The 57,250-nt window shown below is 57.9% G+C and carries 53 protein-coding genes and 4 tRNA genes (2 of these 57 cut by a window edge); 17 read left to right on the top strand and 40 right to left on the bottom strand.

The features are described from left to right. Window positions 1-337: the start of a flagellar biosynthesis protein FlhA gene (gene flhA, locus CFT65_RS09265; protein ID WP_088827749.1), read on the bottom strand. The gene continues 1,844 nt to the left of window position 1, outside the view; 337 of the gene's 2,181 nt are visible here — the first part of the coding sequence; it begins with the start codon at window positions 335-337; the stop codon falls past the left edge of the window. Window positions 338-555: 218 nt separating this feature from the next. Here flhA and upp point away from each other — a divergent pair, with 218 nt between their 5' ends. From upp to CFT65_RS09250, 3 genes are read left to right on the top strand one after another with little or no spacing between them, the layout of a single operon-like run. Continuing rightward, window positions 556-1,194, top strand: a complete 639-nt coding sequence (gene upp, locus CFT65_RS09260) for a uracil phosphoribosyltransferase (protein WP_008173081.1) — start codon at window positions 556-558, stop codon at window positions 1,192-1,194. Between the two features lie 2 nt (window positions 1,195-1,196). Next, the gene (locus tag CFT65_RS09255; protein ID WP_088827748.1) at window positions 1,197-2,453 is read left to right on the top strand and encodes a uracil-xanthine permease family protein; all 1,257 of its coding nucleotides are present in this window, start codon (window positions 1,197-1,199) and stop codon (window positions 2,451-2,453) included. After that, entirely contained in the window at window positions 2,434-3,288 is an 855-nt protein-coding gene (locus tag CFT65_RS09250; protein ID WP_088827747.1) for a class I SAM-dependent methyltransferase, read from the top strand. Before CFT65_RS09255 ends, CFT65_RS09250 begins: the two co-directional genes overlap by 20 nt. A gap of 398 nt (window positions 3,289-3,686) precedes the next feature. On the opposite strand, the gene flhB is transcribed toward CFT65_RS09250, so the two are convergent. From flhB to CFT65_RS09135, 23 genes are all read right to left on the bottom strand, one after another. After that, window positions 3,687-4,823 (bottom strand): flagellar biosynthesis protein FlhB, encoded by a 1,137-nt coding sequence (gene flhB, locus CFT65_RS09245; RefSeq protein ID WP_088827746.1) that lies wholly within the window; start codon window positions 4,821-4,823, stop codon window positions 3,687-3,689. Window positions 4,824-4,829: 6 nt separating this feature from the next. Next, complete coding sequence (fliR, locus tag CFT65_RS09240; RefSeq protein ID WP_088827745.1) at window positions 4,830-5,615, bottom strand: flagellar biosynthetic protein FliR; 786 nt, start codon at window positions 5,613-5,615, stop codon at window positions 4,830-4,832. A 3-nt stretch (window positions 5,616-5,618) separates the two neighbouring features. Continuing rightward, window positions 5,619-5,888, bottom strand: a complete 270-nt coding sequence (fliQ, locus tag CFT65_RS09235; protein WP_008173075.1) for a flagellar biosynthesis protein FliQ — start codon at window positions 5,886-5,888, stop codon at window positions 5,619-5,621. Between the two features lie 8 nt (window positions 5,889-5,896). Continuing rightward, entirely contained in the window at window positions 5,897-6,673 is a 777-nt protein-coding gene (gene fliP / locus CFT65_RS09230) for a flagellar type III secretion system pore protein FliP (RefSeq protein ID WP_088827744.1), read from the bottom strand. A 4-nt stretch (window positions 6,674-6,677) separates the two neighbouring features. Further along, the gene (gene fliO, locus CFT65_RS09225) at window positions 6,678-7,127 is read right to left on the bottom strand and encodes a flagellar biosynthetic protein FliO (RefSeq protein WP_088827743.1); all 450 of its coding nucleotides are present in this window, start codon (window positions 7,125-7,127) and stop codon (window positions 6,678-6,680) included. A gap of 1 nt (window position 7,128) precedes the next feature. Beyond that, on the bottom strand, window positions 7,129-7,620 hold the full coding sequence (fliN, locus tag CFT65_RS09220; RefSeq protein ID WP_088827742.1) for a flagellar motor switch protein FliN: 492 nt from the start codon (window positions 7,618-7,620) through the stop codon (window positions 7,129-7,131). Continuing rightward, entirely contained in the window at window positions 7,613-8,611 is a 999-nt protein-coding gene (gene fliM / locus CFT65_RS09215; RefSeq protein WP_088827741.1) for a flagellar motor switch protein FliM, read from the bottom strand. Before fliM ends, fliN begins: the two co-directional genes overlap by 8 nt. Window positions 8,612-8,647: 36 nt before the next feature. Continuing rightward, on the bottom strand, window positions 8,648-9,157 hold the full coding sequence (locus CFT65_RS09210; protein WP_088827740.1) for a flagellar basal body-associated FliL family protein: 510 nt from the start codon (window positions 9,155-9,157) through the stop codon (window positions 8,648-8,650). A gap of 165 nt (window positions 9,158-9,322) precedes the next feature. Continuing rightward, window positions 9,323-10,516 carry a flagellar hook-length control protein FliK gene (locus CFT65_RS09205; RefSeq protein WP_088827739.1) on the bottom strand — a complete coding sequence of 398 codons (1,194 nt, stop codon included), beginning with the start codon at window positions 10,514-10,516 and terminating at the stop codon, window positions 9,323-9,325. A 153-nt stretch (window positions 10,517-10,669) separates the two neighbouring features. Then, window positions 10,670-11,017, bottom strand: coding sequence for an Hpt domain-containing protein (locus tag CFT65_RS09200; protein ID WP_088827738.1), 348 nt, complete (start codon window positions 11,015-11,017; stop codon window positions 10,670-10,672). Then, window positions 11,010-12,767: a PP2C family protein-serine/threonine phosphatase gene (locus tag CFT65_RS09195; protein ID WP_088827737.1), complete on the bottom strand. Its 1,758-nt coding sequence runs from the start codon at window positions 12,765-12,767 to the stop codon at window positions 11,010-11,012. The genes CFT65_RS09200 and CFT65_RS09195 overlap by 8 nt, the downstream gene beginning before the upstream one ends. Before the next feature lie 24 nt (window positions 12,768-12,791). Continuing rightward, window positions 12,792-13,097, bottom strand: coding sequence for an STAS domain-containing protein (locus CFT65_RS09190; RefSeq protein ID WP_088827736.1), 306 nt, complete (start codon window positions 13,095-13,097; stop codon window positions 12,792-12,794). 121 nt (window positions 13,098-13,218) lie between these two features. Continuing rightward, window positions 13,219-13,662: a flagellar export protein FliJ gene (fliJ, locus tag CFT65_RS09185; RefSeq protein ID WP_088827735.1), complete on the bottom strand. Its 444-nt coding sequence runs from the start codon at window positions 13,660-13,662 to the stop codon at window positions 13,219-13,221. Next, window positions 13,662-15,056, bottom strand: coding sequence for a flagellar protein export ATPase FliI (gene fliI / locus CFT65_RS09180; protein WP_014577634.1), 1,395 nt, complete (start codon window positions 15,054-15,056; stop codon window positions 13,662-13,664). Before fliI ends, fliJ begins: the two co-directional genes overlap by 1 nt. Next, the gene (locus tag CFT65_RS09175) at window positions 15,037-15,930 is read right to left on the bottom strand and encodes a flagellar assembly protein FliH (RefSeq protein WP_088827734.1); all 894 of its coding nucleotides are present in this window, start codon (window positions 15,928-15,930) and stop codon (window positions 15,037-15,039) included. Before CFT65_RS09175 ends, fliI begins: the two co-directional genes overlap by 20 nt. Beyond that, window positions 15,930-16,973: a flagellar motor switch protein FliG gene (fliG, locus tag CFT65_RS09170; RefSeq protein WP_088827733.1), complete on the bottom strand. Its 1,044-nt coding sequence runs from the start codon at window positions 16,971-16,973 to the stop codon at window positions 15,930-15,932. Before fliG ends, CFT65_RS09175 begins: the two co-directional genes overlap by 1 nt. Beyond that, the gene (gene fliF / locus CFT65_RS09165) at window positions 16,966-18,675 is read right to left on the bottom strand and encodes a flagellar basal-body MS-ring/collar protein FliF (RefSeq protein WP_088827732.1); all 1,710 of its coding nucleotides are present in this window, start codon (window positions 18,673-18,675) and stop codon (window positions 16,966-16,968) included. Before fliF ends, fliG begins: the two co-directional genes overlap by 8 nt. A gap of 15 nt (window positions 18,676-18,690) precedes the next feature. After that, the gene (gene fliE / locus CFT65_RS09160; RefSeq protein ID WP_008173058.1) at window positions 18,691-19,059 is read right to left on the bottom strand and encodes a flagellar hook-basal body complex protein FliE; all 369 of its coding nucleotides are present in this window, start codon (window positions 19,057-19,059) and stop codon (window positions 18,691-18,693) included. Between the two features lie 248 nt (window positions 19,060-19,307). Continuing rightward, window positions 19,308-20,771, bottom strand: a complete 1,464-nt coding sequence (locus CFT65_RS09155) for a sigma-54-dependent transcriptional regulator (protein ID WP_088827731.1) — start codon at window positions 20,769-20,771, stop codon at window positions 19,308-19,310. A gap of 12 nt (window positions 20,772-20,783) precedes the next feature. Beyond that, the gene (locus tag CFT65_RS09150; RefSeq protein WP_088827730.1) at window positions 20,784-22,022 is read right to left on the bottom strand and encodes a sensor histidine kinase; all 1,239 of its coding nucleotides are present in this window, start codon (window positions 22,020-22,022) and stop codon (window positions 20,784-20,786) included. 230 nt (window positions 22,023-22,252) lie between these two features. Next, window positions 22,253-23,704: a sigma-54 dependent transcriptional regulator gene (locus CFT65_RS09145; RefSeq protein ID WP_088827729.1), complete on the bottom strand. Its 1,452-nt coding sequence runs from the start codon at window positions 23,702-23,704 to the stop codon at window positions 22,253-22,255. A gap of 70 nt (window positions 23,705-23,774) precedes the next feature. Continuing rightward, a complete protein-coding gene (locus tag CFT65_RS09140) occupies window positions 23,775-24,104 on the bottom strand; it encodes an SOS cell division inhibitor (RefSeq protein WP_088827728.1) in 330 nt (109 codons plus the stop codon). 17 nt (window positions 24,105-24,121) lie between these two features. Further along, window positions 24,122-25,480 carry a DUF1329 domain-containing protein gene (locus tag CFT65_RS09135; RefSeq protein ID WP_088827727.1) on the bottom strand — a complete coding sequence of 453 codons (1,359 nt, stop codon included), beginning with the start codon at window positions 25,478-25,480 and terminating at the stop codon, window positions 24,122-24,124. Between the two features lie 224 nt (window positions 25,481-25,704). Here CFT65_RS09135 and CFT65_RS09130 point away from each other — a divergent pair, with 224 nt between their 5' ends. Both CFT65_RS09130 and CFT65_RS09125 read left to right on the top strand, forming a co-directional pair. Next, a complete protein-coding gene (locus tag CFT65_RS09130; RefSeq protein WP_088827726.1) occupies window positions 25,705-26,217 on the top strand; it encodes a DUF6586 family protein in 513 nt (170 codons plus the stop codon). Window positions 26,218-26,268: 51 nt separating this feature from the next. Then, window positions 26,269-26,529: a hypothetical protein gene (locus CFT65_RS09125; protein WP_008177453.1), complete on the top strand. Its 261-nt coding sequence runs from the start codon at window positions 26,269-26,271 to the stop codon at window positions 26,527-26,529. Between the two features lie 4 nt (window positions 26,530-26,533). Here the strand turns inward: CFT65_RS09125 and CFT65_RS09120 are convergent, their stop codons facing one another. Both CFT65_RS09120 and lexA read right to left on the bottom strand, forming a co-directional pair. Continuing rightward, the gene (locus CFT65_RS09120) at window positions 26,534-27,025 is read right to left on the bottom strand and encodes a cell division inhibitor SulA (RefSeq protein ID WP_088827725.1); all 492 of its coding nucleotides are present in this window, start codon (window positions 27,023-27,025) and stop codon (window positions 26,534-26,536) included. 42 nt (window positions 27,026-27,067) lie between these two features. Next, window positions 27,068-27,679 (bottom strand): transcriptional repressor LexA, encoded by a 612-nt coding sequence (gene lexA, locus CFT65_RS09115; protein WP_008177448.1) that lies wholly within the window; start codon window positions 27,677-27,679, stop codon window positions 27,068-27,070. Window positions 27,680-27,889: 210 nt separating this feature from the next. Between lexA and CFT65_RS09110 the strand changes: the two genes are divergently transcribed. Genes CFT65_RS09110 through CFT65_RS09100 form a run of 3 tightly spaced genes read left to right on the top strand, consistent with a single transcriptional unit; the run spans window position 27,890 to window position 30,354 of the window. Continuing rightward, the gene (locus CFT65_RS09110; RefSeq protein ID WP_088827724.1) at window positions 27,890-28,891 is read left to right on the top strand and encodes an amidoligase family protein; all 1,002 of its coding nucleotides are present in this window, start codon (window positions 27,890-27,892) and stop codon (window positions 28,889-28,891) included. Then, window positions 28,884-29,618 (top strand): gamma-glutamyl-gamma-aminobutyrate hydrolase family protein, encoded by a 735-nt coding sequence (locus CFT65_RS09105; RefSeq protein WP_088827723.1) that lies wholly within the window; start codon window positions 28,884-28,886, stop codon window positions 29,616-29,618. The genes CFT65_RS09110 and CFT65_RS09105 overlap by 8 nt, the downstream gene beginning before the upstream one ends. Before the next feature lie 31 nt (window positions 29,619-29,649). Continuing rightward, window positions 29,650-30,354, top strand: coding sequence for an SIMPL domain-containing protein (locus CFT65_RS09100; protein WP_088827722.1), 705 nt, complete (start codon window positions 29,650-29,652; stop codon window positions 30,352-30,354). 2 nt (window positions 30,355-30,356) lie between these two features. Here the strand turns inward: CFT65_RS09100 and CFT65_RS09095 are convergent, their stop codons facing one another. Next, a complete protein-coding gene (locus CFT65_RS09095; RefSeq protein WP_228705811.1) occupies window positions 30,357-34,118 on the bottom strand; it encodes a translocation/assembly module TamB domain-containing protein in 3,762 nt (1,253 codons plus the stop codon). Continuing rightward, window positions 34,115-35,764, bottom strand: coding sequence for an autotransporter assembly complex protein TamA (locus CFT65_RS09090; protein WP_088827721.1), 1,650 nt, complete (start codon window positions 35,762-35,764; stop codon window positions 34,115-34,117). The genes CFT65_RS09095 and CFT65_RS09090 overlap by 4 nt, the downstream gene beginning before the upstream one ends. A gap of 291 nt (window positions 35,765-36,055) precedes the next feature. Between CFT65_RS09090 and CFT65_RS09085 the strand changes: the two genes are divergently transcribed. Both CFT65_RS09085 and CFT65_RS09080 read left to right on the top strand, forming a co-directional pair. Next, the gene (locus CFT65_RS09085; RefSeq protein WP_088827720.1) at window positions 36,056-37,063 is read left to right on the top strand and encodes a hypothetical protein; all 1,008 of its coding nucleotides are present in this window, start codon (window positions 36,056-36,058) and stop codon (window positions 37,061-37,063) included. A 40-nt stretch (window positions 37,064-37,103) separates the two neighbouring features. Beyond that, a complete protein-coding gene (locus tag CFT65_RS09080; protein WP_088827719.1) occupies window positions 37,104-38,591 on the top strand; it encodes an amidase family protein in 1,488 nt (495 codons plus the stop codon). A gap of 39 nt (window positions 38,592-38,630) precedes the next feature. Here the strand turns inward: CFT65_RS09080 and CFT65_RS09075 are convergent. Beyond that, window positions 38,631-38,707 (bottom strand) — tRNA-Met (locus CFT65_RS09075). Between the two features lie 99 nt (window positions 38,708-38,806). After that, a complete protein-coding gene (locus tag CFT65_RS09070) occupies window positions 38,807-40,144 on the bottom strand; it encodes an acetyl-CoA C-acetyltransferase (protein WP_172408447.1) in 1,338 nt (445 codons plus the stop codon). 323 nt (window positions 40,145-40,467) lie between these two features. Here CFT65_RS09070 and CFT65_RS09065 point away from each other — a divergent pair, with 323 nt between their 5' ends. Beyond that, entirely contained in the window at window positions 40,468-41,874 is a 1,407-nt protein-coding gene (locus tag CFT65_RS09065; RefSeq protein WP_088827718.1) for a 3-oxoacyl-ACP reductase, read from the top strand. 159 nt (window positions 41,875-42,033) lie between these two features. Here the strand turns inward: CFT65_RS09065 and CFT65_RS09060 are convergent. The 6 genes from CFT65_RS09060 to CFT65_RS09035 all read right to left on the bottom strand — a co-directional run bounded on the left by CFT65_RS09060 (window position 42,034) and on the right by CFT65_RS09035 (window position 44,808). Continuing rightward, window positions 42,034-42,109 (bottom strand) — tRNA-Val (locus CFT65_RS09060). Between the two features lie 19 nt (window positions 42,110-42,128). Next, window positions 42,129-42,205: transfer RNA gene (locus CFT65_RS09055), tRNA-Asp, on the bottom strand. A gap of 67 nt (window positions 42,206-42,272) precedes the next feature. Further along, a tRNA-Val gene (locus tag CFT65_RS09050) sits at window positions 42,273-42,348 on the bottom strand. A 160-nt stretch (window positions 42,349-42,508) separates the two neighbouring features. Beyond that, window positions 42,509-42,766, bottom strand: a complete 258-nt coding sequence (locus CFT65_RS09045) for a hypothetical protein (protein WP_088827717.1) — start codon at window positions 42,764-42,766, stop codon at window positions 42,509-42,511. A gap of 49 nt (window positions 42,767-42,815) precedes the next feature. After that, on the bottom strand, window positions 42,816-43,682 hold the full coding sequence (locus CFT65_RS09040) for a DUF2846 domain-containing protein (RefSeq protein ID WP_088827716.1): 867 nt from the start codon (window positions 43,680-43,682) through the stop codon (window positions 42,816-42,818). 142 nt (window positions 43,683-43,824) lie between these two features. Beyond that, window positions 43,825-44,808, bottom strand: a complete 984-nt coding sequence (locus CFT65_RS09035) for a hypothetical protein (RefSeq protein WP_088827715.1) — start codon at window positions 44,806-44,808, stop codon at window positions 43,825-43,827. A 295-nt stretch (window positions 44,809-45,103) separates the two neighbouring features. Between CFT65_RS09035 and purE the strand changes: the two genes are divergently transcribed. The 6 genes from purE to CFT65_RS09005 all read left to right on the top strand — a co-directional run bounded on the left by purE (window position 45,104) and on the right by CFT65_RS09005 (window position 52,344). Beyond that, window positions 45,104-45,595, top strand: coding sequence for a 5-(carboxyamino)imidazole ribonucleotide mutase (gene purE, locus CFT65_RS09030; protein ID WP_088827714.1), 492 nt, complete (start codon window positions 45,104-45,106; stop codon window positions 45,593-45,595). A 17-nt stretch (window positions 45,596-45,612) separates the two neighbouring features. After that, window positions 45,613-46,731: a 5-(carboxyamino)imidazole ribonucleotide synthase gene (locus CFT65_RS09025; protein WP_088827713.1), complete on the top strand. Its 1,119-nt coding sequence runs from the start codon at window positions 45,613-45,615 to the stop codon at window positions 46,729-46,731. A gap of 71 nt (window positions 46,732-46,802) precedes the next feature. Then, on the top strand, window positions 46,803-47,381 hold the full coding sequence (sodB, locus tag CFT65_RS09020) for a superoxide dismutase [Fe] (RefSeq protein ID WP_014577657.1): 579 nt from the start codon (window positions 46,803-46,805) through the stop codon (window positions 47,379-47,381). A 283-nt stretch (window positions 47,382-47,664) separates the two neighbouring features. After that, window positions 47,665-49,725: a putative bifunctional diguanylate cyclase/phosphodiesterase gene (locus CFT65_RS09015; RefSeq protein ID WP_088827712.1), complete on the top strand. Its 2,061-nt coding sequence runs from the start codon at window positions 47,665-47,667 to the stop codon at window positions 49,723-49,725. 22 nt (window positions 49,726-49,747) lie between these two features. Next, window positions 49,748-50,335 (top strand): LemA family protein, encoded by a 588-nt coding sequence (locus tag CFT65_RS09010; protein ID WP_014577658.1) that lies wholly within the window; start codon window positions 49,748-49,750, stop codon window positions 50,333-50,335. An 11-nt stretch (window positions 50,336-50,346) separates the two neighbouring features. Further along, a complete protein-coding gene (locus CFT65_RS09005; protein ID WP_088827711.1) occupies window positions 50,347-52,344 on the top strand; it encodes a M48 family metallopeptidase in 1,998 nt (665 codons plus the stop codon). 4 nt (window positions 52,345-52,348) lie between these two features. On the opposite strand, the gene gspD is transcribed toward CFT65_RS09005, so the two are convergent. The 4 genes from gspD to groL form a co-directional block, all read right to left on the bottom strand. After that, window positions 52,349-54,301 (bottom strand): type II secretion system secretin GspD, encoded by a 1,953-nt coding sequence (gene gspD, locus CFT65_RS09000; RefSeq protein ID WP_088828200.1) that lies wholly within the window; start codon window positions 54,299-54,301, stop codon window positions 52,349-52,351. A gap of 32 nt (window positions 54,302-54,333) precedes the next feature. Next, window positions 54,334-55,191: a type II secretion system protein N gene (locus tag CFT65_RS08995; protein ID WP_088827710.1), complete on the bottom strand. Its 858-nt coding sequence runs from the start codon at window positions 55,189-55,191 to the stop codon at window positions 54,334-54,336. 1 nt (window position 55,192) lies between these two features. Further along, window positions 55,193-55,984, bottom strand: a complete 792-nt coding sequence (gspN, locus tag CFT65_RS08990) for a type II secretion system protein N (protein WP_088827709.1) — start codon at window positions 55,982-55,984, stop codon at window positions 55,193-55,195. 132 nt (window positions 55,985-56,116) lie between these two features. After that, a protein-coding gene (gene groL / locus CFT65_RS08985; RefSeq protein WP_088827708.1) for a chaperonin GroEL crosses the window boundary here: on the bottom strand, window positions 56,117-57,250 show its 3' portion. The gene runs 519 nt beyond the window's last position; only the last 1,134 of its 1,653 coding nucleotides appear in the window; its start codon lies beyond the right edge, outside the window; its stop codon occupies window positions 56,117-56,119.

Genomic DNA, 57,250 nt, shown 5'->3' with positions numbered 1-57,250 from the left:
CCGCACCGAAGGATTCAATCACCTTACCGGCGGCGTCACCGCCCTCGTGGCCGTTCAGAAGAACAATCCGGGTGGAGGCCACGTTCAGGGCGAGGCGAAGGAGCGTGGCTACCAGCAGAACTGTGGGGAAAGAGGCGAACTCCATGGGCCGGAGGGCGTAGACACACACCAGTAGAATGACAATCGAAAGGGTGATATTGAAAGTAAAGAACACGTCCAGCAGGAACGCCGGCATAGGCAGAATCATCATACCCAGCAAACCCATCAGCATAATGGGAATGCCCAGATTGCCCCGCGTCAGGGTTTTGACGTTATTGAGGACTAAAGCTCTGTCCATGCCGGATACTTCTCCGATTGGCCGTGCCTGCAGGCGTTTTGAAGGTCGAAAATCTGACACCGGAGCGTCGTTTGGAAGTGTTATCGCAAGATCCGTACCAGCCCTTAGTGGATTTCCGTGAGCCGGCCATTTGCGGCCTGACTCGCCTTGCCAGATGCGGTATCCTTGCGCCATTTGATCGCGACGCTAAAACTCCAATCAGACACACAGGTGACCCCATGCCAATCCACGAGGTAAAACACCCTCTGATCCGCCACAAGCTCGGCATCATGCGCCGTGCGGACATCAGCACCAAGAATTTCAGGGAGCTGGCACAGGAAGTTGGTGCACTCCTGACCTACGAGGCCACCAAGGACTTCAACCTGCAGGAAAAGACCATCGAAGGCTGGGCCGGTCCCGTTAATGTGGAACAGATTCACGGCAAGAAAGTCACCATCGTTCCGATCCTGAGAGCCGGTCTTGGCATGCTTGATGGTGTGCTCAGCCTGATCCCGGTGGCCCGGGTAAGCGTTGTTGGCCAGATCCGTAACGAGGAAACCCTGGAGGCCAGCACCTACCTGGAAAAACTGGTGGGAGAACTGGATCAGCGCATGGCCATGATTGTCGACCCGATGCTAGCCACCGGCGGCTCCATGATCTCCACCATCGACCTGCTCAAGAAGGCGGGCAGCACCGAGATCCGTGCTCTGGTTCTGGTCGCAGCACCTGAAGGTGTTGAAAAGGTGCTCGAGAAACATCCTGATGTGTCCATCTACACCGCCTCTGTTGATGAGCGCCTCAACGACAAAGGCTATATCCTTCCGGGTCTCGGCGATGCCGGCGACAAGATCTTCGGCACTAAGCAGAAGGACGTTTAAGCATGCGGGACCATACCAACGACCCGGTCTGGAAACAGGCCATTGCCGGCTCCCAGATGCTGCTGGTGGCCTTCGGCGCGCTGGTTCTGATGCCTTTGATTACCGGGCTGGATCCGAACGTGGCCCTGTTCACCGCCGGCCTGGGCACCCTGATCTTTCACGTGGTGACAGGCGGCCAGATCCCGATTTTCCTGGCGTCGTCCTTCGCCTTCATCGCACCGGTTATCGCCTCTAAAGGCCGGTTTGGAATGGAAGAAACCCTCGGCGGCCTGATGGCAGCGGGTATTCTCTATATTCTCCTGAGTGGATTAGTACGCCTGCGGGGCACCGGTTTTGTCCGCCGCCTTCTGCCGCCAGTCGTGATCGGCCCGGTGATTATGACGATCGGTCTCGGCCTGGCGCCTGTTGCCGTTCATATGGCCTCAGGACGCACCGGTGACGGCGCCACCCAACTGATCCCCTACGACACAGCCATCTGGATCGCCATGATCTCTCTGGCCGTAACCATCATCATGTCGGTCTGGTCAAAGGGAATCTTCCGGCTGATTCCGATCATGTTCGGCGTCATCACCGGCTATATCCTGTCCGCTTTTGCCGGCATCGTGGATACCACCCCGATTCAGGAAGCCGCCTGGTTTGCCGTCCCCGACTTTGTTGCGCCGGCCTTCAGCTGGGGCGCCGTACTGTTCATGATTCCGGTAGCCATTGCCCCGGCCATCGAGCACATCGGCGACGTACTGGCCATCGGAAACGTGACCCGCAAGAACTACCTGGAAAAGCCGGGCCTGCACCGCACGCTGCTGGGTGACGGCCTGGCCACCAGCGCCGCGTCCCTGCTTGGCGGACCGCCCAACACCACCTACTCGGAAGTCACCGGCGCCGTGATGCTGACCAAGAACTTCAACCCGAAGGTCATGTGGTGGGCGGCCTGTATCGCCATCGTTCTGGCTTTCGTCGGCAAGTTCGGTGCCGCTCTGCAAACCATCCCGGTCCCTGTCATGGGCGGCATCCTGTGCCTGCTGTTCGGCTCCATTGCCGTGGTTGGCCTGAACACACTGATCCGCCATCAGGTGGATCTGTCACAGTCTCGCAACCTGGTTATCGTGGGTGTCACCCTGGTATTCGGTATTGGCGGTATGGTTCTGGGCAATCTGGAAGGCATCGCGCTGTGCGCGGTAGCCGCCATTATCCTCAACCTGTTGCTACCCGGCAGCCACGAGGCGTGGGGCAAGGCCGTTTATGAGCAGAAAGCCGACTGACAGCTCCGGCATTAGCTTCACTGCCCTGTATACCGGTGCCGTCTGGCACCGGCACGGGCTTTCCGACCACACCCTGGCCACCGAAAAAGGCCGCTGGCTCTACCGCCTGATGACCCCCTTCGAAGCCGCCAGTCAGGCGGCCATCGGCGGCAACATCCGCACATTCCTGCTGCAAAGACATCTGATCATCGACCACCTGATTGACCAGGCAATCCGCAACAAGGGCATCACCCAGGTTCTGGAGATCGCCTGCGGCATGTCGCCCCGGGGCATCCGTTTACGCCAGAAACACCCCCTGCTCCACATGGTCGAAGCCGACCTGCCGGACATGGCCGCCCGCAAGGCACTGCGCCTGATGGCGACCGGCAGACTGGGCGACCACCATCAGGTCACACCCATCGACATCCTCGCGGACCACGGTGAATACCAACTGGAAAAAGTGATCGACCGGGTATTCGCGAACTCCGAGCCGGTGATCATCATCACCGAAGGCCTGACCAGCTACTTTTCACTGGAAACCATCACCGAGTTCTGGCGCCAACTGGCCGCCGCCATGGCCAGACGCCCGGGTTCGGTCTACCTTTCCGAGAGCTATTACCAACCCCGCCAGCCATTGCTGAACACTACCCTCAAAGCACTTGGTGGTGTCCTCGGGGCCGTTACCCGCAGCGAGGTATCGTTCCACTTCCAGACCGACGCCCAGGCACGGGAGCATTTCCTGTCCTGCGGGTTTGCCTCAGCCACAGTGCACGATCCCCGATCCTGGTACGGGATTCTGCCCATCCCCGAAAGCCGCGGGGAGCCGATGGTTCGGGTTATTGAAGCTGGTTGCTGACTTTCTGGAATTGCAGCCTGCTAGTTTTGGGGGATGCGTGGTGGTGGCAGGCCTTTCCAGGACACGCTACGAGCACATCCATGTGCGCTTGGCTGTGGCCATCCATGGCCACAGCCAGTCCTGGAAAGGCCTGCCACCACCACTTGTCCAACGACTCAGATAACGCCCAGAATCGCTTTTTTTAACGACTAATCATGTCGGCTTAGAAGCGTAGGTTGTTGATGCGATATCGAATGGTCTGGAAGCGGCTTGGCGGGTGGGCCTCCCAAAAATGTCGGCGGCCAAGGATGGCCGACACCAAGCGCACATGGATGTGCTCGTAGCGGTTTTTGGGAGGCCCACCCGCCAATCCGCCAGCCCCCAAACCCGCAGGCTACTTACAGAAACCCAACTCCGAACTAAACGTCGCGCCGCAAATCCGAAGGAATCGGGAACTCCGGCATACCAGGCTTCGGCCCACGCCCCTTGCGGAACTGCCGGAGCTGGAACACATAGGCGAGCACCTGGGCAATGGCCATGTACAGGCCATCGGGAATCTCCTCGCCGATGTCGGTGTTGTGATAGACCGCCCGGGTCAGCGGAGGCGTTCTCAGGATCTCGACCTTGTTCTCCCTCGCGATTTCCATGATCTTGAAGGCAACCTCATCGGCACCCTTGGCCACTACTATCGGCGCGCCCATCGCCTTCTGATCGTACTTCAACGCCACCGCATAGTGGGTCGGGTTGGTGATCACTACGTCAGCAGTAGGTACATCCTGCATCATGCGGCGCTGGGCCATTTCGCGCTGGAGCTGGCGAATTTTGCCTTTGACCTCCGGCTTGCCCTCGGTGTCCTTGTACTCGTCTTTCACTTCCTGCTTCGTCATGCGCAGCTTTTTCTGGTGATCGTAAATCTGGAAAGGCACGTCGATCGCCGCGATGATGATGGTGGCGCAGGACAGCAGAAAGAAACTCCAGGCGATGGTCCAGAGCACGTGTTCCATAGCCGGCACTACTGGCTCCTCGGCGATTGACAGAAGGTCTTCGGTGCGCAGATCGAGGATGAGAATGGCCAGAACCATGACCAGGCCTACCTTAGCGATGGCCTTGACCAGTTCGATCAGGGAACGCAGGGAGAACATGCGGCCCAACCCCTTGAACGGATCCATGCGATTAAGCTTGGGAGCCACGGCTTTCCCGCTGATCAGCAGGCCTCCGATGCCGATAGAGCCGAAGATGGCGGCAATCAGCAGCAGTAAAAGTATGGGCGATAAAGCCCAGGCGGCTTCCTTGGCCGATTCGATGAGCTGGACGCTCATGTGGCGCATATCGAAGATGGCGGAGCGCTCGATCACGAAGCTGTCGCGCATGATGGCTTCCATCGACGCACCGAGGCTGGCGCCAAACACGAGCATGCCGCCGGCGCCGGCCAGGAGCACAGCCATGGTGGCCAGCTCCTTGGAGCGCGCAGTCTGGCCATCCTCCTTGGCTTTTTCGAGCCTTCGGGGTGTGGCCTCTTCCGTTTTTTCCTGACTGTTGTCGTCTTCTTCGGCCATGAATCTTTACGGTTGCCCCTGCAGTCCACGCATGAAATCAAAGGTCTCTCGAGTGTACTGATCAAAGTGCGGCAGAAAATTGGCGTGCAGCACCCATATGGCAAACAATCCAAAAATCAGGCCAATCGGGAAACCGAGTGCGAAGATGTTCATCTGGGGTGCAGCACGGGTCATGACGCCGAAGGCGATGTTGACGATCAGCACGGCCGTAACCGCCGGCAATGCCAGGAGCATCGCGGAGGCAAACATCCAGCTGATTCGGTGGGCCAGTTCCCAGACGCCGGTCTGGCCGAGACCTTCCATGCCGATGGGCAGGGTGCGGAAGCTTTCGATAAAGACTTCAAAGGCGACCAAGTGGCCGTTCATGGCCAGGAACAGCAGGGTGATGGTGATGGTGTAGATCTGGGACAGCACGGGGACGTTTACACCGTTGGCCGGATCGACCATCGACGCAAAGCCCAAACCCATCTGCATGGCGATCATTTGACCGGCAATAACGAACAACTGCCAGAGCGCGGTAAGTGCGAAGCCCATACCGACACCGATGAGGATCTGCTGAAGGGTGATGACCACGGCATCAGCGCTCAGCGCTTCCACCTGAGGTACGGGCGGAATCATGGGCGCGATAAGGATGGTCATCAGCAAGGCCAGCCCCAGGCGGACCCGTGCGGGCACCAGCTGGGTGCCGAATATGGGGATCACCATCAGGAAGCTGGCCAGGCGGAACAGTGGCCAGAGGTGCTGGCCAACCCATTGGCCGATAACGTCCGCGCTGATTTCCGCCGGTATCATCCGTCAGCCGATCAGGTAAGGAATATTGCCGAACAGCCTGTTGGCGTGATCCAGCAGCTGCGTCAGCATCCAGGGCCCCCAGACGATGATAACGATCAGCGTGACCAACAGACGAGGCAGGAAGCTCAGGGTCTGTTCATTGATCTGCGTTGCCGCCTGGAAGGTACTGACCACCAGACCGATCACCAGCCCCGGGCCAATGATGATCGAGGCAAGAAGCACAATCATCCACAGGGCTTCGCGCAGGATGTCGATAACGGTTTCCGGAGTCATGAGGCCTCCTATACTCCGTAACTGGCAGCGAGGGTGCCCATGATCAGGGCCCACCCGTCCACCAGCACAAACAGCATGATCTTGAACGGCAGGGAGATGATGATCGGCGACAGCATCATCATACCCATGGCCATAAGAACACTGGCCACCACCATGTCGATAATCAGGAATGGGATGAACAGGATAAACCCGATCTGGAACGCGGTTTTGAGCTCACTGGTCACGAATGCAGGCATCAGTATCCAGAAGGACACGTCCTGCGGGGTATCGTACTGTGTATCCGAGATTCGCATGAACAGGGCCAGATCACTCTCACGGGTCTGTTCCAGCATGAATTTCCGGAACGGCTGGCTGGCCAGCTCGACGGCCTCCAGGGAGGTCACCTCTTCTTGCATGTAAGGTTGCAGCGCGACCCTGTTGGCCTCCTCCAGCACCGGTTTCATGATAAAGATGCTGAGAAATAGCGCCAGCCCCAGCAGAATCTGGTTTGATGGCGTGGATTGAAGGCCAATCGCCTGACGAAGGATGGCAAACACAACGATGATGCGGGTAAACGACGTCATCATCATGAGCATGGCCGGCAGGAAAGTCAGCGCTGTCATCAGCGCCAGGATTTGCAGGGTTACCGAATATTCCTGAGCGCCCCCGCCTTCTCCGGGGGTCACGGTAAACGCCGGTATACCGGGTATGCCGGAGGGTTCTTGCGCCAGGGCCAAAGGTGCCCAGACCAGGCCGGCCAATACGATCAGGGATGGAAGCACTCGCTTGATGGTTGCGGCAAGCATGGGCCTAGTCGTTCCTTGTCGGGGAGGTCCAGGATTTGCCGATCATGCCCTGCAGACGGCGGGCAAAATCACTGGAACCGGCACTGCCGGCCTCGACAACCGGCTCTTCAAACACATGCAGGGTCCGGATCGCCGATGGGGTAATGCCCAGCAGAATCTGCTGGCCGCCGACCTCAATCAGGGCAATGCGCTCCCGGGCACCGATAGCCATCACCGACACCACCTTGATGGCGTTGTTGTTCATGCCGGTCATGCCGTTCATCCGGCGAATGATCCAGGCGCAGCCATAGATCACGGCAACCACGGCCACCAGACCCAGTCCAAGGCTGACAATCGTACCGAGGGTGTCCGGGGCCCGCACCGGGGAATCAGGCGCGGCCGTCTTTGCCGCTTCCTGAGCAACGGCTGGATTGATCACAAGCAGCGTCAGGGCCGCAGTCAGTTTGGGCCACATGTTACTTCTGTAACCGCTTGATGCGTTCGCCCGGGCTGATCACGTCGGTAAGGCGGATGCCGAACTTCTCGTTCACCATGACCACTTCACCATGGGCGATCAGGGTACCGTTTACCAGCACGTCCAGAGGTTCACCCGCCAACCGGTCAAGCTCGATAACCGAGCCCTGGTTAAGCTGCAGCAGATTCCGTATCGGGATCTGGGTGTTGCCTACTTCCATTGAAATCGTGACCGGTATGTCGAGGATAACGTCGATATCCGGAGCCGGGCCACCACCCTGTGCTGGTTCGCTTCCGGTATCAAATTCCTCCATGGGGGCAGCCTGAACGTCCTCCTCAGCCTCACCGGTCTCGCCGGCTTCTGCCATCGCAGCGGCCCACTCGTCCTCGCGTTCGCCCTCGTCACCGGACTCTTCCATGGCGGCTTCCCACTCGGCAGCCAGCTTCTCGTCTTCGCTGAGCTCCTGCTCGTCTTTCTTGTCGTCGTCAGCCATTACGTCCCACCTTCAGTTGTTTCTTTACCTTGGGCACTGATGCCCGTTCATGAATGCGCAGTGCCAGTTTTCCGTCACGGGTCCCCAACGTTGCTTTATAGATCGGGATTCCGTTGGCAGTGACAGTCAGATACTCGGGAACCTCCACCGGGATGATGTCGCCGGCTTTCATCTTGGCAATGTCCCGCAACGATATCCGACGGCGACAGACCGTGGTGTTGATAGGTACGTTTACCTCTTTGATGTCTTCCTGAAGCGCGTTCACCCAACGCTCGTCAACATCGTCAATATCACTTTGTACCCCGGCATCAAGCACGTCGCGGATGGGCTCAATCATGGAATAGGGCAAGGCAAAATGCAGTTCGCCACCACCGCCGTCAAGTTCGATGTGGAAGGTGCTGACCACGACCACCTCACTGGGACTGACGATATTGGCCATGGCCGGGTTGACCTCCGAGCTCAGGTACTCGAAATCTACCTTGAGTACCGCATGCCAGGCTTCCTTCATGTCATGGAACACTTGATCCAGAACCATCTGGACAATCCGGGTTTCAGTCGGGGTGAATTCACGACCCTCGATCTTTGCGTGCCGCCCCTCCCCACCGAAGAAATTGTCCACCAGCTTGAAGACCAGCTTGGCATCCAGTACGAACAGCGAAGTGCCTCGCAACGGGCGGACTTTGCAAAGATTGAGACTGGTCGGCACGTACAGGGTATGGATGTACTCGCCAAACTTCATGATCTGCACGCCACCGGTGGAGACATCGGCATTGCGACGCATCAGGTTAAACAGACTGATACGGGTATAGCGGGCAAACCGCTCGTTGATCATTTCCAGGGTCGGCATCCGGCCCCGGACGATGCGGTCCTGGCTGGCAAGGTCGTAGGACTTTATGCCGGTATCATCAGTCTCTTCATAGGTATCAATGTCACCGTCATCCACCCCGTGGAGGAGGGCATCGATTTCATCCTGTGACAACAAGTCCTGCATACGTAGTCCTGCCCCTGAAGTACCGTGGCCCGTGCGCTATTGCACGACAAAATTTCTGAATAACACCCGTTTGATGGCGGGCTCGCCTTCTTGCTCCAGCACCTGATTCACCGTGACCAGCATCCGGTCGGCCAGCCCGCTCCGCCCCTCAGGCGTCTGCAGTTCATTGAAATCGCTGCTCCCGAGAACCGTTACCAACTGGCTTCGAATCAGAGGCATATGCAGCTTGGCCGCATCCAGTGCCTGTTGATCTGTGGACTCAAGCGCCAGGTAGATCTGGGCATACCGCTGGCGGCCTTCCGCCTGAACGGTGGTTACCACAGCCTTGTCTATCAAGTGGTAGCTGCTGGGTACAAATGTTTCCTCTGCGGTTTCCGCCATCTCGCCATCGTCATCCCCCATGCCCGGCAAACCGTCACCCAAAAACCACAGGGTGCCCACCACAGACAGCACAATCGCCAGGATAACCACCACCACCAGCATGATGATCAGCTTCAGTTTCCCTTTTTTGGCGGGAGCCGCTTCAGATTCGTTATTTTCAGCCATAGTCTTTGATTTGCCAGAAATCCGTCAGAGGGAGCGTTTTTCCGTGACTTTTCAGATTTGGATGCAAAGGGCGGGCCAGAACACCCAACCTTCCCGTTCAGAACAGCAGTTTAGCGTTGCCGGGAAGGATGGGCAAAAGAGATTGAAAGAGAAATTCGGAGGGTATCAGGCGAAGATGTCTACTTCGCCTTTCCAGCTCAGATCAAGGCTGCCAGAGCTGACGCTTTCATCGTCCTGCTCGCCAGCGGCCAGCGACGTCGAATCTGCACCTGAGCCATTACCGTCTCCGGCTCCCTGTTCACCGGTCTGCTGCCGGGGAGAATCAGAAACATCGAAGCCGGCCAGTGACAGCCCCTGTTCACCCAGCATGTCACGAAGCCGGTGGGAGTGGAGTTCCAACTGATCCCGGACCACCGGATTCGCGGAATGTACAGTGATGTTCGCCTGCTCGTTCTGCACCCGCACCTTCACCTCCATAGGCCCCATATCCGGCGGTGTCAGGTGGATTTCTGCAACCGACATGTTGCGGGCAGTCAGCCAGCTGAGCTTGCCCACCAGTTTGTCGCCCCACTCTGCGTGGCCAACCGGCACATCAATGGAAGTTGCATAACCTCGCAGGGGTGCTGCGTTCTCGGCCACCAGTTTCGCCGCTCCATTGGCATTATTGGAAGCTTGTTGGGACAGGAGGTCCATGGCCGACTGGAAGCGACCAGAGCTGATCAGCGAGCCGGAATCCGCATTGCGGCCCGTGTCGGTGATCACTGAGGCTTTCATGGCGTCTGTCAGTGTGTTGTCAGCGGCGACACCGCTGGATGCGGCCGAAGCTGTCTGCCCGGGGGCAGCTGAGAGAAGGCCACTGAACAACCCGGCAACGGCATTATTAGTTTGGCCTGAACCACCCGCCGCGGCGTTGACGCCGGCACCCGGTAACATTGTTGAAGAGGCTGTCTCACCGGTACGCCCGGCTTGTGGGTTCAGCCAGGACTGCAACTCTAAAAAGGTGAGCGGAAGCGCCGTCGGTTCTGAGTCACCGTCACCGGCAACAGCGCTCTCACCGACGCCACGAGGCCCAGCATCAGTGGCTGCATCGGCTTTCTCGCCGACCTTTCCGTCAGCGTTAGCGTTTGCTTCCGTTTTCGTATCTGAAGAAGTGTCCTGGGCAGACCGGGATTCATCAGTAGATCTGGCCTCGGCGTTTCGGTCTGCCTTCTGGCGATCCAGCCGCTTTTGCTCCGCCTGCGAGACGGATTCGAAATCGTTTTTTCTGTCAGCCGGATCCCGGCTGGTACCGGATTTGGACTGGCCGGGATCTTTCTGCGTCCCGGGCGCGGGGGTTTGGGGGAGAACCATCTGGGCCATGGCAACCTCTTGCCGCTTTTATCGCATTGTCGCCCTCACCTTGCCGGACATGGCCGGTGCATGGGCGGTTAATCCACTCAATGGGTAAGACAAAGCAATTGTGATGCCAGAGCACATCGGGTCTGCCTGGCAAAAGGCCCGGAGGTGACAAAACTATCGAACCACCAATCCATCGAGGCGCTCAATCACCTGCTCGAATTCCCGGTCGATCTCTTCCAGCAAACCGGGCGCATCTTCCAGCCGGAACTCTTTGCCGGCCATCTCGGCCTTCAGACAGAGCTCACCAAGCCTGGGAGCGCCGATATTGATGCAACTGCCCTTGAAACTGTGGGCTGTCCTGGCAAATGCGTCACTATCTTCTGCCCTCAGGGCCTCCCGCAACGCCCGGATCCTGTCCCGGGAATCTGCCAGATAGGTCTGTATCAGCACTTCGAATTCGTCCTCCATAACGTCTCGAAGCTCAGCCAGTGCCTCCTCGTCCAGGTGTGGTTTATCAGTCATCTCGATTCTCCGCTGTACGGGCGAACTGCCAATCATAGACAATTTCAACATGATTACCCTGTTCATGAAACCTGATGGTCTCAGCCAGACGTTTCAACAGAAGCAGGCCCCGCCCTGCATAACGCCCTATCACCGCCGGGGAATGGCCAGGGTCTACACTGGGATGATTCTGGAAATCAAATCCCTGACCACTGTCCTCGCAAACAACACGAAGCCGACCGCCATCCGGTTTCAGGGAATGATGGAGGGTAAACCGGATGTAATGCCCCTGCACGTTGGCCAGGCGCCGATTACGCTCGGCGTAATAGCGGCCAAACCCCTCCGGTGAATGTTTCCATTCTGACGGCAGCTCGAGAACGCCGTGCTCCAATGCGTTGTTGTAGAGTTCCGCCAGCAAGGTATAGATTTCGCCGCTCTTCCGTCGAAGGCCCGGCACCTCCATGCAGATATGAAGCAAAAGAGGCAGGGGACTGAACTCGCCAAGGGTCCTTTCCCGAATTTCATAGGTGCAGCGCCATTCCGCCGGCCCGGCTAGAGCTGACGGTGCGGCATGATCTGGCAGGGTAGCCAGACCCGCCTCGTCCATCATTTCCAGACAGCAAAGCGTCAAATCGTCACCATCTTCAAAGTTGCCTGTAAACTGGTGAACCGCGGCCATCATGGCGTCGAAAGGGTGGTCACCGACATCCAGTTGATCAAGCGTTTCAGTGACTCCCCGCTCGCCAAAGACGTTGCCGGCGCTGTCGGCAGATTCCAGAAAGCCGTCGGTCATCATCAACACCCGATCACCCGGACCAGCTCCGACTCTCTCGAAATCGGCATTGAACCGGTCAGGCGAGAGTATACCGAGTGGCAAGTGCCTCGATGGCAATGCCAGGTGTTCCCCTGAGGGCCGGATTAGCCAGCCATCCGGAAGACCACCGTTCCAGATCTGAACCTGATTGAGCTTGAAATCCGCCTCGATCATGGCGCCACAGCAGAACATGCCGCTCGGCAGAATACGTTTGAGTTTCTGGTTAATCTCGCGCAACACGTCCTGGCCGTTAAAGCCCTTGTTGGCCATGCCGTAGAAGATCTCGGCCACAGGCATGGCACCAATGGCAGCCGGCAGGCCATGGCCGGTGAAATCCCCCATGAAGATCAGCATCCCGCCTGCGGGCCGTGGCGAGGCGAACAGCACATCGCCATTGAAAATAGACTGGGGCGAGGCGTGATAACGGATGTTGGTGGCGTCCAGGCAACCTGAGTGGGCAACGTTGTCGAATACCCGCTTGGCGATTTCCTGCTCTTCGGTCAGCTGACGATTCCGCTCCCGGATCAGATCCCGCTGATCCGACAGGGTCTGATGCATCAGCCGCATCCGGTTGAACGCCTTTATCTTGGCTTCGATGATAGTCCGGTTATAAGGCTTGCCCAGAAAGTCATCACCACCTGCCTCCAGGCAACGGGCCAGCGCGCCAGCTTCAGAAAGGGAGGTCAGGAAGATCAGCGGGACCAGCCGCTCGCCAGCCAGAAACTTGATCTGACGGGCCGCTTCCATCCCGTCCATGATCGGCATAAGGGCATCGAGCAGAACCAGATCCGGCGCCTCCCGCTGGAATATCGAGACTGCATCCAGTCCGTTAGCGACGTCCAGAACCTCGTGCCCGAGGCGTTTCAGGAGTGTTTTGAGGATAAGACGGTCGCTGTCTGAATCGTCAGCAATGAGTATTCTGAGAGGCCTGTTGTGTTCTGCGACGGAATCATCCATGACTACTCCGGCAGTCCGCGAAGATCAGCGGATGTTGAACAATTGCTCGAAATTGGAGATGGAAAGAATCCGCCGGACATCATTGTTGCAGTTTTCTATCACAATGCGGGCGCTGTCACCCCCGGCGTAATCCCGGAGCAACAACAGCATACCCAGGGCCGAGCTGTCCAGATAGGTGGTGTCCGACAGGTCCACAATGTAGTTCCGGACGTCCGGATCACCGTGCTCGTAGGCATCCCGGAATGCCTGATGAGTGCTGAAATCGAAACGCCCCTCTATCCTGATCACAAGGGTCTGACCGTCATCATCGCGGCGCGTCTGAATCGGCATCCTCAACCTCCCAGGGTAGCAAGAGCAGCATTCAACCGGTGTTTTTCACCAGCCTTTCTTCGGGTAAGGATAGCTGAGTGGTCTGATTTTGCATCCGGATTTGTTTGATGCAGGAGCAGATTCACTGCCGACGACGGTTGAAGGCCCGCCCGGCTGCCTCGTCCGAGAGCTTTTGTTCGCGCAGATCCTGCTCTTTCTGCTCCTGTTGCCGGCAGGTATCAATGTACTTTTCCATGCCACGCCGGCGCTCCCAGGCCTGCTGCCATTCCTGCTTGCGGGCCTCAAAGACCTTTTCCGCCTGTTCCAGCTGATTCTGCTGCTGCCGGATCACCTGATCCAGCTGCCCGATAAAGGCCTGCCAGGCTTGGAGCCGGGACACCTGCACCACGCCTTGCTGACTGTTCCGGATCTGGTCCCGGTATTCCTGCTGGTAACGGTTCAGGTTCTGCACCTGTTCTCGCTGCTGTTCGGCCAGTTTTCGGGCCTCACCCATTCGTTCCAGGGCTTCCTGTTCCTTACGTTCTTCAAGGGAGAGAACCACTTTCAGGCGCCGGGAACGCAGCATCAGGCATCACCTCCGCCACCGGCTGCCGGATTCGGCACGGCCGACTTGCGCCGATCGGGGGAGCGACGCTCTGGCACTACCGCCAGCAACTGGTCGACGCTCTCTTTCAACGGTGCACTCTCATTCAGCCCCTGCTGCAGGAACTGGCGCATATTGCCGATGTGCGTGATGGCAAAATCCGTCTCGGGATCGGAACCCTTCACGTAGGCGCCCACGGAAATCAGATCCCGGGCCTGCTGGTAGCGTGAATACACCTGTTTGAATCGCTGGGCCCTGGAAAAATGTTCGGTCTCGGTTACCTGCGGCATCACCCGGCTGATCGATGCTTCCACATCAATGGCGGGGTAGTGTCCCTCTTCGGCAAGCCGGCGGGAAAGCACGATGTGGCCATCCAGAATTGCCCGGGCGGCGTCGGCGATCGGATCCTGCTGATCGTCGCCTTCGGTAAGCACGGTGTAGAATGCGGTGATCGACCCACCTCCGGGACGGCCGTTGCCGGTTCGCTCCACCAGCTGGGGCAGTTTGGCAAACACTGAGGGCGGGTAGCCTTTGGTCGCCGGCGGCTCACCCACGGCAAGAGCGATCTCCCTCTGGGCCTGTGCATAGCGGGTAAGAGAATCCATCAACAGAAGCACCCGTTTGCCCTGATCCCGGTAATACTCGGCAATCCGGGTGGTCAGCATGGCGGCGCGCAGCCGCATCAAGGGCGAGTCATCAGCAGGCGCGGCCACCACCACTGAGCGGGACAGCCCCTCCTCGCCCAGTATGTCTTCGATAAATTCCTTTACCTCACGCCCTCGCTCACCAATCAGGCCTACAACGGTAATGTCGGCATCGGTGAAGCGGGTCATCATGCCCAGCAGCATACTCTTGCCCACGCCACTGCCGGCAAACAGACCAAGGCGCTGGCCCTGGCCGACGGTCATCAGCGCGTTAATCGCCCGGATACCAACATCCATGGACTGTCGCACCGGCGCGCGATTGAGGGGGTTGATGATGTCGCCGGTGAGCGCGACGCGGGCTTCGGCCTGCAGGGGCCCTTTTCCATCCAGAGGCTCGCCACTGCCATCCACCACCCGACCGAGCAACTGGGGCCCCACCGGAACACGGCTGGCGGCGGACAGGGGCACTACCCTGGCACCGGGCTTGAGCCCTTCAATCGCCGTAAGAGGCATCAGGTAAACCCTGTCGTCCTCGAAACCCACCACCTCTGCTTCAACGTTGCCAGTGTTCTGGCCAAAGATCACGCAACGGTCACCGACAACCATAGGGCAGCCGACACATTCCAGTGTCAGGCCCACCATGCGGGTCAGCCGGCCCGAGAGCTCAGGTTCGGGCTCGTTTCCGAGAAAGCCCTGGAAGCGGTTGAGGCGATCAGCGAGGCTCGAGGTCATCACCGTCACCTTCATTTTGCGCCGGCTTCGGATCGTCGGAGGAATCCCCGGTCTCCGGGGAATCCAGCACGTCCCGATGGAAACCGGTCAGGTCTTCCATCATGGAGTCCAGTTCCTCGGTTTCTCCGCCATCACTGTCGCTCATCTGCTGGTCCAGCATGCTCTGCACGGCCCGCTGGAAACGTTTTTCAACCGTGAAATCCACCAGGCTATGGCGGGTTTCCACCTTGCAGCCACCGGGCAGGATACTGGCGTCTTCAATGACGGAAGCGGACGCTTCAAGGCGGGCGGTCACCTCTCGGACCATTTCACAGTCTTCCGGGTTTATATGGATGCGGATGTTTTCCGCGGTGGAGGGTAGCGCCTCCATGGCGCGGCGAACCACGTGACGGATCTGGGAGGAGTCGATGGTCAGTTCACGATAGACCACCGCCCGGGCCAGGACCGTGGTCAGGTTGACCAGAGAGGTTTCAAGTTCGTCCTCGTGGCGCTTGATCGGCAGCAGCAGCTCACCGAGCAGATGTTCGAGACGGTCAAGCTTGGTCTCGATTTCCTTGCGGGTATCGTCGTAGCCCTGGCTCTTGCCTTGCTCCCTGCCCTCTGCCAGGCCGGTTTCCAGCCCATCCTGATGGCCTTCCTCCTTGCCGGCCTTCAGACCATCCTGGTAACCCTGTTCTTGACCCTCGTTATAGCCGTCTTCCCGGGCCGCCTCGCGGATCTCGTCAATGTCGGCGGCGGTCAAGGGTTTGACCTCGCGCTCCTCTTCCCGCGCTACTTCATTGCCACGGGCATCCAGCAGGGGCAGCTCCCACCGTTCATAGGCGGTCAGCTGTTCCTTGGGAATGCGATTGACGTCACGGGTGGAATCTTTCATCACATCATTTCTTCGCCGGCACCGCCGAGGGAGATTTCGCCGGCCTCGGCCATACGGCGTGCAATGGTGATAATGTCTTTCTGGGCGGATTCAACTTCACTGACCTTGACTGGCCCCTTGGCTTCAAGATCATCCTGCAGCAACTCCGCTGCACGCTTGGACATGTTCTTGAAGATCTTGTTCTGGACCTCCTCGTCGGCTCCTTTCAGCGCAACCACAAGAACTTCCGAAGACACCTCCCGCAACAGTGCCTGGATACCGCGATCGTCCACTTCCTTGAGGTTGTCGAACACAAACATCAGATCCTCAATGGTGCTGGCAAGGTCCGGATCCATATCCTTGATGGAATCCATCAGATTGCCTTCAATGCTCCGATCCATGAAGTTCATGATGTCCGCCGCCCGTTTGACACCACCAATGCGGCTGGTCTGGGAAGCGGCACCGCCAGAGAACTGTTTTTCCAGAATGTCGTTGAGTTCCTGCAGCGCCTGGGGCTGGATACTTTCCAGGGATGCCACCCGCATCATGACATCAAGGCGGACTTTTTCGTCCAGGGTGCCAAGAATTTCAGCCGCCTGATCCGGATCCAGGTAGGAAATAACAATGGCCTGAATCTGCGGGTGTTCGTAACGAATGATGTCACCCACAGCCCGGGGCTCCATCCATTTGAGGGTATCAAGGCCGGTGGTGTTGCCGCCAATGAGGATGCGGTCGATCAGGCTGGATGCCTTATCATCGCCCAGAGCCTGAGTCAGCATCGTCCGGATGTAATCATCATTGCCCACACCCAGGCCGGTCTGGCCACCCACGGCATCAACAAACTGGTTCATCACGTAGGTGACTTCGTCTTTGCTGACATCCTTCATCTGGGCCATGGCCACACCCACACGCTGAACCTCCTTTGGGCCCATGTGCTTTAGGATCTCAGCCGCGTCCGCCTCGCCCAATGACATCAGCAGAATCGCAGCCTGCTCCACACGCGGGATTTTCCGCTGCGGCTTCTGCGGCTCACCGCCACCCTGTTGATTGGCTTGCTCAGTCATCGACATTCACCCACTGGCGCATTACCTGTGCGACCCGCGCCGGGTCTTCGGCAATCAGACCTTTCAATGCGTTCAGCTGTCTATCATAACCGTCTGTGGCACCCGGCAAAAGCAGATCATCCTGGGAGGACATAGCCTTGCGCAGCTCATCGCCACCCTCAATGTCATCAAGACCGCCATACCCGCCGCCACTGCCGGAGCCGGCATCCAGGCCGCGCTCGCGCTGGCCACCGCCAGAAAGACTCTTCAGCGTGGGACGCAGCAGCCCAAGCACCAGAACCAGAATGACCAGACCTGCAAGCACCTGCTTCATCAGGTCCCAGAACCAGGGCTGCTCCCAGAAGGCCGGAGCTTCAAATTCGACGGCTTCTTCCGGGGCAAATGCCGTATTCATTACGGTAACACTATCACCCCGAGCGGCAGAATAGCCCACCGCATCCCGAACCAGCATGCTTAACCGCTGCAATTCCTGCTCCGGCCAAGGCTCGTAGCTGACTTCCCCAGTCTGGGGATCCACCACCTTCATGTCATCCACTGCCAGGGCCACAGTCACCCGTTTGACCCTGCCCAGCTCCTGACGCCGATAGCTGACGGTGCGATCCATTTCGTAGTTCCGGGTGGATTCACTGCGCACATTTACCGGCGCAGGAGCGGCCGCTTCGCCATCGCCGCCAGCAGCCTGCTCGGGAACCGTCGCATCGGCCGGCGGCTGGTTTGCCAGTGCACCTGGAATGCCGCCCTGGGGGCCAGCAGTGCGCTGCTCTGTCAGCTCACGTTCACTGCGTACCGCCTGCTGCTCGGGGTTGAACAATTCCTCTGCCTGCTCCACCGAGGAAAAGTCCAGATTCGCTGAAACCTCGGCACGATAGCGTCCGTCGCCCACAATGGGCCCAATGAGAGAGGCTACCCGACGTGTCAGGCGCTCCTCGACTTTGGCGGTATACTCGTACTGGTCTGCCATCTGATCGGCATTGCTCTGGCTCTCCTTGCCGGTCAGCAGGTTCCCGTTCTGGTCAACAACAGTGACGTGTTCCTTGCTCATCATGGGAACGCTGCCGGCAACCAGGTTCACAATGGCGTTGATTTGTTCCTGTTCCGGCCGTCGGCCGGCAAAGACTTCGAGAAATACCGAAGCAGACGGATCGCGGGCATCGCGGACAAATACGGAGCGCTCCGGGATTGCCAGGTGCACGCGGGCATTTCTGACACCGCGCATGCTGGCAACGGTGCGCGCCAGCTCACCCTCAAGCCCGCGACGGTAAGAGATAGTTTCCATGAACTGGGAGGTACCCAGACCACGTTCCTGGTCCAGCAACTCGTAACCCATGGTTTTACGATCGGTGACACCCTCGGCGGCCAGTTTCAGGCGCGCATCGTAGACCTGGTCAGAGGGCACCAGCAACGCGCCGGTGCGGGGATCCATTTTGTATTCGATGCCACTGCTGTCGAGGATGCTGGTGACGTCCTGCGGGTTGTAAGAAGACAGATCGCCGACCACCGGCTGATAGTTCGGCTCCTGGGCCCAGAGTACGACCGCCAATCCGAGCGCCACGCTGGCGGCAAGCCCCACCATCAGGCCGATCTGGCGTAACAGATTGAGCCGGTTGAACCCCATGAACAGGTCGCTACGACTCTCTGGTGCGTCTCCCTCTCGGGCTGCCGGCATGTTGGAGGCGTTGGTTTCTGCAGGTACGCTGGCCATGACTCTGCTCCGTTATCAGATCGGCATGTTCATAATGTCTTCGTAGGCCCGAACCACCCGGTTACGTACCTGGGTCAGCGCTTCGAAGGAGACAGAGGATTTCTGGGCGGCAATCATCACACGGGTGATGTCCACGTTCGGATCGCCCATGTCGTATGCGGTTCGCAGATCCCCCGCAGTTTTCTGGAGGTCGTTCACGTTGTTCACCGCGTTGCTCAGCATGTCATTGAAGCTGGGCGTCTCCTGGGTTTCCTGAACCTGGCGAGGGCCGTCTATGCGGCCACGAACCGATTGATCCTGCTCGACCCGCTGGTTCTGCATCATCTGGGAACGCAGGGACCGGATATCGGACAAAACACTGTTGATGTCGGCACGCTGAACCATAACTCTCTCCTGGCTCCGCCCTCCCCGGGACGGCATTGCTCTTGGGTGCTGTTAGTTTCGATCAAGCAATTGGCAGGCCAATTATATTTTAATATTTAATATCAAATAGTTAGATCAGACCGCATTGATACAGGAGAAATCAATGACGGACTTTTGACGACAGGCGGGTTGCCTTTGGAGGCATTGGAAACGGGGGATAAAAAAAGCACCCCGAGGGGTGCCAATAAAGGAGTTCGTCTTGCAGTGGGTCAGACCAAGGCCATTTCGGCGTCCAGATCGATTCCGGCGTCTCGCATCTGGGCCAGCTTGTACCTGAGTGTGCGGGGGCTGATCCCCAACTGCTCTGCGGCCCTGTTGCGACGCCCACGCTCTTTCCGGAGTGTCTGTATAATAATACGGAACTCCTGCTGCCTCAGATCATCTCCCAACGAAACCGCGCCATCAGGCTCGTCACCCTGCCCTTGAGACGGCTGCCCGAAAGAGGAACTTTCAGAGTCTGAAGTGTCCGCCTCGCCGGTTGTTCTGGCAACGGTTTCGGGTTGCGAAACCGGCTCCACGCTGCGCAGATCCGGCCGGCCGGTGATGCCCAGCTCCAGACACAGATCGCCGGAATGAATGACATTACCCTGGTGCAGCACCAGTGCTCGCTGGATGGCATTATCCAGCTCCCGGACATTGCCCGGCCATTGATGATTCATCAGCGCGCTTTTCGCGTCCTGGGCAAAGTTAATCCCGGTCAGCTTCATTTTTCGGCAATGCTTTTTAAGCAGCGACGTGGCCAGCGGCATGATATCCAGCGGGCGCTCCCGGAGCGGCTGCCAGTGCATGGGGAAGACCGTCAGACGGTAGTACAGATCTTCCCGGAACTTGCCTTCGCGAACATAATCCGCCAGATCCCGGTTGGTGGTCGCCACTACCCGGACATCCAGACTGATGGTCTTGCGACCACCAACCCGCTCAACTTCCCGCTCCTGTAGAACCCGCAGCAGCTTGGACTGCAGCCCCAGATCCATCTCCGAAATCTCGTCCAGAAGAATGGTGCCACCGTTGGCCTGCTCGAATTTGCCTGGCGAAGAGGCAACGGCGCCCGTAAAGGCGCCCTTCTCGTGCCCAAACAGAATCGCTTCCAGCATGTTTTCAGGAATCGCCGCACAGTTGATGGCTACGAACTGCTGATCCGCCCTCGGGGATTGCTGGTGAATAAACCGGGCAAGGACTTCCTTGCCGGTTCCGCTCTCCCCCGAGATCATAACGGTGGAGTCGCTGCCGGCCACTTTAGTCGCCAGCTGGAACATCCGCTTGCTGATCGGATCTTCTGCTACCGGCTCATCACTGGCTTTCTCGCGCCCGCCGCCAACAACCTTGCTGACGGCATCCACCAGAAACCGAGGTTCGAATGGCTTCACAAGATAATCGATAGCGCCGGCTTGCATGGCAGACACTGCATCGCTGATCTGTCCATAGGCAGTGATCAGCATCATCGGCAGCCCCGGATACAGTCTTTGAACTTCAGCCAATAACTGATGCCCAGACAGACCCGGCATGTTGACATCGCTGACCACCATATCCACCGGAGACTCCGCCAGTCGCTCAAGGGCTTCGCTGGCATTGGATGCTTCCCGCACCCGGAATTTTGCCAGTTCAAGGGTGGTTACCAACGCTTCCCGCAGGTCATGGTCGTCCTCAACAATCAGAATCTGGGCCTTCGCCATGGTTGCCTCCGATCAGTTTCTGTTACGTAATTGCGGCAGACGCAACGTAGCGATGGCGCCGCCCTGCTTCGTCGATTCAATGGAGAACCGCCCCTGATGCGCCTTGATGACGGCTTGCACCACCGCAAGGCCGAGCCCGGTGCCATGGGACTTGGTCGTGTAAAAAGCTTCTGTTAACCGGGCCGCGTCCGAGGGCTCAAATCCCGGTCCGTTGTCCAGAACCCGAATGACCAGCTCGCCGGTTTCTTCGGTTACGCGAACTGCAACATGGGTGGCTCCAGCCTCAAGACTGTTATTCACAAGATTGGTACAGGCGCCAACAAGGGCATCCCGATTACACATCAGCCGGCAGTCACTGGAGATTTCGTTCTCGAGATCCACTTTTGCACCGGGAGCCGGCTTCAGCCCCTCGACTGCCGAAGCCAGTGCCGAGACCAGTTTGCCGGCAGACAGCTCCTCTGCCAGCCGGGTCTCGCCGCGAGCGAAGATCAGCATATCCCGCACCTGTTGCTCCAGGTGGGTCAGGCGCGACATCAGTCGAGAGGCACAGCGCTGACGCATCTCTTCATCCAGGTCTTCCTGGCTCAAGTGGCCGCCGTAGAGAATGGCTGCAGACAGCGGGGTGCGGATCTGGTGAGCAAGAGATGCAACCATCTTACCCATGGCCGACAAACGCTGGGCGTGGGCCAGCTGCGCCTGGAGATGCCGGGTTTCGGTGAGGTCCGTCAGCAGAATCAATTGGCCGGGCTGGTTTTCCATGGTCCGGATCTCGATGCTGACCCTGCGACCATCTTTCAGAGATACCTCGTGACCATCGTCCCGCCGGGGTGCAAAACAGCGATGGATGACATCAACCCAGCGGGCGCCATCCAGGGGTTCTCCCAGAAGCGCAATGGCGGCCGGATTAGTCTGCGTTACCACGCCCTGGCTATCCAGAACCACAACGCCGGCAGGCAGTGCGTTCAGCAAGGTAGACAGGCGGTCCGCCAACTGCTCTTTCTCTTCAAGCTCCTGTTGACGCTGAAGCGTTTCCTGGTTCAGCTCGCCGGAAAGCTGGTTAACCCGCGACTCAAGGGTTCGGTACGAGTCGGTAATCTGTCGCGACATCCGGTTGAACAGTTCCAGGGCGGAATCCACCGCCTCGTGATCCTGCTCCGGAAACAGGGCCGTAACCTTGTCGTTTACATCCGCCGCAGCGTTGGCTTTCGCGCCACCCGCGCCGGACTGAAGAACAAACTGTGCCTGACTCATAACCTGACTCCCCGATCGGCCCGTCGGTTCGGACCCAATAGTTCGGATACTTCGTTTGCAGGTTCCTAAGCTAGCACCGTGCCAACTTGATTTTTTCTTTATTTTTCAGTGAGGAAGGGAATTTCGAAAGAGCGGAATGACAATTTTACGTCGGTCAGAAACAGAAACGACGCCTCAGGTTACGAACCTTTGACGCCGTTTCAGGAACATTAAAATGCGGACTACCCAGCTCAGGACTCCTCGGATTCCTCTTCCCGAAGCCCGTACTTGCGAACCTTTTCTACCAGGGTGGTGCGACGAATCCGAAGCTTCTCGGCAGCCCTTGCCACCACCCCGCCGGCTTCGTCCAGCGCCTGCTGGATCAGCTGCTTCTCAAGATTGGAAAGATAATCCTTCAGGTCGATGCCATTCACCGGCAACAACGCCGGCGCATCCAGGCCCACCAGCCCGGGGATACCGGAAGGCATCCCGGTATCCTCGACCGGACGATTCTCGTCGTAGTCATCAACGTAGCGGAACTTCTTGGGCAACTCCTGTACGCCTATCACAGCATAAGGATGCATGATCGACAGGCGTTCGACCAGATTGGCCAGTTCACGCACATTGCCGGGCCAGTCGTGACGACACAGACTCATTATGGCTGCCGAATTCATCCGCAGAGAGCCCCGCTTCTCCTTTTCCATCCGGGAAATGAGCTCGTTGATCAGCAGGGGAATGTCTTCCACCCGATCACGCAACGCCGGCATCTCGATGGGGAACACGTTCAGGCGGTAGTAAAGGTCTTCCCGGAAATCCCCGGACTCGATCATGTCTTCAAGATGCTTGTGAGTGGCTGCGATTACCCGTACGTCCGCCGACTGGGTCCGATTGCTGCCGACCCGCTCGAACGTGCGCTCCTGCAGCACCCGGAGAATTTTCACCTGCATGTTCAGCGGCATGTCACCGATCTCATCCAGAAACAGGGTGCCGCCCTCCGCCAACTCGAAGCGCCCCACCCGAGCCGTGATAGCACCGGTAAAGGCGCCTTTTTCATGGCCAAACAGTTCGCTTTCCAGCAATTCAGCCGGAATGGCACCACAGTTTACCGGCACGAACGGTTTTTCCCGCCGCGAAGAGTGATAATGCAGGTTTCGGGCAACAACCTCCTTGCCGGTGCCAGATTCGCCGGTGATCAGAACGCTGACGTCCTTGTTGGCCACCTGTTCCATTAACTGGCGCACCTGCTGGACCTTGCGACTGGTTCCCACAAGGCTGCGAAAGAGCTGAAGACCGCGCTGCTGGCCCCGCTCCCGGGAGCGGCTGAACTGGTCGCGGTAAATCTGGGCACGGTAGAGCGAGTCAACAAACTTGGTGTAATTCAGCGGCCATTCCATGCGGGCAATAATGCGGGCGCCGGTATCATCAGAAAGGCCCTTTAGTTCGGGGTGTCCAACCAACAGCAACGGAACTCCCTGAACAGCATTGCAAACAGCCATAATCGTCTCGGTGACCCCGGCATCCTCTCCGTTCACTACCGCGACCGCAATATCTGAAAGGCTTTCCTCGTCGCCGCTGCTCAAAAGTGCTCTGGCTTCATCGCTGGCAAGGACCTGCTCCTCGCCAATGAACTCAAGAATGGTGACCATGTCCCGCAATCTTGAATCATCCTCGCTCAGCACCAGCACTTTGTTATTTTTAGACATTCAACCGAATCTCTTGAGGGATTTGTGCGGTATTTAAGACTGTAAGGACGGCAGAGTCAATTTTATGACGCTATTTTGGTCGATTCGAAGAGACGTTCTGATAGGCCTTTGCTGCGCTCCGATTCCGGTTTACTCCCTTGAGGCCATCTTCCGCCTCCGTGCGGGCAATGCGCGCGGATTCATCCGCTGCGTCAATAAACTGCTGCAGCTCCTGCAAGCGGAGCCTCACCGGCTCCGCCTCGATTTCTCCCCCTTCCAGGGCTGCCATCAGGGGCTCGACTGCCGGCTTCACCTTTTCGTTAAGGCTGGCCATCGCTTCCCAGTCTTTGTCTGCGAGCGCGCGACCAAGATCGGCCATCAGCTGATCGAGATGATCAAGATGAGCTTGTGGGTCTGCCATGTCGGTCTCCTTGGAAATCAGCGACGAGCGTCACGGCGAGCGGCTGAGGCCGTAAACTCACTGCCCCGGAACCCGGGATTGAAATCATACGCCGGGAAACCATCATCCAGCCCATCAATGTAATAACGCTCCGCCTTCAGGTCGTAGGTCATTTCTATGGTAGTCCAGAACACCGGCTCACTGTAATAGCTGATATTGTGGGCTTCGGACACGCGCCACAGGTTTCCGTCCGCATCGTATTCCTCGGAAGCCAGGATCTGCCAGCTGTCTTCATCCACATAGAAAACGCGCCGATCGTAAATATGGCTGATTCCGGTGCGGCGTTTCGCTTCGACCACCCACACCCGATGGAGCTCATAACGGGTCAGCTCCTGATTAATGTGGCCCGGACGAATCACATCATCGGCTTCGACCTCCGGCCCGTGCAGCTTGTAGGCGTTATAGGGCACGAACAGCTCTCGCTTACCTTTAAGCTCCCAGTCGTACTGGTTGGGCGCGCCGTTGTACATATCTTTCTGATCCACCGACCGCAATGACGATGAATTCGGCAGGTCGGTCTCATAAGCAAGGTTGGGCGACCTGCGGAGCCGGCGAGAGCCGGAATCATACCGCCAGGCCAGGCGCGGCGACCGCACCTGATCAAGGGTTTCGTGTACCAGTGTAATGGTGCCAGCCAGTGACGACGGTGAAATGGTGTCTGTCTTCAGGTAGAAAATCTTGTTATCGATTTCCGCCAACTCCGCGCCCTTCTTACTGTATGCAAAGTAATAGTCGTAATCATTGACCACCGGGTTGTAAGAACCATCCCTCTGAGGCGTTGCCGACGCACTGCGTAAGGAAATTTCTTCACCCCGGTAGCGAAGGATGTGGTTCCAGATCACCTCCAGGCCGTCCTTGGGGATCGGGAACGGGCTGGTCATGATGGTGTCCCGTACACCATTGCCATTGTCCAGCAACTGCGCTGTAAGGGCATTCTCACGGAACTTGTCATAGACATGCTCCGGAAACGCCGCCGTGCGGCGAGTCCGATACACAGGAATGAAAAAGTCAGGCCCATACTTTTCCAGCATGGCGATATGGCCATCCGAAAGTTTGTCGCGATAAAGGTCAAGATTCTCGGTGGTTATGACAAAAAGCGCCCCATCTTCCGGAAACGGATCAATTTCAATCTGACCCTTGCGCCAGCCCTCCGGAGGCGTGGTTAGACCTCCGATCCACTCGGGAATGCTGCCTGACCGGTTGCCAGCCCTCTCGGCGCCAACCGGAGTAAGATCACCACCCAGCCGCTCGGCTTCGGCGGTCGTGACTTTCGACAGAGTCTGTCCTGAAAAACCGAAAAAAATCAGGGCGACACCTGCAACGATGTGGCTTCGCATCCCTTACACCTCCAGAAGTTCTTGCTGTTGGGCAGCCGCAACGATCAGAAGTCGCTCAGCCGGGCGCCTTTTTGCCAAATTCAAACGTTCGTTTCAAGCGAATGTTTGTATTTTATTGTGAAACCGGCCTGCACAGACAGTTGAAGAAATTTGCCACCGAGAATGGTATAGTGGGCAATTAATTTTCCGGGATTACACCCGCGCTGGGGGATTGAAGGTATTCCATGGCCTCGCAATGGCATTCGCTGGTTTCGCAAAAACTCTTTCTCGCCCGCACTTTGCTGGGGCAACTGGATCAGCCAACGGTCGAGGGTGAAGGGCAATCCCCTAACGAAGCGGAACAGGCTTTGCGCCGGGAAGCAGCGATTCAAGGGGCAATTGAGCTGCTCCTCAGGTCCCGCAAATTATTGCTGGTGATGATTGCCAGGCTGTACCAGAGAAAATCAGAGGAACCTGCAACTCTGGACGAACTGGCCTCTATGATCGGAGCGGAACCGAATGAAATCGGTCGGCTGCGAGAGCTTGAAAAGCGTTCGGGTAGCTGGTGGAACCACATGGAACAATTGGAACGCTCGCAAAGCCGACCACCAGAGACCAAAAAAACCGTGAGCGCGGAGAACATTATTGCAGTGTCCGCCGATTCCGGCCCGGATCGATCCTCGGCCGCGTTACTGAAAACGCTGAGTGCCGTCAAACATTTTGCAGACGATCTGGAAGACCAGCACAGCGAGTGGTAAGCCAGTCGGGGCTCCGGTTATCCAGATCTTATTAACTTGAAGGTTTATTGAATGTCACCATCGTTTTTTGAAATCGTGCAACTGACCAATGGCGACTACGCCCTGCGCCGCATTGATGATGACAGTGCGCCACTGGTAAAAATCTCTTTTTCGGAAGAAGCCCGGGAAATGATGGAAGACCGGGACATGTCGGTTGCCAAAGCAATGATTGCAGCTGGCATTGAGGCCGTCGGCAATGTTGCCCACGATATCGACTGGGAAGATGACGAACTGGACGCCTCAGACGCCCAGCCCTCCTACACTCTTCATTGATCGATTAACGCTGCCTGAGAACAACGCCGTGGCTGTCTCCCTCGGCAGAGGCTTTTTGCAGAGATTCGAAGGCAGCGCGGCCCAGTTTACGGGTCCACATAACCACCGCATGACACGTGCCCGCACTGAGGGCCCGCTCGGCCAGCTCCTGGGCAGGGTAGTCGGGCGTTGAGCGAAGCACCAACAACTCGCCAGCCACGATCCCGTGCATTTTCTGCCACTTGCTAACCAATGCCTGAGGCGGATCAATCCAGGCCAGCCAACGCTTTTCCTGGTTCAGTTGGGTCAGCATGGGCAACAGCAGCTGGAAGTTTTCTACCTGGCCTTCCGGCAGAATGATTTCTGTTACATTGCCAGAGACCTTGGCCTCGTTGGTTTCCGGGGAACGTCGGGCGCGAATGACGGAACGTCGCTCGCGGGCGGCGGTTGCCGGCACTGAACAGGACAGAGCATTGGGATTGTAGGCCAGATTCTGATTAAAGCTCATTTGTTCCATAATTCACCCGTTATTCAAGCTATCTGAGGCTATCCGGACTGATCAGTGCAGATCAGAGCGGCGGATAACACCAACACCCAGACCCTCGATGAACAGTTCCTGTTCGGTCAGGTCCACTTCAATGGGTGCAAATTCTTCGTTCTCGGCAATCAGGTAGACTTTCGACCCTTCCTTTCGGAAACGTTTTACCGTGACCTCATCGCCGACCCGGGCAACGACCACCTGGCCATTGTGAACATCCTGGGTGCTGTGCACTGCCAGCAAATCGCCATCGAGAATGCCGATATCCTTCATGCTCATGCCCCGGACCCGCAGCAGATAATCTGCCGACGGCGAAAAGAATTCCGGCTGCAGGGTGCAGTGGTCCTCAATGTGCTCCTGAGCGAGGATCGGACTACCGGCAGCGACCTGGCCAATAACCGGTAACCCCAGGTCCTCTTCCGCCTCAGGCAAACGGATACCGCGGCTGGCTCCCGGCACCATTTCAATGGCACCCTTCCTTGCCAGAGCCCGAAGATGTTCCTCCGCAGCGTTGGCCGAACGGAAACCCAGCTCCGCTGCGATTTCAGCGCGAGTTGGCGGATAACCGGTCTCATCGACGTATCGGCGTATGATATCCAGTACCTGTGACTGCCTTGCCGTCAGCTTCATCAAGCTACTCCGCTATCTCGGGGCCGGGGTCAGAATTTCGTTTCCGGAAAGACCGCTCCGGGAGCCCTGTTTTTTTATACAGTAAACTGACTATATACAGTGTTTTATCCAGTGTAAAGCCAGGTCCCCGATTTTCTTGCATCCGCTTAATAATGAGGATCAACAACGGTGTGATATGGTTAGGGCACGATTTCTCACGAACCAGGGAGCACCATGACCCAAGTCAGTGCCTGCAGGATGCCTGACATCCTAGAGACGAACGAAGGGAAGGAACGCCGCGTTGGCGTCGAGATCGAACTGTCTGGTCTGGGTTACGACGAGCTGGTTACATTGGCAGCGAAGATGCTTGAGGGCACTCCAGAACTCAAATCACGGTATGTGACCACACTGCAGACGGCCCTGGGTGACTTCACGGTGGAGCTTGATTCCGATCCGATCAAGGATCTCGATCTGGCGGATGAGCGTCTCCCCGAATCCATCCGTGAACTGGGTGGACAGGCGATGGATGTGATCGACGCTGCCGCCGAGCGCGTGGTGCCCCTCGAGATCATAAGCCCGCCCCTGAAATTTTCCAGCGTCGACGTGATTGAAACCCTCGTAGAGAAGCTCAGGAGCGCCGGGGCACTCGGAAGCCGAGACGCCATCTATTTTGCGTTTGGCCTGCAGCTGAACCCCGAACTGCCTGACCTCAGCCCGGCGACACTGGTACGGTACTTTCAGGCATTCGCAGCTCTTTATGACTGGCTCAAGCACCGGCATCAACTGGATGTCAGCCGAAAATTCACCACCTATATCGAACCCTGGCACGGTCGCTACACCGAGCTTCTGATGGAAGACAACTACCAACCAAATCTCGGGGAGCTCATGGAGGATTACCTGGAGTTCAATCCCACCCGCAACCGTGCGCTTGACCTGCTTCCGCTGTTTGCGCATCTGGACAGGGAACGCCTGGAACGCCACGTTCAGGATCCAAGAATCAAAAGCCGGCCCACCCTGCATTATCGGTTGCCGGATTGCGATATCGACAATCCCGGCTGGCATTTCTCAACCGTGTGGAACGACTGGGTCGTGCTGGAGCAGCTGGCCAACAATCCCGACGATCTGGCCGACATGCGCAGGCTGTTTCGCGAGCGGCGGAAACTGAACCTTCACAACCTGACTCACAGCTGGCGGGAAACCACCAACGACTGGTTGGCCAAGAACGGGTATGTCTGAAGAGTCCAAAGAACAGGAACTTGAGGTTCCGGGCCTGACCATCGGCATCAGCGGCCCCACTCGCAAAAGCCTTGCCCACCGCCTTATCAGCCTTGGCCTGCGTCTGCACGGTGCCCGGACCCACTACATTCGGCCCGGGGCGCGGGTCGCCGTAGCCATGCTTGATGGCCTGGTGCTGTCAGGTGGCACCCACGTCCATCCGGAACGTTATGGTCAAGAGCCGCAGGTGACCGCAAACTATGACCGCAAGCGTGACGCAACCGATCAGTCGCTGCTTGAACAGGCTGAGGCCATTGGTATTCCGGTGCTCGGGATTTGTCGAGGTGCCCAGTTGATCAACGTTTTCCACGGCGGGTCCCTGTGCCAGAACGTGACTCCGCTGAGGGTCAATACCCGGCACCGTCCACTGTTATTACCCCTGCAAACCGTACGCCTGGTAACGCATAGCCGGCTTGAACAAGCCATGCGCTCTCCAGTCATCGGCGCCAACCGGATTCACAGCCAGGCCATCAAGCGCCTGGGCCGAAATCTGCGCGTGACCGCCGTGGACAATGATCTTTTTGTACAGGCTATTGAAAGCACCGGACGCCAGTGGCTGACGGGCATCCAGTGGCATCCTGAATACCTTCTCTACCATGGCGGACACCGACGCATCTTTGGCCAGTTCGTGGATGCCGCCCGCCGATACAAACTGGCGCGCCTGGAACCGGATTTCGGCGAAGCCTGACCCATCAACGGTTTCCAAAGGAGGCACTACCATGAAAGGACGGAACCGCAAGCTCCGTTTAAACCTTAAGCCGCGCTTTCTGTTTTCCCTGGCTTTCGCAGTGCCAACCCTGGCAATCGCGGGCGAAGTGACGCTCACAGGCGAAGGTAGTGTCCGATACGAGCCGGACAGTGCCAGACTCCAGTTTACCGCCAGTGCCGGGCACGAACTCCCCCAGAAGGCTACCGAACGCGTAAAGGCGCTGATGGAGCAGTGGCGGGAGGGGATTACCGAGTACCGGGATCAACTCAACGACTATTCAGACGCCACAGTGAACCTTTACACCCGAACCTTACCTGCACAGGAACGGGATGATGAGCCCCGCAAACAGGCCGTGGCTTCGCAGACCATCAGCTTCAGCATCAGTGACCTCAATCTGCTCAATCCCCTTCTCCAGCAGGCCCAGGCGGTGGGCCTGGATTACCATCTGGGCCCTCACCAGTTCTTCCACTCGGATGAGACCGGTATGGAGCAGGAAGCGCTTGCCAGAGCCATCGCAGACGCCCAGGCCCGGTGCCGATTCGTGGCCAGCCAGCTCGACCAGACCTGCGGTGATGTGGTCACCATCAACATTAATGGCGGACACCGCCCGGTGCCGATGATGATGGCCGAGGCCAAATCCATGTCGGATACCGTATCGCGCGTGGGTGAGCGGGAAATCCAGGCCTCAGTGAGTGCTACCTTCGAACTGGACTGAGCTCAGAAATCCCGGGTGTAGAAAATATCCAGGGAGGCCGCCAGCCCGCTGGCAGCCTCCAGATAGAAGTAGCGGCCGAGGTCGTAGCGAAGAGCGACGGTAGTGATTGGCTCGAAGATGCCAACCCCGTAGCGGACGCTCAGCTCGTCCGTCAGATAACCACTCGCTACCACCGACGTCTGCTCGCCGGCGCCTTCGGCTTCGAGGGTGAGCTGGCGAATGCCAAACTCCTCGCCAATCTGCCCGGTCACCTTGTTGGCCTGGGTCAGCCCCAGGGACAATGCCGCCCTGCTCATCTGCCCCTCATCACCTCGACTCTGGGGCGCTCTGCCCAGAATGACGTAGGAAAGCGCCTCCGTCTGCGGCATATCGGGGTTCGAGAACACTTCTGTCTGGGGCGATTGAACAGGTCCGGTCAAACGAATACCGGCAACAACAGTGTCCACGGTACGAACGGCCTCGATATCCAGATAGGGTTGGGTGAGATTGCCGACGAACAACAGCCTTGCCCGCCTGAGCTCTAGCTCCTGACCATAAGCCTCATACTGACCATTAACCAACTGAAGCGTGCCGCGAGTGTCCATGTCATTGCCAATCCGAAGAGAACCCTTCAGATCACCGGTCACGCCGAAGGCGGCAAACGTCACCCGGTCTTCCCCTACGACCACGGTCACATCCATGTTCAACGAACGGACCACCGGCTCTTCCCGTTCCACGCCGACAATGACCTCATCCTCCGATACCGACACAGCCTGCTCCGGCAAACCCTGTATCTCGATGTCGCCCCTTGGCACCCCGACCTGCCCGGTTACCTCCAGGGCTCCCTCACTGAAAACAATGGTCAGGTCCGGCTCCACCTCAAGCTGCGCATAGGGCTCCAGGTTGAATGGCACACGGCTCCCGGAAATCGTGATTTCTCCCCGGGGAGACTGTTGCCAGTCGATTTCGCCATCGACAACGGTCTGGCTTCGCGCATTGCTCTGAATCCTGCCACTAATCTGAGCCGAGTAGCCGGAGAACTGAAGGCTGGCGATCATCTCCTGGATCGGCAACGGCAGGCGGGGATCGGAAACCCGGCCATCCACGAGGTGCAGTTCGCCGGTCACAGCCGGTTTCATCAAAGGGCCGGAGAGCTGGCCCTGACCGTTAACGCGACCGGCAACTTCATCCAGCCCGGAAAGCAGTCCGGCGAAGGCAATATCCAGTCCTTCGAGACTGAAAGACCCCTCGACGTCGCGGTTCGCCGAGTTCGGATCAAGTTCCATATCCAGGGCAAAATCGCCAAGTTCCGGGCCGGAAAGACGGACCGCAAGATTGGCCTGGTTCGGCTTCAGGCCGACCTCGGTCGTCAGGGTTTCGTAGGTGAGCGATTCCCATTCCCCGTCCAACAGCAACTGGAATTGTCCTTCACCGGCGTCCAGGAAAACGCGTCCGTCCGGGCCGTCCCCGGTGGTGGTGAAATCAATCTCTCCGTTGATCCGTCCGACCCAACGCAAGGTATCTGGCAGCAAGGGTGCCAGGGCCACTGTCGGGAAACGGTCAATGCGATAGGCAATTCGGGGGACCGGGAGCAGCGTCTGGTCTTCGGCACAAACCGTACTTTGCTGCCAGCGCCAGCAATGATTGCCAAATGTGAGTTCACCGTTGGCGTCGTATGCCAGGGTCGCCGGCGAATTCAACTGCCATCGCTGGGCCTGTTCCGGAAGGTCAATCACGCCCCGTGACAGCTCTCCCCGCCAGGTTTTCCAGTCAGTGCCGGAGCCTCCCGCAAAACCCAGCTCAAGGTCAGCCTCGGCATGACTCGCGCTGATGCTCACGACATGCTCTCCCTGGGTGCCATTGGCTTCCAGAGTGAGCGTTTCAAGTTCTTGCCCGAACCCCTCAAGGCTTTCCGCCTGCAAACGGCTGACAAGGCGCAGCCCATCTTGCAGCTCGGCTTCCAGACTCAGGGTTTCAAGGGCAAGCTGATCCTGCCAGACCAGGTTTTTGCCACTCGCTGTCAGCTCTCCCGTCGGGCGCTCCGGTGTTCCTTCTGCAGTCAGACTGGCTTGCAGATTCCCCGTCAGGCCGGGCAGAACAATTTCCGGCGCGGGCAGGTTCAGAGCCAGCTCACCCCGCAACACATCGCCCCATGTACCGCTCCCCTCAAGCCGGTTGTCGCCCACCAACAGGCTCAGGTTGGACAGTTTCCAACTGCCAGATGAGGTATCAAGCTGGCCCTGCAGAGACGCCGCACTGGAACGCCAGTCGCCCTCAAGATTCCATCCTGCATTCATGACAGGTACCGGACCATCCCCGAGTTGTCCCTCGGTCGTCACATCGCCGCTGAGACTGGCTTCCAGGACAGGCACCCAATAACCGGGATTGAAGTCCTTCAGGCTCAAGGCCGCCTGCCAGGAAAGCGGCCCGGAAAAGTTCACAGTCCCATTGCCGGTGAGGGACCCCGCCCCGGTGCTGACTCTCAGGTCGGTCAGTGTGGTTTGCTCAGTGTCGCCGTCCACAGTAGTCGCCAGTTCGGCGCTGCCCTGAGGACCATCAACACCGGCTTCAAGCTCCGCGTGGTAGCTCCCCTCTCGCCAGGACACCGTACCATCCAGCGACCGAAGCGCAACCGCCGGCGATTCAAGGCCCGGGACCAGCGTGTACCAGGGAAATCCGCGCAAACGAATATCGGCACTGGCTTCCAGGCCCTCACTCCAGGAAACATTGCCATTGGCCACCACAGTGGCCTGCCCGGCTCCGTTTTCCCGCAAGGTTGCCAGCTCAATCCGGATGTTCTCGGCCGCTCGGGTGGTCGCCAAGCCTTCCAGCGCCAGATGCACCGGGCCTGCTGTACCCGGCAGCGTGGCTTGACCTCGGGTACGAAAACCTTTCTGCAGGCTACCCCGGGCGTCTACGGACCAATCCTTGAGCACCAGGGTTTCCGGCAGGGCCTGCGCTGCGCGGAACTGATCCGAGGTTAGCCGAAGCTGAGCCGGCAGGGCCGGATCGAGCGGCTCGACTTCCCCCGAGAGTTCAGCATCCAGGTAGCCACGACTGGATGCAGCGACCATCAGGTCCCGAACGCTGCCGGAGAGCCGGGCGTCGAGAAGCCACTCATCTCCGTAAGGCGGCGGGATGTCAGCTTTGACTTCCAGATTGACAGGCCAGTCCCTGCGGGTTTCTATCCGGCCAGCGGCGGACACCGTGTATTCTCCCAACTGATACCAGGCGCGCTTTATGTTCCAGTCAGCGCCCGATCCCCCGGCGTCCAGCTCAAACCGGTCCCAGACCCGGGTGCCGTTGAAGGTAAAAGGCCCTACCCGGACGCCACCGATATTCAGCGCCAGGGGCAGGTCCACGCCCGGCAGTATAATGGGGCTCCCGCCTTCGGATTTGTCAGCCGGGGGCAACTGGGAGACTTCGAGAGTCTCTGCCTCCAGATTCTCAATACAGAGCTGTTTTCGTAACAGACAGGAAGGGGACCAGTCCACGAGTGGCGACTCAACGACCACTTCAACCCCGTAGCCACGCCATTGCAGGTGGTCGGCCTGCCACTGACCAAACAGCGATCCCTGGTCATTTTCCACCTGAAGCCCTGGCACCTGCTCTATAACCCAGGCTGTCCCCGTCTCGGAGCGCAGGGCCAGCAAAACAGCGGCCACAACAAGGACAGGCACGAGAATCAATACCGCCAGCCCTACCAGCAGCCAGAACCGGAGGCGGCGCGGGCGTGCCGGCTGCTCGTGCGGCCTGTCGTCTGATGTTTCCGGTGTCCTCGTCACAGCTCAGGCCCCATGGAAAAATGAATGCGCCAATCCCCGCCGAATTCACGATCCAATCCTTTGGCTATGTCCAGCCTCAGCGGCCCGACCGGGCTGATCCAGCGTATGCCGACACCGGCGCCGGTGGCCAGCGGATCGCTCGGATTGTTGATCGCGTTGCCGTGGTCGACGAACATGGCGGCACGCCATTTGTCCGCAAACTGGTACTGATACTCGGCACTGCCAACCATCAGGAAGCGTCCGCCCACCGGAACGCCATTATCGTTCTCTGGCGACAGGGTTTCATAGCCATACCCTCGCACACTCTGGTCACCGCCAGCGAAGAAACGCAAGGATGGAGGCACATCTTCAAACCGGTTGGTTGCCACAGCCCCTGCCTGCAGACGACCCAGAAACCGGTGCTTGTCCGCCAGCGTAAACAGCCCCTTGACCAGTGCGTTTACATGAAGGATATCTACATCGGACAGCGCCGCCCGATGCGAACCGGTGACATCGAACTGCAGGCGATAACCCCGGGATGGGTCCAGTGGCGAGTCCGTATGTATTTTCGAATATCCCGCACCGGGCAGCAGGAGTGTGCTTGTACCTTTCTCGTCGTTGCCGATGTTAAAACGCTCACCTTCCCAGCGCAGCGACAATACCTGCAGCCAGCCGTTATCTAACTGATGTTGCCACTGCTGCCCCAGGCTCAGCAGCTCCGATTCCACATTCTCGATATCCTCCCGCTGGTATCCGGCGGTCAGCCGGATCAGATCGGTCATGGGCGGATCCAGGGGCAACTCGTACCAGGTGCTCAGGTTCTGCCTTGGTACCGAAAGCTCCGTTTCCGCACCACGTTTGTGGCCCATGGGATTAATCCAGTGCTCCCGCCAATTACCCCGGAACCTTGGCCCGACGTCTGTCGAAAATCCGACGCCCGCCGCGACGGAGCGGGCCTCCCGCCTGGTGAGTTCCACGCGTACGGGGATCACGCCGTCCTCGGTACTGCCAGGTGAGGCATCGATATCAACGCCACTGAAATACCCGCTGTTCTGGAGGTCCCGATTGAGCCTTGCTATCTCATCAGCATGGTAGGGAATACCCGGCTCAAAGGAGACAAACTGCTCCAGAAGGCCGATCTCAAACCAGTGTCCCTCCTCGAATGTTACCTCTCCCAGACGGTACCTTTCCCCGCTCTCATAGATGAGCGTAACGGTAGCACTTCGGGTCGCCGGATCCACTTCCAGGGTTCTGGTGACAAAGTTGCCGTCAAAATATCCACGCCGACGGGCACGGGTCTGGATGGTGTCGCGGAGATTGGCGTATTGGCCATGATTGAGAATATCCCCTTCGGCGGGCTGCGCAGGGAGGTTGGATGTAAACCGGTCATCAGCGGCTGCCGGGCCCCTGATCTCAACGACACGGGACTTGATCAGCACCGGCTCACCGGGGGTAATCGACAAGATCAGCGTGGCGGTAGAATCCGAATCGCCCTGCTCGATACGCCAATCAATCATGGGACTGTAATAGCCGAGGGCCCGCAATGCCTCCCGGGCCTGGTCCACAGCCGTGGAGGCGTAACGCCTGAGGTTGCCCGCACTTCGACCTTCAACCTCACCTATGAAGGCTTCGGCATTTGATTTCAGCTTCGGATAGTCTCCTTCCATGTTCACAACCACCTGTTGCGCGCAAACCCACGCAGGCAGACAGCAAAGCAAAGTGATGAAAAGCCGGACCCGGCCCGAATTCAAAACTTGGTAGATTGATAGCATCCGGCTATTTCAATGTTGGTGTTAACAAGAAGGAATTCCATTCAAGCGTGGGAGTTTAATGGCAGACGGTCAAGTTAATCCATGGTTGGCCCTCCAGCCCGGCTTAAGCTGCGTCAGGGCGAGTCGTTTGTGGCGTCGAAATAAGCTAACCTGTCAGATACTTAGCCACAGACCGGACCCTGGCGAATGCTGAAAATAAATCGAGAAAACCTGAAATCCAGCCACCAGCTTGTCTGGTTCATCATTGATTTCCTGATGCTGGGCCTGCTGATCATCAACCTGGCGTTCATTATCTGGGACTCGATCTATAACTTTGTCGCCATTCAGGATTTACTCAAGCAACATGCCCCGGCCATCCAGTCCGCCTACCACCCTATTCACGAACGTTTTATCTTTTACGATCTGATCTTTGTCAGCATCTTCCTGACCGAGTTCTTTGTTCGCTGGGGTTACGCCATCAAGGCCAGGGTCTATGACCGCTGGTACTTTTACCCGTTTATTCACTGGTATGACCTTGTGGGCTGTATTCCCGTAGGAAGCTTGCGCTTCCTCCGTATCCTTCGGGTGATCTCGATCATTTATCGTCTGCATCAATACAAAATCATTGATGTCACGAATACCAAGATTTATCGCTTCGTCAATTTCTATTACGAAGCCTTTATGGAAGAGCTCTCTGATCGTATCGTGCTCAAGGTGCTGAGTGGCGTGCAGCAGGAAGTCAAACTGGGTTCCCCCCTGTTCGACAAGATTCAGGAGGATATTCTGTACCCCCGGAGGGACATGCTCTCTGAATGGATTTCCAAGCGGGTTGCCGAGGCGGCCCAGGAAGGCTATGTACCCAACCGCGGTGCCCTCCGTAGCTATCTGGAGGACCGGGTCGATAACGCCCTCAAGCAGAACCTGGAACTGTCGCGGCTGAAGTATCTTCCGGTAGTAGGCCCCACCATTCAGGAAACCCTGGAAGAAGCCGTAGGCGATATCGTTGCCCACGTTATACACCAGATTCTCGAAGATCTGGCCTCCGCCTCCAACCACGCTTTCATTGAAGACATAGTGAACGTATTCCTGCCCACACCCGGTGAGGTAAGAGCCGATGATGCCCAAAACGAAGCCCTGATCAATCTGATCATTGAGATCATCGATGCAATCAAAGGGCAGGTAAAGGTAAAACACTGGCGATCCGAATTGCCCTGATCTGGCGATCTTTCAAAAACCAACAACAACGAGACCATCCATGGATGCATCGCAATTGCCACTGCACTATCAATCCGCCCATGAGCTTCTGGCACAACTTGAGGCTGGCACCCTCAACAGTGAGGCTCTGACCACTGCTTTGCTGAACCAAATCCGCGAGCACAATCCGGCCATCAATGCGGTTGTCACGCTGGATGAAGAGCGGGCACTCGCCAGCGCACGCCAAGCCGATGAACAGCGTGCCGCCAACGCTGTAACAGGCCCCTTGCACGGACTGCCCCTTACCCTGAAAGACACCTGGGAAGTGGCGGGCATGGCCTGTACCGCAGGTGCACCCGCTCTCAGAAGCCACAACCCCGAACGCCACGCTGATGTCGTGCAGAGGCTTGAAGACGCTGGCGCCATTATCCTGGGCAAAACCAATGTGCCGATCTACGCCACCGACCTTCAGAGCTACAACAAACTGTTCGGGGTAACCAACAACCCCCACAACCCCGCACATACACCCGGGGGCTCCTCGGGCGGCGCAGGGGCTGCTCTGGCCGCAGGCATGACCCCCCTGGAAGTCGGCAGTGATCTGGCCGGCTCCATCCGCACCCCTGCACATTTCTGTGGCGTATTCGGCCACAAGCCAACCCGCTCACTGATCTCATTCCGCGGTCACATTCCCGGACCGCCCGGCACCCAGTCCCGGCCGGACCTGGCGGAGGGCGGCCCCATGGCACGTAACGCCCGGGATCTGGAGCTTCTGCTGAAAGTCATTGCCGGACCCCGGCCATTTGAAGAACGCAGCTGGGCCCTTCAAATGGCGCCATCAGAACTTGAAAGCCTCGACCAGGCCCGGGTCGGTTTGTGGCTGGAAGATCCCCTGTGCCCGGTCGAGCAGGAGCTGACCGAGGGCTATCAGGCCCTGGGCAAGTCATTGTCTGAACGGGGCGCACTAGTCACTGAAGCCAGTCATCCTTTACTGAGCCTCGAGCATATCCTGCCTGCTTACTTTAACCTGCTCGGCGCTCTACTGAGCACGTCTCTGAAACCTGCGCAGCGCCGGCAAATGAAATGGATCGCCCGGCTGGAACCCTGGCTCAAATTCCTGGGCCCGATGACGCCGTTTATCGGTGAATACGGACGAGGCGTGAATCAGACGGTCTACCAGTGGATGGCCTGGAGCGAAATGCGCGAGAAAATGCGGGCTGAAATCGAATCATTATTTCAGGAAGTGGATGTCCTGCTAACGCCGGTAACACCAACCACAGCGATCCGGCATGACCACACCCACCCGGTCTTCAAACGCCGGATCACCGTCGCCGGCCAACCAAGGGCTTACATGGACCAGTTCTGCTGGATTGCCTTCGCCACCCTACTGGGCCTGCCAGCCACCTCCGTGCCCATTGGACGGACGAAAGAAGACCTGCCATTCAATGTTCAGGTAATTGGTGCACCCGGGAGGGATCTGACCACAATCGGGTTTGCGGGACTGCTGGAAGAGGCGGGGCTGGCGGGGTTTGTTCAGCCTGAAGGCTTTTAAAATGAAAAAAGCCCGCGAAAGCGGGCTTTGTTTCAATAGTGGTAGCGGGGGCTGGATTCGAACCAACGACCTCCGGGTTATGAGCCCGACGAGCTACCAGACTGCTCTACCCCGCATCAAACTGGTTGTTTCTCAGGGAACCCCTGATCAACGTGGCGCGCATGATAAGGGCTGTGACCGACACTGTCAAAGGAAAGTTCCAGTTTTCCGAAAACTTACCTTTCCAGAATCGCAGTAACCCCCTGCCCGCCCGCAGCGCAGATGGAAATCAGGCCTCGACCGCTGCCCTTCTCCTCCAGCAACTTGGCCAGCGTCGCAACAATGCGGGCACCGGTGGCTGCGAAGGGATGGCCGGTTGCCAGGCTACTGCCTTTTACGTTGAGTTTGTCGCGGTCAATGCTACCCAGAGGCTTGTCCAGACCCAGGCGCTCCTTACAGAAGCTCGGGTCTTCCCAGGCTTTCAGCGTGCAGAGTACCTGCGCGGCGAAGGCTTCGTGGATTTCATAAAAATCGAAATCCTGAAGTGTCAGGCCCGCTTTTTCCAACATCCGGGGTACCGCATAGGCAGGCGCCATCAACAGACCTTCCTGCTTGTCCACGAAATCCACCGCCGCAACCTCTGAGAATGTCAGCCAGGCCTTGACCTCATAGTTGTTGGCCTTGGCCCACTCCTCACTGGCCAGCAACACGCAGGACGCACCATCCGTCAACGCCGTACTGTTGGCCGCGGTCATGGTGCCGTTTTCCCGATCAAAAACCGGCTTTAACGTGGCCAGTTTCTCCAGCGTGGTATCCGGCCGCAGAATATTGTCCTTCTCCAGCCCCGCCATTGGCGTTAGCAATTCGTTGAAGAAACCCTCTTCATAGGCCTTGGCCAGCTTCTGGTGACTCTCCCAGGCCAGCTTATCCTGGTCCTCCCGGGCAATATCCCACTCCTTCGCGGTCACCTGGGCGTGCTCGCCCATCGACATACCAGTGCGGGGCTCACCATTTTCAGGAACCTCAGGCTTGAGATGCCCCGGGCGAAACCGCCCCAGAATCTTCAGCCGTTCACCCGCGGTCTTGGCCCGGTTCAGATCCAGCAAAATCTCCCGAAGCCCCTCACCCACGCCAATCGGTGCGTCGGACGTGGTGTCGGTTCCCCCGGCAATGCCACACTCAATCTGCCCCAGGGCAATCTTGTTGGCCACCAGAATCGCCGCCTCCAAGCCCGTACCGCAGGCCTGCTGGATATCGTACGCCGGCGTCTCCGGCGCCAGCCCACAACTCATCACCGCCTCCCGGGTCAGATTAAAATCCCGCGAATGCTTGATAACCGCCCCGGCAGCCACCTCACCCAGCAGCTGCCCCTCAATACCGTAACGATCTACCAGACCCCGCAGCGCCGACGTCAGCAGCTCCTGATTACTGAGCTTGCTGTACGCTGTATTGGAACGCGCGAATGGAATCCGGTTACCACCCAACACCGCTACGCGGCGGATACCCGAAGGACCGACGTCGTTCTTTTTTGGTGTAGCGGTTTTCTTACGTGGAGTTTTCGATGCTTCTGCCATGATCAATTCATCCGTTTTGAAGTAACCGTGATGTTAGTGGGAGCATTGGTGGAAGGCTTTCCAGAACACGCCCGTGAATACATCCATGTAGGGCTCAGTCGCGCCATCCATGGCGCTCTGCGGTTCTGGAAAGCCTTCCACCAATACTCCCTGCACCCAGGTTGAGTTGTTAATGTTGACAGTTTAGCCACAACCGGAAACGCCTCATTGGCACCTCTGACAACACCCTACAGGCATTGAGTCAATCCAAAAACTATCCGATTCTTTACCCTGTAGGACGATTCGCATCCAGCAACCCGAATGCAAACACAAGGAAGCCACCCATGTCTGACCTTTATCTTAGGATAGTAAACACCCCGGTAGGTAAAACCGCCGCACAATCCCTGGGACTGCCAGCGCCTGTCCTCCTGAAACGCCTAAAACGCACCGACCAGCCCTTTATCGAAGGCGACGTGCTAATAGGCGCAGCCAACGGCGGCAAAGCCATCACTGCAATCGGCAGCACCCTTAGCGCCAGTGCCGCCACATTGCACCACGCCAGCGGCAACGACCGCCTAAAGGACTCATCCAAAGCCGGCAACAAAGCCCGGCCACTGGATCTGGGATCTGAAATCGACCACAAATTCTCGGCCCTGGTGTTCGACGCCACTGGCCTGAAAGGACCTGACGACCTCCGAGCCCTGTACGACTTTTTTCACCCCACCATCAAGAAACTCGGCAGCAACGCCCGAGTTCTCGTCATTGGCCAGAACCCCGCCACCTGCAGGAAGGCCCCCCAGGCTGCCGCCCAGCAGGCTCTGGAAGGATTTGTTCGCAGCGTGGGCAAGGAAATCGGCAAGAAAGGCTCTACGGCGAACCTGCTGTGGATGGCACCTGGAGCAGAGAAGCAACTGGAATCCAGTGTGCGATTCTTCCTGTCTGCGCGCTCTGCCTATGTGTCCGGCCAGGTGATAAAGATCGGTAAAAGTGATCCAGCACCTGCGACCAATCCCGTCGCTCCATTTACCGGAAAGGTGGCACTGGTCACGGGCGCCTCCCGTGGTATCGGCGCCGCCATTGCAGAGACCCTGGCACGGGACGGCGCCACCGTTATCGGCCTCGACATTCCGCCGGCCATGGAGGATCTGCAAAAGGTCACATCCGCCATCAACGGCAAGGCACTGGCCTGCGACATTACCGACGACAAAGCACCAAAGCTGATCGCCGACTTCATCGAAGAGCATTTTGGCGGGGTTGACCTCGTCATTCACAACGCGGGCATAACTCGCGACAAAACCCTGGGCAATATGCCCGAGCACTTCTGGGATATGACCATCGCGGTGAACCTGACCGCCGAAGAGTTGATCGACGAGGAACTGGCAAAACGGGAGTTCATGAAAGAAAACGGACGCATTGTCTGCATCTCCTCCATCAGCGGCATTGCCGGCAACTTCGGGCAGACCAACTATTCGACCGCCAAGAGCGGTGTAATCGGTTACGTGGAGGCCATGGCCCGGCAACTGAAGAATGGCGTAACCATCAACGCTGTTGCCCCCGGTTTTATCGAAACCCAGATGACCGCGGCGATGCCGGTCACCATCCGCGAGGCCGGTCGCCGGATGAACAGCCTTTCCCAGGGCGGGCAACCGGTTGACGTGGCCGAAGCCATCGCATGGTATTGCAGCCCTGCGTCCAACGGAGTGAACGGCAACGTTGTACGGGTTTGCGGCCAGTCTTTGGTCGGCAAGTAAGTATCGGCCCGGGCCTGAGTGTCGGATTACGCCTTCGGCTAATCCGACCTACGGGGGTGTCTTTGAAGACTTTGTAGGTTGGATTAGCCAAAGGCGTAATCCAACATCGCGAGCACAAAAAAAGGGCCGATCATTGCGGATCGGCCCTTTTCAAAATTTTGGTGGGTGGTACTGGGATCGAACCAGTGACCCTCGCCTTGTAAGGGCGATGCTCTCCCAGCTGAGCTAACCACCCGGGAATACTGCATAAAAAATGGCGGAGCGGACGGGACTCGAACCCGCGACCCCCGGCGTGACAGGCCGGTATTCTAACCAACTGAACTACCGCTCCGCATCAATTCTGGCCCTCGGGCCCGAACCTGAAACCGGATGGGGTGATCCGGTGATGCATTTGAAAGTGGTGGGTGGTACTGGGATCGAACCAGTGACCCTCGCCTTGTAAGGGCGATGCTCTCCCAGCTGAGCTAACCACCCACTTTCAAGCCTTTCAAAGGCCTTCACTTGCTTGGCAGCCGAGCTGTCTCAACCAAGTGAGAGGCGCATTTTAAGCATTTGACTGGCGGTGTCAAATATTTTCCCGGAAATTTCTGAAAAAACCTGCAAGCCATTCAAAACGTGCAGTTTTTGAGCAAATCTACTTTCGCCGCGACCCCTTGCCCGTCGCTGGAACCGCTCGCACAACCGGGCGATCCTGCCCCGCTTGCTGCGCTTTCTCCTGCAGGGACAACTCGCTGACACGGCTACGCCTGTCTTCCGGTACAGCCCGATTGGCCAGGGAGCAGTTCAGATCGTCCAATCGTTTCTGAAGGCCTCCCCAGCTATCGAGAAGTTGAGGGACAACATCATCCGCCAGTTTTTCAAATCTGAGTCGAAGAGAATCCTTGAGAGCCATTATTTTTAAATTTCCCGAGTCTTTGACTTGCCGTCAGTGTAGTCAGCACTCAGAAAATCCACCAGTCGCCCTCGGATTCTGCCTCTTCCCTTCGCTCACGCTCCAGCTCCGCGTATTCCTGCTCCAGCTTCTCAATCTTGCGATCTGTCTCCAGGGGAACCGTCGGACCACCGCCGAATGGCCAGAACCAGGAAGCAGATTCATACTGGCCCTCCTCTTTCAGTCGCTCGATCTCAAGCTCCCGCTCGTCTTCCAGCAGCACCAGTTGCCGCTCGTAATCCAGATCTTCGTTCACTTCCATAATCGAAGTCGCAGCATGGTTCGGTGCCAACAGATCACTATGCAGGAAGCGTGTGGAAACGATCTCCTCTGCCTGCATGGCATATTCCCTGGTAACCAGCTGCAGGTCACCCTGAGTCAGCGGGTGGTCCGGATCAAGATCCGGATGCCGTTGGCCCGGTTCCGAGAGCTCGTTATAGCGCAGGTAATAAATCTGGCCTGGCTCAACGTCCAGCGTGGCATCGGCGATCAGGCTCAGACTGAAAGAGTTCATCCCCTCCAGACCGAGTAACGGCCGGCGCATGGCGATATGGCGCTCTCCTGGACTTACCTCTAGCCAGGTGAAGCTGTCGTTGCGGATGTTGAAATAGTGGGTGTCGTCTATGTAGACACTGGGGGCTTCGATCTCGTCGGCCGCCCACTGGGAATGGGTACGGTAGAAATACAGCACGGCGTTGCGCCGGTCCCAGCTGTCGTTATCAATGTGGACGAAATCATGGCCGGAAACCGGGTGCAGAAAGGAACCGACGCTTTTACCAATGGACTGATAAACCGTACACCCCGACAACGCCAGCAAAAGAAACACCGCCACCAGCGGGTGGATAAAGGGAAAAACGAAAGGCACTCGGGTTTTCATTAGTTGTTAACTCTTCATCCTGATTGCGAGTTGCCTGATCTTAACAACTGCACAAAAACAGAAATGAGAGCTACCGCAAGGGATGACTACAAACCGTTACAAAGCCCGAAATGCCCATCATCGGATAATCTCCAGAAGCCTATTACTGCCCGCTAACCTGACTCCGAAGCTGATTCACCTCCTCGGACAGCCGAACCAGACGGGAGGTCAGCTGTGAACGGGAAGCATCAATAGACTCAACCGTTCTCTTGAGGCTCGCTACCTCATTCCGGAGCGACTGAACCCGGCCATCGCCGGCAAGTTCATCCGTCTCCCGTTCAAGGGCCGCAATCCGCCCTTCCATGCCGCTGATACCCAGCTTCTGCTCCTGCTCAAACCGCCGGATCCGGCTCTCAATCACCTGGTCCACATCTGCCAGTTGCTGACTAAGCCGGGTCAACTGATCCGTTGCCTGCCGGTTGGCATCCTGCAGCGCCGCAATCGACGTCTCCGTCTGCTGCTTAAGGGCTTCAATATCCGCTGAAAGCGACGACCGAACCTTCTCGACCGACCCCTCAAGAGCTCCGATCGCCTGTTTTCCTTCCGCAAGACCGGATTCCAACGCGGCAATTCGTTCCTGCTGGTCATCCAGGCGCTTCTTGTTGCGCTCATTGGCAATCGCCCAAAGCTTCCGGATCTCGCTGTCTGCCGTATCCAGACGCTTCGTGTGCGCAGCGATCTGCTCCTCCAGAGTAGCGCCCCGCTCCTGCAGGTTCTCCCCTGTTTCCGAAAGCTCACCCTCAAAACGTGCCAGCGCCAACTTGCTCTGCCGCGCCCAGTAATCCGCTTCTTCGAGCTGTCCTTCCAACGCCTGAACCCGTTGCTCCTGCGAGTACCAACCCGCCCCGCCCGCAACGGCCAGCACAATCAGCAGCACCCAAAGCAATGGCGAGCTACCGCGACCATTGCCGCCGCTGCCTCCGTTACCGCCCTTGCCACCTTTGGGAGGCTTCGCCGGCGCCGACGGTTCGCCTTTCCCACCGGAAGAAGATGGCCTGGACTTTCTCTCCGCCGGCTTCTTCGGCTCGGTACTACCAATCGGTCGTTCAGCCCTCAGCTCATCATCATCTGGACGAATGGGTTCCATTACAGCTCCTGACTATGGACGGTTAAAACAATAAGGTCAGATAATACCTGTACTTATAAGCAGGGTGAAATAAAGGCGTGTTACAGGACGACCACACTGAGGTTTGGGGCGTGGTTGGGATTTCTTTTCCAGAAATGTCTGAAGCCATGGATGGCTTCAGACAAGCGCACAGGGAAGTGCTCGTAGCGGTTTCTGGAAAAGAAATGCCAACTACGACCTCCACCAAGCTTTGTTGCATGGTAGGTAGCCAAAACATACAATGGCCGGCTTTCCAATTATCACAGGACTGTTGCATATGCAGCCGCTTGTAGGACTCATCATGGGCTCCAAATCGGACTGGCCCACCATGGAACACGCCGCCAACATGCTCGAAAAACTCGGCGTGGCCTATGAAACCAAAGTCGTCTCTGCCCATCGCACCCCGGATCTGCTGTTTGACTACGCCAAAACCGCCGCAGACCGCGGTCTGAAAGTCATTATCGCGGGCGCCGGCGGCGCAGCCCACCTGCCGGGCATGGTTGCCTCACAAACTGCCCTGCCGGTCCTGGGTGTTCCTGTTCAATCCAAAGCCCTGAGCGGCCTGGATTCACTGCTTTCCATCGTCCAGATGCCAGGCGGCATCGCCGTTGGAACACTGGCCATTGGCAAAGCCGGCGCCACCAATGCTGGCCTGCTGGCAGCACAGATTATCGGCACCTCCGACGACAACGTTCGCAAGGCCGTGGAACAGTTCCGGGCGACGCAGACCGAAACGATTCTGGAAAACCCTGACCCGCGGGACCAGTAACAGGCAGGAGAACACAAATGAGAATTGGTGTACTGGGCGCCGGCCAACTGGGAAGAATGCTGGCACTGGCCGGATACCCACTGGCCAAGACCTTTGTTTTCTATGACATGTCCGGCAGCCCCAGTGCCGGCCTTGGTGAAGTCATCATTGACCGCGAAGGCGAATACCTGGATGACTTCCTCTCCCGGGTTGACCGCGTCACCTACGAGTTTGAACACCTGCCGGTCGACGTAGCAGAGAAAATCGCCGCTCATAAACCTGTGCACCCCTGCCCCCGGGCCCTGCAGGTTTGCCAGAACCGGGAAGCCGAGAAAACCCTGTTCGGCCAGCTGGGTATCCCGACGCCGGAATGGAAAATTGCAGACAGCGCGGCCTCATTAAAGACAGCGGCCGAAGAGCTTGGCTGCCCGGTGGTGGCGAAGTCCAATACTGAAGGCTATGACGGCAAGGGTCAGGCTGTGCTCAGAAGCCCGGAAGAGGCAGAGGCAGCCTGGGAGTCCATCGGCCACCCCCGCCTGATCGTGGAAAAGTTTGTCGACTTCCAGCGGGAAGTATCGATTATCGCGGTGCGCGCTGAAGACGGTGAGCTGGCGTTCTATCCTATGGCGGAGAACACCCACCACGAGGGGATTCTGCGTTACTCGATCGCGCCGGCGCCAAAACTCGAAAAGCATGTACAGGAAGATGCCGAGCGATACATCAAGGCGCTACTGAACGAATTGGATTATGTCGGCGTATTAACCCTGGAGTTGTTCGAGACTGCCGATGGACTGGTCGCCAACGAGATGGCTCCCAGGGTTCATAACTCCGGGCACTGGACCATCGAAGGCGCGATGACCAGCCAGTTTGAAAATCACATCCGCGCGGTAAGCGGACACCCTCTTGGGAATGTCGCGCCCCGTGGCGTAAGCTGCATGATCAATATTATCGGCGAGCATGGCGATATCGAGCGCATACTCGAACTGCCCTACGCCCATATTCACCTCTATAATAAAGGCGAACGGCCGGGCCGGAAGCTGGGCCATGTCAACATACTGGCCGACAGCTACGAAGAACTGGTGTGGCGGGTAAAGAACTGCGCGCAGTTCCTGCCCGGCAGCCCCGAGTTTAAAAGTTCTTTAACACCAAAGGGTTGATCTGACTCAAATCGACCTTATATTGGGCTTACGTACATCAACATAAACAGAGAGACAGGGAGAACGACCTCATGGCATTTGAACTTCCCGCACTGCCTTATGAAAAGAACGCACTGGAACCGCACATCTCTCAGGAAACCCTTGAGTACCATTACGGCAAGCACCACAACACCTACGTTACCAAGCTCAATGGCTTGATCGAAGGTACGGACAACGCCAACAAGTCTCTTGAAGACATCATCAAGAGCGCCAGCGGCCCGCTGTTCAACAACGCCGCACAGGTCTGGAACCATACCTTTTACTGGCACTGCCTGAGCCCGAACGGTGGCGGTGAGCCAACCGGTGCTGCCAAGGAAGCGATCGAGAAGGCTTTCGGTTCTTTCGAAGACTTCAAGAAAGAATTTAACGACAAGGCTGCCAACAACTTCGGCTCTGGCTGGACCTGGCTGGTGAAAAAAGCCGATGGTAGTGTTGCCATCGCGAACACCAGCAACGCTGAAACGCCGTTGACCGGTGCCGACAAACCGGTGCTGACCGTCGACGTTTGGGAGCACGCGTACTACATCGACTACCGCAACTCCCGCCCGAACTACCTGGAAGCTTTCTGGAACCTGGTCAACTGGGATTTCGTGAACGAAAACCTGGCCTGATCGAAGCTCCGCTTCCAGTCATAGTCTGTACAGGCTGTGTTGAAACGCCCGCCCCTGGCGGGCGTTTTGGTGTGTGTCACACCAAAGCAATTACAATTTGATACAAGCACACCCTGAAATCTTTGGAAAAATCGCCGATACTCCATGAAGATATCGCAACTCTGAACCACACTGAGCAACAATACTCAGGGTGAGTCCCCAAGCACATCACCCGAGTTGCGACATTTTCGCCCTGAACAGTGCGGAACGTTCGTCCTGCAAAACCGGAACAAGACAGGCTTGAATGCAAAACTCCTTCGAGGTTGAACATCGCCTGGGCTATCGAATCTTACGGTGGATTCTTGCCGTGGCCCTTGTCAGTGGCGTAATTGTCAGCTCCATACAGGTCATCCTGGATGCCCAAAGGGTGTCCCAAGGCCTGGACAATGACGCCGACCAGACAATCGCGATGGTAAAAGACGCCGCTACCCAGGCAGTGTTCAGCATAGATGCTGAACTCGCCCAACAAGTGGTGGACGGCCTCTTTGCCAAGGAGGCGGTTCATATGGCCGGCATCGTCCACCCTGACGGCGACCCGCTAGGCAATCGCAGACGCCCACTTCAGGAAACTGCATTCCGCCCAGTGACCGATCCAATTTTTGACGCCGAGCGCCTGTATCGGGAACCGCTATTCCGTGAGGGCAACCCGGAAGACGTCTACGGATACCTGGACGTTCACTACGACACCGCAGCAGCAGCCCGTACCTGGCTGGACAGGGCGGCGATCACCTTCGCTTCCGGCATAGCGACGGCCCTCATCCTCGGGATGGTGCTGTTCTATGTCTTCCATCTGCTTCTGACGCGGCCACTTCTCAGAATTGTCAGTTCCGTGAAACAGGTGGACCCGGCGCATCCGGATGACCGCCTGGTCACCACGCCACCGGGCCATCAGAGTGACGAGCTGGGCCTATGGGTAAACGCCACCAATAATCTTCTGGTCGCCATTGGTGACAGCCAGAAACGTCATCGCGAGGCAGAGGATCGGGTCAGCCGCTTGTCCCGGTACGATCAGCTCACCGGTCTGCCCAGCCGGGATACTTTTATGGAATTGCTGGTCCGGGACATTGAGGAGGCCAACAAACGCAAATCCCAGCTCTCCCTGATTGTCTGCGGCATTGACGACTTCAAATCGGTGAACGAACAATGCGGTTTCCGCTCTGGCGATCTTATTCTGCAGACCGTGGCCGACCGGCTGACCAGCAAACTGGATAATGCCCGCTTTACCATTGCACGCCTTGGCAGCGACCAGTTCGTGATTGTTCAGAAAGGACTCCGGGACGGCTTCCAGGCGGCAGACACGGCTGAGCGAATTCTGGCCTGCATCAACGCGCCCATGATGGTCGAAGGCCAGAATATCTCGATCAGCGGCACCCTTGGTGTAGCCCTATACCCATCTGACACCAGCCAGGCGGACCGGCTGCTTCAGAGTGCCGAACAAACCATGACCCTGGCCAAGCAGAACGGTCACAACCACTTCCAGTTCTACGTTGCCAGCATTGATAAGGAAATCCGGGACCGGAAGCAGCTTGAGAAAGATCTGTCCCAGGCTCTTGCCAACCATCAATTGCACCTGGTTTACCAGCCCCAGATTAGCCTGGAGAGCAAACGAGTGATCGGGGCCGAGGCGCTGCTGCGCTGGGAGCACCCGGATCGCGGAATGGTCCCCCCCGACTTGTTTATTCCCGTGGCAGAAGCGAACGGTTCTATCGTGGCGATCGGCCAATGGGTTCTGGACCAGGCATGCTGGCAGGCGGCCCGCTGGGCCTCGGACGGATCTCCGTTGCGCATTGCCATAAACCTTTCAGCCGTGCAGCTACGCCAGGAAACCATTGTCGATGACATTCTCGATACCCTGCGTCGCCACAAGATTCCCGCCGGGCGGCTTGAGCTTGAGGTGACCGAAACCAGCTTCATGACCAATCTCTCAGATGCTGTGGCCAAGCTCCACAGGCTTAACAAAGCCGGGATCAGCATCGCAGTGGACGACTTTGGCACCGGCTATTCCTCCCTCACCTACCTCAAGCAGATGCCAGTGCAGCATCTGAAGATCGATAAACAGTTTATCCGGGACCTCCTGGTCAATGAGGAAGACACCCGTATCGCCAACACCATCATCGACCTTGGCAAGAGCCTGAACCTGTCAGTCGTTGCTGAAGGTGTGGAAACGGCAGAACAGGAATACTACCTGAGTCAGCGCGGCTGCCAGCTGGCCCAGGGCTATTTCTTCAGCAAACCACTGCCGCCACGCGAATTTGAGACTTTCGTAAAAGGTTTCCACGAGCAAATCGTGGAAAATAACGTCTGAATCATCACCCTGAGGAGTTGCCATGGGAACTACCGTTATCGGCCTGATCGTTATTGCCGTCGTTGTTTTCTACCTGGTCTTTATCTACAATCGCCTGGTTTCACTGCGTAACCAGTTCAAGAACGGGTTTGCCCAGATTGATGTGCAGCTGCAGCGCCGGCACGACCTGATTCCAAACCTGGTGGAAGCGGCAAAAGCCTATCTGACCCATGAGAAAAGCACCCTCACCCAGGTGATGGAAGCCCGCAACAATGCGGTCAGCGCCCAAAAGGATGCCGCCAAAGATCCAGGGGATGGAACCAAGATCCAGCGTCTGGGCAGTGCGGAGAACCTGCTGACCAAGGCCCTCGCCAACTTTTACGCCGTAGCAGAGAACTACCCGGAGCTGAAGGCCAACGAGACCATCCAGCAACTGATGGAAGAACTCTCCAGCACGGAGAACCGCGTCGCGTTCGCTCGCCAGGCCTATAACGATGGCGTAATGAGCTACAACATTTTCCGGGAGCAGTTCCCCAACAACGTGATAGCCGGTATGTTTGCGTTCAAGGAAACGTCGCAACTGGAACTGGAATCACCGGAAGCCCGTCAGGCACCGAAGGTCGCCTTCTGAGGCCCTGAGGCATGGCTCATCCCGGTTTCTTTCAGCGCCAGGCCCATGCCCGGCGCAACACCAGTCTGCTGGTTTTCCTTTTCCTGACGGCGGTCGCGTTTATTACGCTCGCCGTCTGCCTCGTGGGCTATTTCGTAACCCGCAGCGAATCCTCCGGTCTCGCGTTCCATCACTGGCTACTCTCCAATCACGGTCTTCTGACGGCCGTTACGGTTGTCGCCCTGATTGTTCTGGGTTCCCTGCTCCGCTGGGTTGACCTGGCCGGCGGTGGCGACAGGGTTGCAAAAATGGTCGGCGCGCGACCGATTGATCCGGATACCCGGGACAGTGACGAGCGCAAACTCCGCAACATCGTCGAGGAAATGGCCATTGCCAGCGGTGTTTCGGTGCCGGAGCTTTACGTGATGGATCAGGAAACAGGCATCAATGCCTTCGTGGCGGGCTATACGCCCGGTGAAGCCGTTATGGTTGTCACCCACGGAGCCATCACCCAGTTGTCGCGAGACGAACTGCAAGGCGTAGTCGCCCACGAATTCAGCCATATTTTCAACGGGGACATGCGGCTCAACGTCCGGCTCATTGCCCTGCTCGCCGGCATCCTGATGATCGGGCAGATCGGCGGCTTCCTGCTTCGGGCCTCCTTCTACCGTGGCCACAGGGTGGGCCGATCGCGGGACGGACGGGCCCAGGCGGCCATGGGCATCATTGGCATCGCCCTGTTCGTGATCGGCTATGTGGGCGTTTTCTTTGGCCGGCTGATACAGGCTGCGGTCTCCAGGCAGCGGGAGATGTTGGCGGATGCTTCCTCCGTGCAGTTTACCCGTAACCCCGAGGGCATCGCCGGCGCCCTGTTCAAGATCGGCATGAAGGGTGGCTACCTCGACACCACCAGCCACGCCAGCGATATGAATCACATGTGCTTTGGCGAGAGTGCCCGGATGAAGTTTACCTCGCTGCTGGCATCGCATCCGCCGATCGACGAGCGAATCGATGCCATTCAACCGGGAATGCTGGCCAGGTTGCGCAGCCGGCTTCGGGATACCGAGCCAGGCGCGGACCTTTACCGCGGTTCCGCGGCGGCTCCGGAAGCCGGCGCCTCGGGGTTTACCGGCGCAGCATCTGACATCCTCGGACCGGTCACCGGCCGGAGTGGGAGAACCTCACCACTCGCATCCAGCCCGGAGAAGACCATAAAACCGGCCCGGAAATTTTCAGATCAGGTCGGAACCATCAATCGGCAAAGCGAAGATTTCGCATTGCGCTTCTTGGAGCGCCTGCCAGCCACCTTCCGAAACCTGCTGTACACCCGCGCAGGAGCCACACAGCTTTGCTATGCCATGCTGATCAGTGATTTGCCGCGCCCCCAGCAAACCGAACGGCTGAACCTGCTGCCATCTCACCCGGTATTGGGCAGTCAGCCGGAACTGTTGGAGAAACTGTTGCCCGCCCTGAAAACCATCGGGAATGGCGTCCGCTTCCCTGCCCTGGAGCTGGCCATGCCGGCGTTGCGCAAACTGGACCCTGAAGAACGGGAGATGCTGATTACCAATGTCCAGAAACTGGTTGCAGCGGATAACCGTGTTTCCCTGTTCGAGCTTGCGCTGACGAGTTTCCTGTCCCGCCATCTGGGCGATGAAGCAGCCAGAGTAGTACCGGTTCGCTACAAGAGCTACAAACCGATCATGCCGGCCCTGCAGCGACTCCTGAGCTTGATGGCACGGGCTGGCTCTACGTCCCGGGCTGACGCCGAAAGCCTGTATCAGGAAGCCATGGCAGGTTTCATGAATGCCAAGGGTGATGTTGCACCGGTTCTGGAGAAAGTCACAATGCGCCAGCTACGGGAGGCGCTGACTGCGCTGAACGGCCTCTCGCCTCTGCTGAAACCGGCGATCATTGACGCCTGCGGGCACTGCATCACCCACGATGGCAAGGTGGTAACAAAGGAATACGAACTGATGCGACTGGTGGCGGATCAGATGGATTGTCCAATGCCGCCACTGGCCGTCTGAGACCTTACTGGACCCGGGTGTTGCCCTCATCAAACAGCGTATCCACGTCAGGGCGCTGGGCTGGAACAGGCAGGTCCAGCTTCTCCCGGATTCTCAAATTCACATCCCATAGTTGATTGAACTTGTCGGAGGTAGCTGCAACGGCCTCCTCCTTGCCCAGCATAATTTTCGGGCGCAGGAACACCAGGAGATTACGCTTCACCCGACGCTCCGATTCCGAGGAGAACAAGCGTCCAACGAACGGGATGTCGCCCAGCAAGGGCACCTTGCTCTTGTTGACCTGGTAATCATCACGGGTCAAACCGCCCAGGACAATGGTCTCTCCGTCATCGGCAAGCACCGTGGTCTTGATTTCACGCTTGTTGGTGACGATGTCCGACGCGTTCTCGATACTATCCGCGACACTCTCTGTGGTCTGCTCTACCACCAGCCGCACCAGGCCATCGGCGCTGATGGTTGGGGTGACCTTGAGGGTCAGACCAATATCGCGACGCTCAATAGTGGTAAACGGATTCGTGGTGCCATCGCCTGTGACCGTGGACTGGCCGGTACGGAACGGGACGTTCTGGCCCACGATAATTTCCGACTCCTGGTTATCCAGGGTAATGATGCTTGGCGTAGAAAGCAGATTCGCAGCAGCCGAGGTAGACAACGCCTGAAGGAGAATCCCCCAACTGACGCCGTTCTCGTTTCGCTGGCCAGCGCCGACGGTGACGCCACCTGTAACCGGGGTAATGGCGGACCCGGTCAAAATGGCACTCAGTACCTCACCCAGGCTGCGACCCACGTTGCCGAAGTTAGTGCCCGCGACTGGCGTGGATTCGCCAGATTCGTCACCCACCGCAACCTGAACACCCAGATCCTGGCCCAGTTCGTCACTGATCTCGACAATGGCTGCCTCAATCATGACCTGGGCACGACGCACATCCAGCGCCGCAACAATCTGTTCGGCTTCCTGCATCAGGGACGGCTCACCTCGAACCACCAGGGCGTTCAGCCCCTCGTCGGCGAACACCGCGAAGCTGCTCTGCGACTTGGCACCGCCGCCGGAGGCGCCCGAGCTTGCGCCCTCTTTGACCAGCTCGCCCATAACCCCCTTGAGAATTTCTGTGAGGTTTTTGGCGTCGGCGTGTTTCAGCCTCAGGACCTTGGTGGTACCGCCGGTTGCCGAAGGTTGATCCAGTTGCCGGATCAGACCGCGCATCTTGTCCCGAAAGGTCTCATCGCCCCGCAGAATCAGCCGGTTACTGCGCTCGTCTGCGGTTACGCTGTATTTTCTGGCAGCATTGTCGCCGCCGGCCCGACCCAGCTCATCCGGGGCCAGTTCCTGTAGCAGAGTCACCATATCGCCGACCCAGGCTTCCTGAAGCTGGATAACTTCCACTTCGTACTTGGACGGACTATCCAGTTCCCGGACAATCTGCTCGATACGCTGTATGTTTGAAGAATGATCGCTGATGATCAGCGCGTTGGCGGCGGCCACCCCGGCCAGGTGGCCATACTTGGCCACCAGTGGGCGCAGAATGGGCACCAGCTCCAGTGCGTTGGCGTTGTCGATCTGGATAACCCGGGTAATCAGCTGCTCCGAGGGGGTTTCGGGAAACCGTTCCAGGACTTCCGCCGACTGCTTGGCGTCGACCTGCTGCACCACCTTGATCACTTCCTGCCCGGGAATGGCCGTAAACCCATGGACACTCAGAACCGCCAGGAACAGGTCGTAAATCTCATCCTTGTTCATGGGCGCGCTCGACAGCACGGTGACCTTGCCCTTCACCCTGGGATCCACCACAAAACTGTACCCGGTAATATCGGCTACCTGGGTTACGAAGGCGCGGATATCGGCATCTTTGAGATTAAGCCGCCATGTCTCGGCTTCTTGCCCGTGCGCCAGGGACAGAAAGGGAAGGAGAACAAGCAGGACAATGGCCCGCAAAAGATTGGTCTTGTGGTTATACATCTGGCGATTTCGTCCTGTTTCGATGAACCCGATCAGCGCCACTGCTCGGGTATGGCATAACTGATGGTGAGGATGGATCCGTCACGCTCGATTTCTATCTCCAGCTGGGACTGGCCACGCCAGTTCTCAAGCAGAGCCTTGTCCTGGCTGATATCACCCAGTCGCTGACCGTTGATCGCGGTTATCACATCACCGGCCTGCAGGTTGACGGCATTCAGCATGGCATTGGAGCCGTCGTAAACATACCCGGACATGCCACTGTCATCCACCGGGCTCAACCCGAAGGGCGCCAGTGCGGCAACGCCCTGACTGTCAATCTGCTCACGGGCGCTGGCCAGGAACTCATCCGGTCCTGATTCTGCCGGCTCGGCGGTCACTTCTGCAACCAGATCTGAGGACATCTGCTCTTCAAACGTCAGGGTCTCGTATCGCCCGCCCCGACGAATCAGAATACGCCCGGGCTCCACTTCCGCCAGCTCGGCATTGCCGGGCAACATCTCCCCTACCCGGTAATAGGCCGTTTCACCATTGCTTCCAGCAACTATAGCACCGGAGTCTTCCGGGCGCTGTGCGACCAGTACCCCTTCCAGCCGAAGCCGAAGGCGGGTCTCCGGAGCCGAGCGGCGAACGGCTTCCGCCACCTCAACCGGTCGCTCCGAACGCCCGAAAAAATCGTAGACTGACATAGAAGCCGTCACACGGCTGCCCCCGGCCATGTTCCCGCCGCTGTTTGACGACGCTGGGGCACTGGGAACCGGTCTGTCGTCCCAGGCGAACAACCAGGTCATCCGGGCGAGAGTAATGGCCAGATAAACCACCAGTGCCAACAGCAAGAGGTTCGCCAGTATTCTGGAAATCCGACTCTGGGCCGGATTACTCAAAAGAGCCATGCTATCGCGCCCCCGGTACGAGAGGCTGGCGCACCCGGAACACCACATCGCCAGGGCTGGCAGAATCCGGCCAGGGCTGACCGGCAAGATCCACCATTCGCTTGTAGACACGCAGTTCCAACATTCCATTCCACATTAGCGATGCGTCCGCTGCCGGTCCCTGTCCGCCCTGCTCAGAAACGGTCAGAGCAACACCACCCTGACTGGTATCCATGGTGGCCTGCATGGGCGGAAATTCTGCCTGACCCCGCTGATCGCCCATTGGCCAGGTCACCAGACCACCATCCCAGCGCCCCAGGCCTTCGGCCCGGGTAATCCGGTTATCGGCCCAGGCCATAGTCAACCGGTCAATCAAGACTTCGCCTTCGATAATTGCACCGCCACTCTGGCGGATCAGGTCTTCAAACTCGGCCACCGTAACCCACCCATTGGCATCCAGCTGAGCGCTGGCGGGCCAACTGATCGTAACATTGCCATTGAGTGAAGATTGTGACGATTCCACAGTAATTCTGGCTGGCCACTCGAGACCGGTAACAGAGGGCGTGCCCAGACGCCAGTCAATACGCAACGGAAACCCGGCAACGACAACCCCTGCTTCTCCATCCCAGAGTTTGCCGGCGACCTGTCGAACCTGCACTTGAGGCGGCAAAGGCACTTGGGCAGAGGCCTGCTGCCAGACCCACCCCGCAGGTACCAGAAAAACCAGTGACAGCAGATACACCAGAGCGCCCAGCAGCAGGAGCAGAAATACCTTGCCGGGGCGAAGAAAAGATTTGGGTTCAGCGTCACTCATTCGGCGTTGCACAAATAATGGACCGGAGGCCGAGTCTAACAAAGGCATGGGGCAAGTTCATGACAAAAAAACAAAAACCCCGCGTTAGCGTGAACCAACGCGGGGTTTTTAGGGGCCAGGATCAGGCCAGCATTACATCATGCCGCCCATGCCTCCCATGCCGCCCATTCCACCCATGTCAGGCATACCGCCGCCGGCAGACTCTTCCTGCGGCTCGTCGGCAACCATCGCCTCGGTGGTGATGATCAGGGAAGCAACAGAAGCGGCCGCCTGCAGCGCGGAACGGGTGACCTTCGCGGGATCCAGGATACCCATTTCCAGCATGTCGCCGTAGGCTTCGGTAGCAGCGTTGTAGCCGAAGGAGCCTTCGCCGTCGCGAACCTTGGCAACCACTACAGAAGACTCACCGCCTGCGTTGTATACGATCTGACGCAGAGGAGCTTCCATGGCACGGCGCAGAATATTTACACCGGCTTTCTGCTCTTCATTGATAGCATCTACCTTGTCCAGAGCCGCGATCGCACGGATCAGGGTAACACCGCCGCCCGGCACAATGCCCTCTTCTACCGCAGCGCGGGTAGAGTGCAGCGCGTCTTCAACGCGGGCCTTCTTCTCTTTCATTTCCACTTCGGAACCGGCACCAACCTTGATGACGGCAACACCGCCAGCCAGCTTGGCAACACGCTCCTGCAGCTTCTCCTTATCGTAGTCGGAAGAGCTGTCTTCGATCTGCTTGCGAATCTGCTCAACGCGAGCTTCGATGTCCGCCTGTGCACCAGCACCGCCGATGATTGTGGTGTTTTCCTTGGTGACGTTAACACGCTTGGCTGTGCCCAGGTCGTCCAGGGTGGTGTTCTCAAGAGTCAGGCCGACTTCTTCCGAAATCACGGTACCACCGGAGAGAATCGCGATGTCCTGCAGCATTTCCTTGCGACGGTCACCAAAGCCAGGCGCCTTCACGGCGTTGACTTTCACGATGCCACGCATGTTGTTAACTACCAGAGTAGCAAGCGCTTCGCCTTCGATATCTTCAGCGATGATCTGCAGCGGCTTGCCAGCCTTGGCAACAGATTCCAGCACCGGCAGCAGTTCGCGGATGTTGGAGATCTTCTTGTCTACCAGCAGGATGTAAGGGTCTTCCAGCTCGGCAGACATGTTGTCCTGGTTGTTGATGAAGTACGGAGACAGGAAACCACGGTCGAACTGCATACCTTCAACCACGTCCAGCTCGTCTTCCAGGCCACGGCCTTCCTCAACAGTAATGAC

Origin of the sequence: Marinobacter sp. es.048 (assembly GCF_900188435.1) — a bacterium.
In the GTDB taxonomy this organism is placed as follows: domain Bacteria; phylum Pseudomonadota; class Gammaproteobacteria; order Pseudomonadales; family Oleiphilaceae; genus Marinobacter.
The sequence above is the reverse complement of the archived record's forward strand: the minus strand, read 5'-3'. Positions and strand labels throughout refer to the sequence as shown.

Bases quoted from the DNA above. Each gene is read 5' to 3' on its own strand.
- CFT65_RS09010 (WP_014577658.1), top strand. From the start codon at position 49,748: ATGGGAACTACCGTTATCGGCCTGATCGTTATTGCCGTCGTTGTTTTC.
- CFT65_RS09195 (WP_088827737.1), bottom strand. From the start codon at position 12,767: ATGGATGATTCCGTCGCAGAACACAACAGGCCTCTCAGAATACTCATT.
- fliM (WP_088827741.1), bottom strand. From the start codon at position 8,611: ATGCAGGACTTGTTGTCACAGGATGAAATCGATGCCCTCCTCCACGGG.
- CFT65_RS09080 (WP_088827719.1), top strand. From the start codon at position 37,104: ATGGATGCATCGCAATTGCCACTGCACTATCAATCCGCCCATGAGCTT.
- CFT65_RS09140 (WP_088827728.1), bottom strand. From the start codon at position 24,104: ATGGCAGACCCACAAGCTCATCTTGATCATCTCGATCAGCTGATGGCC.
- upp (WP_008173081.1), top strand. From the start codon at position 556: ATGCCAATCCACGAGGTAAAACACCCTCTGATCCGCCACAAGCTCGGC.
- fliP (WP_088827744.1), bottom strand. From the start codon at position 6,673: ATGCTTGCCGCAACCATCAAGCGAGTGCTTCCATCCCTGATCGTATTG.
- CFT65_RS09120 (WP_088827725.1), bottom strand. From the start codon at position 27,025: ATGGAACAAATGAGCTTTAATCAGAATCTGGCCTACAATCCCAATGCT.
- CFT65_RS08995 (WP_088827710.1), bottom strand. From the start codon at position 55,191: ATGGCTCTTTTGAGTAATCCGGCCCAGAGTCGGATTTCCAGAATACTG.
- CFT65_RS09145 (WP_088827729.1), bottom strand. From the start codon at position 23,704: ATGTCTAAAAATAACAAAGTGCTGGTGCTGAGCGAGGATGATTCAAGA.
- CFT65_RS09175 (WP_088827734.1), bottom strand. From the start codon at position 15,930: ATGAAAGATTCCACCCGTGACGTCAATCGCATTCCCAAGGAACAGCTG.
- fliJ (WP_088827735.1), bottom strand. From the start codon at position 13,662: ATGCTGCGTTCCCGGCGCCTGAAAGTGGTTCTCTCCCTTGAAGAACGT.
- fliR (WP_088827745.1), bottom strand. From the start codon at position 5,615: ATGATACCGGCGGAAATCAGCGCGGACGTTATCGGCCAATGGGTTGGC.
- purE (WP_088827714.1), top strand. From the start codon at position 45,104: ATGCAGCCGCTTGTAGGACTCATCATGGGCTCCAAATCGGACTGGCCC.
- fliF (WP_088827732.1), bottom strand. From the start codon at position 18,675: ATGGCCAGCGTACCTGCAGAAACCAACGCCTCCAACATGCCGGCAGCC.
- CFT65_RS09035 (WP_088827715.1), bottom strand. From the start codon at position 44,808: ATGGAACCCATTCGTCCAGATGATGATGAGCTGAGGGCTGAACGACCG.
- CFT65_RS09200 (WP_088827738.1), bottom strand. From the start codon at position 11,017: ATGACTGATAAACCACACCTGGACGAGGAGGCACTGGCTGAGCTTCGA.
- gspN (WP_088827709.1), bottom strand. From the start codon at position 55,984: ATGAGTGACGCTGAACCCAAATCTTTTCTTCGCCCCGGCAAGGTATTT.
- CFT65_RS09065 (WP_088827718.1), top strand. From the start codon at position 40,468: ATGTCTGACCTTTATCTTAGGATAGTAAACACCCCGGTAGGTAAAACC.
- CFT65_RS09210 (WP_088827740.1), bottom strand. From the start codon at position 9,157: ATGGCTGAAAATAACGAATCTGAAGCGGCTCCCGCCAAAAAAGGGAAA.
- fliI (WP_014577634.1), bottom strand. From the start codon at position 15,056: ATGACCTCGAGCCTCGCTGATCGCCTCAACCGCTTCCAGGGCTTTCTC.
- gspD (WP_088828200.1), bottom strand. From the start codon at position 54,301: ATGTATAACCACAAGACCAATCTTTTGCGGGCCATTGTCCTGCTTGTT.
- CFT65_RS09025 (WP_088827713.1), top strand. From the start codon at position 45,613: ATGAGAATTGGTGTACTGGGCGCCGGCCAACTGGGAAGAATGCTGGCA.
- CFT65_RS09155 (WP_088827731.1), bottom strand. From the start codon at position 20,771: ATGGCGAAGGCCCAGATTCTGATTGTTGAGGACGACCATGACCTGCGG.
- fliQ (WP_008173075.1), bottom strand. From the start codon at position 5,888: ATGACTCCGGAAACCGTTATCGACATCCTGCGCGAAGCCCTGTGGATG.
- CFT65_RS09130 (WP_088827726.1), top strand. From the start codon at position 25,705: ATGGCCTCGCAATGGCATTCGCTGGTTTCGCAAAAACTCTTTCTCGCC.
- CFT65_RS09250 (WP_088827747.1), top strand. From the start codon at position 2,434: ATGAGCAGAAAGCCGACTGACAGCTCCGGCATTAGCTTCACTGCCCTG.
- CFT65_RS09125 (WP_008177453.1), top strand. From the start codon at position 26,269: ATGTCACCATCGTTTTTTGAAATCGTGCAACTGACCAATGGCGACTAC.
- CFT65_RS09190 (WP_088827736.1), bottom strand. From the start codon at position 13,097: ATGCCGATTCAGACGCGCCGCGATGATGACGGTCAGACCCTTGTGATC.
- fliG (WP_088827733.1), bottom strand. From the start codon at position 16,973: ATGACTGAGCAAGCCAATCAACAGGGTGGCGGTGAGCCGCAGAAGCCG.
- CFT65_RS09005 (WP_088827711.1), top strand. From the start codon at position 50,347: ATGGCTCATCCCGGTTTCTTTCAGCGCCAGGCCCATGCCCGGCGCAAC.
- flhB (WP_088827746.1), bottom strand. From the start codon at position 4,823: ATGGCCGAAGAAGACGACAACAGTCAGGAAAAAACGGAAGAGGCCACA.
- CFT65_RS09135 (WP_088827727.1), bottom strand. From the start codon at position 25,480: ATGCGAAGCCACATCGTTGCAGGTGTCGCCCTGATTTTTTTCGGTTTT.
- CFT65_RS09090 (WP_088827721.1), bottom strand. From the start codon at position 35,764: ATGGAAGGAGACTATCCGAAGCTGAAATCAAATGCCGAAGCCTTCATA.
- CFT65_RS09150 (WP_088827730.1), bottom strand. From the start codon at position 22,022: ATGAGTCAGGCACAGTTTGTTCTTCAGTCCGGCGCGGGTGGCGCGAAA.
- CFT65_RS09070 (WP_172408447.1), bottom strand. From the start codon at position 40,144: ATGGCAGAAGCATCGAAAACTCCACGTAAGAAAACCGCTACACCAAAA.
- CFT65_RS09015 (WP_088827712.1), top strand. From the start codon at position 47,665: ATGCAAAACTCCTTCGAGGTTGAACATCGCCTGGGCTATCGAATCTTA.
- CFT65_RS09045 (WP_088827717.1), bottom strand. From the start codon at position 42,766: ATGGCTCTCAAGGATTCTCTTCGACTCAGATTTGAAAAACTGGCGGAT.
- fliO (WP_088827743.1), bottom strand. From the start codon at position 7,127: ATGTGGCCCAAACTGACTGCGGCCCTGACGCTGCTTGTGATCAATCCA.
- CFT65_RS09110 (WP_088827724.1), top strand. From the start codon at position 27,890: ATGACCCAAGTCAGTGCCTGCAGGATGCCTGACATCCTAGAGACGAAC.
- fliN (WP_088827742.1), bottom strand. From the start codon at position 7,620: ATGGCTGACGACGACAAGAAAGACGAGCAGGAGCTCAGCGAAGACGAG.
- sodB (WP_014577657.1), top strand. From the start codon at position 46,803: ATGGCATTTGAACTTCCCGCACTGCCTTATGAAAAGAACGCACTGGAA.
- fliE (WP_008173058.1), bottom strand. From the start codon at position 19,059: ATGGTTCAGCGTGCCGACATCAACAGTGTTTTGTCCGATATCCGGTCC.
- CFT65_RS09105 (WP_088827723.1), top strand. From the start codon at position 28,884: ATGTCTGAAGAGTCCAAAGAACAGGAACTTGAGGTTCCGGGCCTGACC.
- CFT65_RS09085 (WP_088827720.1), top strand. From the start codon at position 36,056: ATGCTGAAAATAAATCGAGAAAACCTGAAATCCAGCCACCAGCTTGTC.
- CFT65_RS09040 (WP_088827716.1), bottom strand. From the start codon at position 43,682: ATGAAAACCCGAGTGCCTTTCGTTTTTCCCTTTATCCACCCGCTGGTG.
- CFT65_RS09255 (WP_088827748.1), top strand. From the start codon at position 1,197: ATGCGGGACCATACCAACGACCCGGTCTGGAAACAGGCCATTGCCGGC.
- CFT65_RS09100 (WP_088827722.1), top strand. From the start codon at position 29,650: ATGAAAGGACGGAACCGCAAGCTCCGTTTAAACCTTAAGCCGCGCTTT.
- CFT65_RS09205 (WP_088827739.1), bottom strand. From the start codon at position 10,516: ATGGCCCAGATGGTTCTCCCCCAAACCCCCGCGCCCGGGACGCAGAAA.